The 56,263-nt window shown below is 67.4% G+C and carries 58 protein-coding genes; 49 read left to right on the top strand and 9 right to left on the bottom strand.

The features are described 5' to 3' along the window. Positions 1-435 precede the first annotated feature (435 nt). Both rpoB and KUM44_RS01570 read left to right on the top strand, forming a co-directional pair. On the top strand, positions 436-3,921 hold the full coding sequence (gene rpoB / locus KUM44_RS01575) for a DNA-directed RNA polymerase subunit beta (protein WP_217205689.1): 3,486 nt from the start codon (positions 436-438) through the stop codon (positions 3,919-3,921). 98 nt (positions 3,922-4,019) lie between these two features. After that, positions 4,020-7,919 (top strand): DNA-directed RNA polymerase subunit beta', encoded by a 3,900-nt coding sequence (locus tag KUM44_RS01570; protein WP_217205688.1) that lies wholly within the window; start codon positions 4,020-4,022, stop codon positions 7,917-7,919. A gap of 302 nt (positions 7,920-8,221) precedes the next feature. On the opposite strand, the gene KUM44_RS01565 is transcribed toward KUM44_RS01570, so the two are convergent. Then, a complete protein-coding gene (locus tag KUM44_RS01565; protein ID WP_217205687.1) occupies positions 8,222-9,703 on the bottom strand; it encodes a DUF6056 family protein in 1,482 nt (493 codons plus the stop codon). Positions 9,704-10,028: 325 nt separating this feature from the next. Here KUM44_RS01565 and rpsL point away from each other — a divergent pair, with 325 nt between their 5' ends. From rpsL to tuf, 4 genes are all read left to right on the top strand, one after another. Continuing rightward, positions 10,029-10,400: a 30S ribosomal protein S12 gene (gene rpsL, locus KUM44_RS01560; RefSeq protein ID WP_003948652.1), complete on the top strand. Its 372-nt coding sequence runs from the start codon at positions 10,029-10,031 to the stop codon at positions 10,398-10,400. A 2-nt stretch (positions 10,401-10,402) separates the two neighbouring features. Further along, positions 10,403-10,873, top strand: a complete 471-nt coding sequence (gene rpsG / locus KUM44_RS01555) for a 30S ribosomal protein S7 (RefSeq protein ID WP_003992340.1) — start codon at positions 10,403-10,405, stop codon at positions 10,871-10,873. 39 nt (positions 10,874-10,912) lie between these two features. After that, positions 10,913-13,039 (top strand): elongation factor G, encoded by a 2,127-nt coding sequence (gene fusA, locus KUM44_RS01550; RefSeq protein WP_217205686.1) that lies wholly within the window; start codon positions 10,913-10,915, stop codon positions 13,037-13,039. A 155-nt stretch (positions 13,040-13,194) separates the two neighbouring features. Continuing rightward, entirely contained in the window at positions 13,195-14,388 is a 1,194-nt protein-coding gene (gene tuf / locus KUM44_RS01545) for an elongation factor Tu (protein ID WP_030046358.1), read from the top strand. 125 nt (positions 14,389-14,513) lie between these two features. Here tuf and KUM44_RS01540 read toward each other — a convergent pair whose 3' ends face one another. Continuing rightward, entirely contained in the window at positions 14,514-15,026 is a 513-nt protein-coding gene (locus KUM44_RS01540) for a hypothetical protein (RefSeq protein WP_217205685.1), read from the bottom strand. A 369-nt stretch (positions 15,027-15,395) separates the two neighbouring features. Here KUM44_RS01540 and KUM44_RS01535 point away from each other — a divergent pair, with 369 nt between their 5' ends. Continuing rightward, positions 15,396-16,805, top strand: a complete 1,410-nt coding sequence (locus tag KUM44_RS01535) for a sugar transferase (protein WP_254388893.1) — start codon at positions 15,396-15,398, stop codon at positions 16,803-16,805. Between the two features lie 3 nt (positions 16,806-16,808). Here the strand turns inward: KUM44_RS01535 and KUM44_RS01530 are convergent, their stop codons facing one another. After that, positions 16,809-17,768 (bottom strand): GDP-L-fucose synthase, encoded by a 960-nt coding sequence (locus tag KUM44_RS01530; RefSeq protein ID WP_217205683.1) that lies wholly within the window; start codon positions 17,766-17,768, stop codon positions 16,809-16,811. A gap of 108 nt (positions 17,769-17,876) precedes the next feature. Here KUM44_RS01530 and KUM44_RS01525 point away from each other — a divergent pair, with 108 nt between their 5' ends. From KUM44_RS01525 to KUM44_RS01505, 5 genes are all read left to right on the top strand, one after another. Then, on the top strand, positions 17,877-18,398 hold the full coding sequence (locus KUM44_RS01525) for a putative colanic acid biosynthesis acetyltransferase (RefSeq protein WP_217205681.1): 522 nt from the start codon (positions 17,877-17,879) through the stop codon (positions 18,396-18,398). Then, positions 18,395-19,546, top strand: a complete 1,152-nt coding sequence (locus tag KUM44_RS01520; RefSeq protein WP_217205679.1) for a glycosyltransferase — start codon at positions 18,395-18,397, stop codon at positions 19,544-19,546. Before KUM44_RS01525 ends, KUM44_RS01520 begins: the two co-directional genes overlap by 4 nt. 101 nt (positions 19,547-19,647) lie before the next feature. Next, positions 19,648-20,874, top strand: a complete 1,227-nt coding sequence (locus KUM44_RS01515) for a nucleotide sugar dehydrogenase (protein WP_217205677.1) — start codon at positions 19,648-19,650, stop codon at positions 20,872-20,874. An 83-nt stretch (positions 20,875-20,957) separates the two neighbouring features. Then, positions 20,958-21,980, top strand: a complete 1,023-nt coding sequence (locus KUM44_RS01510; RefSeq protein WP_217205675.1) for an NAD(P)-dependent oxidoreductase — start codon at positions 20,958-20,960, stop codon at positions 21,978-21,980. Between the two features lie 49 nt (positions 21,981-22,029). Further along, entirely contained in the window at positions 22,030-22,782 is a 753-nt protein-coding gene (locus tag KUM44_RS01505; protein WP_217205673.1) for a CDP-alcohol phosphatidyltransferase family protein, read from the top strand. Here KUM44_RS01505 and KUM44_RS01500 read toward each other — a convergent pair. Further along, complete coding sequence (locus KUM44_RS01500) at positions 22,748-23,986, bottom strand: glycosyltransferase (RefSeq protein WP_374201997.1); 1,239 nt, start codon at positions 23,984-23,986, stop codon at positions 22,748-22,750. The two genes, KUM44_RS01505 and KUM44_RS01500, sit on opposite strands and share 35 nt — an antisense overlap. 97 nt (positions 23,987-24,083) lie before the next feature. Between KUM44_RS01500 and KUM44_RS01495 the strand changes: the two genes are divergently transcribed. From KUM44_RS01495 to truA, 36 genes are all read left to right on the top strand, one after another. Continuing rightward, complete coding sequence (locus KUM44_RS01495; RefSeq protein WP_254388892.1) at positions 24,084-25,589, top strand: hypothetical protein; 1,506 nt, start codon at positions 24,084-24,086, stop codon at positions 25,587-25,589. Then, positions 25,586-27,190, top strand: coding sequence for a hypothetical protein (locus KUM44_RS01490; protein ID WP_217205671.1), 1,605 nt, complete (start codon positions 25,586-25,588; stop codon positions 27,188-27,190). The genes KUM44_RS01495 and KUM44_RS01490 overlap by 4 nt, the downstream gene beginning before the upstream one ends. Further along, the gene (locus tag KUM44_RS01485; protein WP_217205668.1) at positions 27,187-28,734 is read left to right on the top strand and encodes an oligosaccharide flippase family protein; all 1,548 of its coding nucleotides are present in this window, start codon (positions 27,187-27,189) and stop codon (positions 28,732-28,734) included. The genes KUM44_RS01490 and KUM44_RS01485 overlap by 4 nt, the downstream gene beginning before the upstream one ends. A 73-nt stretch (positions 28,735-28,807) precedes the next feature. Next, the gene (locus KUM44_RS01480) at positions 28,808-30,349 is read left to right on the top strand and encodes a fibronectin type III domain-containing protein (protein ID WP_217205667.1); all 1,542 of its coding nucleotides are present in this window, start codon (positions 28,808-28,810) and stop codon (positions 30,347-30,349) included. Continuing rightward, complete coding sequence (locus KUM44_RS01475; protein ID WP_217205666.1) at positions 30,346-30,834, top strand: adenylyltransferase/cytidyltransferase family protein; 489 nt, start codon at positions 30,346-30,348, stop codon at positions 30,832-30,834. Before KUM44_RS01480 ends, KUM44_RS01475 begins: the two co-directional genes overlap by 4 nt. 511 nt (positions 30,835-31,345) lie before the next feature. Then, on the top strand, positions 31,346-31,654 hold the full coding sequence (rpsJ, locus tag KUM44_RS01470; RefSeq protein ID WP_003948644.1) for a 30S ribosomal protein S10: 309 nt from the start codon (positions 31,346-31,348) through the stop codon (positions 31,652-31,654). 17 nt (positions 31,655-31,671) lie between these two features. Then, positions 31,672-32,316 carry a 50S ribosomal protein L3 gene (rplC, locus tag KUM44_RS01465; RefSeq protein WP_062706771.1) on the top strand — a complete coding sequence of 215 codons (645 nt, stop codon included), beginning with the start codon at positions 31,672-31,674 and terminating at the stop codon, positions 32,314-32,316. A gap of 8 nt (positions 32,317-32,324) precedes the next feature. Further along, entirely contained in the window at positions 32,325-32,981 is a 657-nt protein-coding gene (gene rplD, locus KUM44_RS01460) for a 50S ribosomal protein L4 (RefSeq protein WP_217205665.1), read from the top strand. Then, on the top strand, positions 32,981-33,400 hold the full coding sequence (rplW, locus tag KUM44_RS01455) for a 50S ribosomal protein L23 (RefSeq protein ID WP_217205663.1): 420 nt from the start codon (positions 32,981-32,983) through the stop codon (positions 33,398-33,400). The genes rplD and rplW overlap by 1 nt, the downstream gene beginning before the upstream one ends. A 40-nt stretch (positions 33,401-33,440) precedes the next feature. Then, positions 33,441-34,277, top strand: a complete 837-nt coding sequence (gene rplB, locus KUM44_RS01450) for a 50S ribosomal protein L2 (protein WP_030046376.1) — start codon at positions 33,441-33,443, stop codon at positions 34,275-34,277. 12 nt (positions 34,278-34,289) lie between these two features. Beyond that, positions 34,290-34,571, top strand: a complete 282-nt coding sequence (rpsS, locus tag KUM44_RS01445) for a 30S ribosomal protein S19 (protein ID WP_019753092.1) — start codon at positions 34,290-34,292, stop codon at positions 34,569-34,571. Positions 34,572-34,615: 44 nt separating this feature from the next. Continuing rightward, positions 34,616-34,963, top strand: a complete 348-nt coding sequence (gene rplV, locus KUM44_RS01440; RefSeq protein WP_062706767.1) for a 50S ribosomal protein L22 — start codon at positions 34,616-34,618, stop codon at positions 34,961-34,963. After that, positions 34,963-35,784, top strand: a complete 822-nt coding sequence (gene rpsC, locus KUM44_RS01435) for a 30S ribosomal protein S3 (RefSeq protein WP_031477835.1) — start codon at positions 34,963-34,965, stop codon at positions 35,782-35,784. Before rplV ends, rpsC begins: the two co-directional genes overlap by 1 nt. 5 nt (positions 35,785-35,789) lie before the next feature. Continuing rightward, a complete protein-coding gene (rplP, locus tag KUM44_RS01430) occupies positions 35,790-36,209 on the top strand; it encodes a 50S ribosomal protein L16 (RefSeq protein ID WP_030745246.1) in 420 nt (139 codons plus the stop codon). Next, the gene (gene rpmC, locus KUM44_RS01425; protein ID WP_003974259.1) at positions 36,209-36,433 is read left to right on the top strand and encodes a 50S ribosomal protein L29; all 225 of its coding nucleotides are present in this window, start codon (positions 36,209-36,211) and stop codon (positions 36,431-36,433) included. The genes rplP and rpmC overlap by 1 nt, the downstream gene beginning before the upstream one ends. Continuing rightward, on the top strand, positions 36,433-36,720 hold the full coding sequence (gene rpsQ / locus KUM44_RS01420) for a 30S ribosomal protein S17 (protein WP_003992363.1): 288 nt from the start codon (positions 36,433-36,435) through the stop codon (positions 36,718-36,720). Before rpmC ends, rpsQ begins: the two co-directional genes overlap by 1 nt. Positions 36,721-36,891: 171 nt before the next feature. After that, positions 36,892-37,260, top strand: coding sequence for a 50S ribosomal protein L14 (gene rplN, locus KUM44_RS01415; protein ID WP_003998823.1), 369 nt, complete (start codon positions 36,892-36,894; stop codon positions 37,258-37,260). A gap of 2 nt (positions 37,261-37,262) precedes the next feature. Continuing rightward, positions 37,263-37,586, top strand: coding sequence for a 50S ribosomal protein L24 (gene rplX / locus KUM44_RS01410; RefSeq protein ID WP_030046380.1), 324 nt, complete (start codon positions 37,263-37,265; stop codon positions 37,584-37,586). After that, positions 37,586-38,143: a 50S ribosomal protein L5 gene (gene rplE, locus KUM44_RS01405; RefSeq protein ID WP_007494758.1), complete on the top strand. Its 558-nt coding sequence runs from the start codon at positions 37,586-37,588 to the stop codon at positions 38,141-38,143. The genes rplX and rplE overlap by 1 nt, the downstream gene beginning before the upstream one ends. Positions 38,144-38,148: 5 nt before the next feature. Continuing rightward, on the top strand, positions 38,149-38,334 hold the full coding sequence (locus KUM44_RS01400; protein ID WP_003948630.1) for a type Z 30S ribosomal protein S14: 186 nt from the start codon (positions 38,149-38,151) through the stop codon (positions 38,332-38,334). Positions 38,335-38,546: 212 nt separating this feature from the next. Further along, positions 38,547-38,945 carry a 30S ribosomal protein S8 gene (rpsH, locus tag KUM44_RS01395; RefSeq protein WP_129799270.1) on the top strand — a complete coding sequence of 133 codons (399 nt, stop codon included), beginning with the start codon at positions 38,547-38,549 and terminating at the stop codon, positions 38,943-38,945. Between the two features lie 24 nt (positions 38,946-38,969). Further along, positions 38,970-39,509 (top strand): 50S ribosomal protein L6, encoded by a 540-nt coding sequence (gene rplF, locus KUM44_RS01390; protein WP_217205662.1) that lies wholly within the window; start codon positions 38,970-38,972, stop codon positions 39,507-39,509. A gap of 3 nt (positions 39,510-39,512) precedes the next feature. After that, a complete protein-coding gene (rplR, locus tag KUM44_RS01385) occupies positions 39,513-39,896 on the top strand; it encodes a 50S ribosomal protein L18 (RefSeq protein ID WP_007494754.1) in 384 nt (127 codons plus the stop codon). 43 nt (positions 39,897-39,939) lie between these two features. After that, complete coding sequence (rpsE, locus tag KUM44_RS01380) at positions 39,940-40,548, top strand: 30S ribosomal protein S5 (protein ID WP_030671799.1); 609 nt, start codon at positions 39,940-39,942, stop codon at positions 40,546-40,548. Then, a complete protein-coding gene (gene rpmD / locus KUM44_RS01375; protein WP_005481207.1) occupies positions 40,548-40,730 on the top strand; it encodes a 50S ribosomal protein L30 in 183 nt (60 codons plus the stop codon). Before rpsE ends, rpmD begins: the two co-directional genes overlap by 1 nt. Before the next feature lie 2 nt (positions 40,731-40,732). Continuing rightward, complete coding sequence (gene rplO, locus KUM44_RS01370; RefSeq protein ID WP_014674382.1) at positions 40,733-41,188, top strand: 50S ribosomal protein L15; 456 nt, start codon at positions 40,733-40,735, stop codon at positions 41,186-41,188. A gap of 245 nt (positions 41,189-41,433) precedes the next feature. After that, positions 41,434-42,747, top strand: a complete 1,314-nt coding sequence (gene secY / locus KUM44_RS01365; RefSeq protein ID WP_217205661.1) for a preprotein translocase subunit SecY — start codon at positions 41,434-41,436, stop codon at positions 42,745-42,747. Beyond that, positions 42,747-43,409 (top strand): adenylate kinase, encoded by a 663-nt coding sequence (locus KUM44_RS01360; RefSeq protein ID WP_217205660.1) that lies wholly within the window; start codon positions 42,747-42,749, stop codon positions 43,407-43,409. The genes secY and KUM44_RS01360 overlap by 1 nt, the downstream gene beginning before the upstream one ends. 141 nt (positions 43,410-43,550) lie before the next feature. Next, positions 43,551-44,387, top strand: a complete 837-nt coding sequence (map, locus tag KUM44_RS01355; protein WP_217205659.1) for a type I methionyl aminopeptidase — start codon at positions 43,551-43,553, stop codon at positions 44,385-44,387. Positions 44,388-44,657: 270 nt separating this feature from the next. Further along, positions 44,658-44,879, top strand: coding sequence for a translation initiation factor IF-1 (gene infA, locus KUM44_RS01350; protein WP_003948620.1), 222 nt, complete (start codon positions 44,658-44,660; stop codon positions 44,877-44,879). Positions 44,880-44,939: 60 nt separating this feature from the next. Continuing rightward, on the top strand, positions 44,940-45,053 hold the full coding sequence (gene rpmJ / locus KUM44_RS01345) for a 50S ribosomal protein L36 (protein WP_003998809.1): 114 nt from the start codon (positions 44,940-44,942) through the stop codon (positions 45,051-45,053). A 189-nt stretch (positions 45,054-45,242) separates the two neighbouring features. Further along, positions 45,243-45,623 carry a 30S ribosomal protein S13 gene (gene rpsM / locus KUM44_RS01340; RefSeq protein ID WP_217205658.1) on the top strand — a complete coding sequence of 127 codons (381 nt, stop codon included), beginning with the start codon at positions 45,243-45,245 and terminating at the stop codon, positions 45,621-45,623. 70 nt (positions 45,624-45,693) lie between these two features. Then, positions 45,694-46,098, top strand: a complete 405-nt coding sequence (gene rpsK / locus KUM44_RS01335) for a 30S ribosomal protein S11 (protein WP_003956432.1) — start codon at positions 45,694-45,696, stop codon at positions 46,096-46,098. A gap of 256 nt (positions 46,099-46,354) precedes the next feature. Then, entirely contained in the window at positions 46,355-47,377 is a 1,023-nt protein-coding gene (locus tag KUM44_RS01330; RefSeq protein ID WP_003966937.1) for a DNA-directed RNA polymerase subunit alpha, read from the top strand. 191 nt (positions 47,378-47,568) lie between these two features. Then, positions 47,569-48,069, top strand: coding sequence for a 50S ribosomal protein L17 (rplQ, locus tag KUM44_RS01325; protein ID WP_217205657.1), 501 nt, complete (start codon positions 47,569-47,571; stop codon positions 48,067-48,069). A gap of 141 nt (positions 48,070-48,210) precedes the next feature. Next, a complete protein-coding gene (truA, locus tag KUM44_RS01320) occupies positions 48,211-49,068 on the top strand; it encodes a tRNA pseudouridine(38-40) synthase TruA (RefSeq protein WP_217205656.1) in 858 nt (285 codons plus the stop codon). Between the two features lie 122 nt (positions 49,069-49,190). On the opposite strand, the gene KUM44_RS01315 is transcribed toward truA, so the two are convergent. The 5 genes from KUM44_RS01315 to KUM44_RS01295 form a co-directional block, all read right to left on the bottom strand. Then, positions 49,191-50,291: an NDP-sugar synthase gene (locus KUM44_RS01315; RefSeq protein ID WP_217205655.1), complete on the bottom strand. Its 1,101-nt coding sequence runs from the start codon at positions 50,289-50,291 to the stop codon at positions 49,191-49,193. Between the two features lie 15 nt (positions 50,292-50,306). Further along, positions 50,307-51,548 carry a hypothetical protein gene (locus KUM44_RS01310; RefSeq protein ID WP_254388891.1) on the bottom strand — a complete coding sequence of 414 codons (1,242 nt, stop codon included), beginning with the start codon at positions 51,546-51,548 and terminating at the stop codon, positions 50,307-50,309. A gap of 20 nt (positions 51,549-51,568) precedes the next feature. Beyond that, on the bottom strand, positions 51,569-53,020 hold the full coding sequence (locus KUM44_RS01305) for a glycosyltransferase family 2 protein (protein ID WP_254388890.1): 1,452 nt from the start codon (positions 53,018-53,020) through the stop codon (positions 51,569-51,571). A gap of 241 nt (positions 53,021-53,261) precedes the next feature. Continuing rightward, positions 53,262-54,614, bottom strand: a complete 1,353-nt coding sequence (locus KUM44_RS01300) for a glycoside hydrolase family 26 protein (RefSeq protein WP_217205654.1) — start codon at positions 54,612-54,614, stop codon at positions 53,262-53,264. Between the two features lie 85 nt (positions 54,615-54,699). Next, the gene (locus tag KUM44_RS01295) at positions 54,700-55,584 is read right to left on the bottom strand and encodes a hypothetical protein (RefSeq protein ID WP_217205653.1); all 885 of its coding nucleotides are present in this window, start codon (positions 55,582-55,584) and stop codon (positions 54,700-54,702) included. A gap of 94 nt (positions 55,585-55,678) precedes the next feature. Between KUM44_RS01295 and KUM44_RS01290 the strand changes: the two genes are divergently transcribed. Then, a partial coding sequence (locus KUM44_RS01290; RefSeq protein ID WP_217205873.1) for a glycosyltransferase 87 family protein occupies positions 55,679-56,263 on the top strand: 585 nt, incomplete at its 3' end.

Below are 56,263 nucleotides of genomic sequence, written 5' to 3'. Positions count from 1 at the left end.
CGGCGGGGGGTATGGTGATCTTCGTCGTGTCTCCGGGAGCCCCTGGGTTCGGGCATGGGGGCCTTGACGAACCGCACGCAGCGCGCAATTCTCAGGACGCGTCGTCACAAGGATCCGAATCCGAGGCATGGATCGGCGACGAAGAGGGCAGTATCAACGTGCATTGAGGGCAAGCATGCCGAGGGCGTTGAGGACAACGAGGGTCGCGAAAAACCCGCACTGGACATCAGTGTGCCAAGTGGCTACACTGACCCTTTGCGCTGCCTGTTAGCTGTCCCCTGCCCGTCACCAGGGGCATGCCCTCGCTTGAGCACCGATGACCGGACCATCCCTGACCTGGCCATTCTTTGGTCGGAGAAGGTAACCCGTGTCTCTGTGCCCCAGTGAGGGGCCGGTACGCGCGTAGTGAGTCCGAGCCCTCGGAAGGACCCCCTCTTGGCCGCCTCGCGCACTGCCTCGACCGCGAATACGAACAACGGCGCAAGCACCGCCCCGCTGCGCATCTCTTTTGCAAAGATCAAGGAGCCCCTCGAGGTTCCGAACCTGCTCGCGCTGCAGACCGAGAGCTTCGACTGGCTGCTCGGCAACACCGCCTGGCAGAGTCGGGTCGAGGCGGCTCTGGAGTCGGGTCAGGACGTCCCCACCAAGTCCGGTCTGGAGGAGATCTTCGAGGAGATCTCCCCGATCGAGGACTTCTCCGGGTCGATGTCGCTGACGTTCCGCGACCACCGTTTCGAGCCGCCGAAGAACAGCATCGACGAGTGCAAGGAGCGCGACTTCACGTTCGCCGCCCCGCTCTTCGTGACGGCTGAGTTCACCAACAACGAGACCGGCGAGATCAAGTCGCAGACGGTCTTCATGGGCGACTTCCCGCTCATGACGAACAAGGGCACCTTCGTCATCAACGGCACCGAGCGTGTCGTGGTGTCGCAGCTGGTCCGTTCGCCCGGTGTCTACTTCGACAGCTCGATCGACAAGACGTCCGACAAGGACATCTTCTCCGCCAAGATCATCCCGTCCCGGGGTGCCTGGCTGGAGATGGAGATCGACAAGCGCGACATGGTCGGTGTGCGTATCGACCGCAAGCGCAAGCAGTCCGTGACCGTTCTGCTCAAGGCTCTCGGTTGGACGACCGAGCAGATCCTGGAGGAGTTCGGCGAGTACGAGTCGATGCGCGCCACCCTGGAGAAGGACCACACCCAGGGCCAGGACGACGCGCTGCTCGACATCTACCGCAAGCTGCGTCCGGGCGAGCCCCCCACCCGTGAGGCCGCGCAGACGCTTCTGGAGAACCTGTACTTCAACCCGAAGCGCTACGACCTCGCCAAGGTCGGCCGCTACAAGGTCAACAAGAAGCTGGGTGCGGACGCTCCGCTGGACGCGGGCATCCTGACCGTCGAGGACGTCATCTCGACGATCAAGTACCTGGTGAAGCTGCACGCCGGCGAGACCGAGACGGCCGCGGACAACGGCCAGACGATCGTCGTCGAGACCGACGACATCGACCACTTCGGCAACCGTCGTCTGCGCAGCGTCGGCGAGCTCATCCAGAACCAGGTCCGCACGGGTCTGGCTCGTATGGAGCGCGTCGTGCGTGAGCGCATGACGACCCAGGACGTCGAGGCGATCACGCCGCAGACCCTGATCAACATCCGGCCGGTCGTCGCCTCCATCAAGGAGTTCTTCGGCACCAGCCAGCTGTCGCAGTTCATGGACCAGAACAACCCGCTGTCGGGTCTCACCCACAAGCGCCGTCTGTCGGCTCTTGGCCCGGGTGGTCTGTCCCGTGAGCGGGCCGGCTTCGAGGTCCGTGACGTGCACCCGTCCCACTACGGCCGTATGTGCCCGATCGAGACCCCTGAAGGCCCGAACATCGGTCTGATCGGCTCGCTCGCCTCCTACGGCCGGGTCAACGCGTTCGGTTTCGTGGAGACGCCGTACCGCAAGGTCGTCGACGGTCAGGTCACCGACGAGGTCGACTACCTGACGGCCGACGAAGAGGACCGCTTCGTCATCGCGCAGGCCAACGCCACGCTCTCGGACGACATGCGGTTCGCCGAGAACCGTGTCCTCGTCCGCCGCCGTGGTGGTGAGGTCGACTACGTCGCCGGTGACGACGTGGACTACATGGACGTCTCGCCGCGCCAGATGGTGTCGGTCGCGACCGCCATGATCCCGTTCCTCGAGCACGACGACGCCAACCGTGCCCTCATGGGCGCGAACATGATGCGGCAGGCCGTGCCGCTGATCAAGTCCGAGTCCCCGCTCGTCGGCACCGGCATGGAGTACCGCTCCGCCGTCGACGCCGGCGACGTGGTCAAGGCCGAGAAGGCGGGTGTGGTCCAGGAGGTCTCCGCGGACTACATCACCACCGCCAACGACGACGGCACGTACATCACGTACCGCCTGGCCAAGTTCGCCCGCTCCAACCAGGGCACCTCGGTCAACCAGAAGGTCATCGTCAACGAGGGCGACCGGATCATCGAGGGCCAGGTCCTGGCTGACGGTCCGGCCACCCAGAACGGCGAGATGGCGCTGGGCAAGAACCTGCTCGTGGCGTTCATGCCGTGGGAGGGTCACAACTACGAGGACGCGATCATCCTGTCGCAGCGCCTCGTGCAGGACGACGTCCTCTCCTCGATCCACATCGAGGAGCACGAGGTCGACGCCCGTGACACCAAGCTCGGCCCCGAGGAGATCACCCGGGACATCCCGAACGTCTCCGAGGAGGTCCTCGCCGACCTCGACGAGCGCGGCATCATCCGTATCGGTGCCGAGGTCATCGCCGGCGACATCCTCGTCGGCAAGGTCACGCCCAAGGGTGAGACCGAGCTGACGCCGGAGGAGCGCCTGCTGCGCGCGATCTTCGGTGAGAAGGCCCGTGAGGTCCGTGACACCTCGCTGAAGGTGCCGCACGGCGAGACCGGCAAGGTCATCGGCGTCCGCGTCTTCGACCGCGAGGAGGGCGACGAGCTTCCCCCCGGTGTGAACCAGCTGGTGCGCGTGTACGTCGCGCAGAAGCGCAAGATCACCGACGGTGACAAGCTCGCCGGCCGCCACGGCAACAAGGGCGTCATCTCCAAGATCCTGCCCATCGAGGACATGCCGTTCCTCGAGGACGGGACCCCCGTCGACATCATCCTCAACCCGCTGGGTGTGCCGTCCCGAATGAACCCGGGACAGGTCCTGGAGATCCACCTCGGCTGGCTCGCCAGCCGCGGCTGGGACGTCTCCGGCCTGGCCGACGAGTGGGCGCAGCGCCTCCAGGTGATCGGCGCCGACTCGGTCCAGCCGGGCACCAACGTCGCGACCCCGGTCTTCGACGGTGCGCGTGAGGACGAGCTCGCGGGTCTGCTGCAGCACACCATCCCGAACCGTGACGGCGAGCGCATGGTGCTCCCGACCGGTAAGGCGCGGCTGTTCGACGGCCGTAGCGGTGAGCCGTTCCCGGACCCGATCTCGGTCGGCTACATGTACATCCTGAAGCTGCACCACCTGGTCGACGACAAGCTGCACGCCCGTTCGACCGGCCCGTACAGCATGATCACCCAGCAGCCGCTGGGTGGTAAGGCCCAGTTCGGTGGCCAGCGCTTCGGTGAGATGGAGGTGTGGGCGCTGGAGGCTTACGGCGCCGCGTACGCCCTCCAGGAGCTGCTGACCATCAAGTCCGACGACGTCACCGGCCGCGTGAAGGTCTACGAGGCCATCGTCAAGGGCGAGAACATCCCCGAGCCCGGCATCCCCGAGTCCTTCAAGGTGCTCATCAAGGAGATGCAGTCGCTCTGCCTGAACGTGGAGGTGCTGTCCAGCGACGGTATGTCCATCGAGATGCGTGACACCGACGAGGACGTCTTCCGCGCAGCGGAGGAGCTCGGCATCGACCTGTCCCGGCGCGAGCCGAGCAGCGTCGAAGAGGTCTGACGGGAGTCCGGCGGGGCCCTCACCCACAGGGCCCCGCCGACCCCCAGGCCCCCGTTTCAGACCCCAAGACTTACAACCCTGAGAGGGATTGACGCATAGTGCTCGACGTCAACTTCTTCGATGAGCTCCGGATCGGTCTGGCCACCGCTGACGACATCCGTCAGTGGAGCCACGGCGAGGTCAAGAAGCCCGAGACCATCAACTACCGCACCCTCAAGCCCGAAAAGGACGGACTCTTCTGCGAGAAGATCTTCGGTCCGACCCGGGACTGGGAGTGCTACTGCGGCAAGTACAAGCGTGTCCGCTTCAAGGGCATCATCTGTGAGCGCTGCGGCGTCGAGGTGACTCGCGCCAAGGTGCGTCGTGAGCGGATGGGCCACATCGAGCTGGCCGCGCCTGTCACGCACATCTGGTACTTCAAGGGTGTCCCGAGCCGTCTGGGCTACCTGCTCGACCTGGCTCCCAAGGACCTCGAGAAGGTCATCTACTTCGCGGCGTACATGATCACGTACGTCGACGATGAGCGCCGTACGCGTGACCTGCCCTCCCTGGAGGCGCACGTCTCCGTCGAGCGGCAGCAGATCGAGAACCGCCGGGACGCCGACCTGGAGGCCCGCGCCAAGAAGCTCGAGACCGACCTGGCCGAGCTGGAGGCCGAGGGTGCCAAGGCCGACGTGCGCCGCAAGGTGCGCGAGGGCGCCGAGCGTGAGATGAAGCAGCTGCGTGACCGTGCGCAGCGCGAGATCGACCGTCTCGACGAGGTGTGGACCCGGTTCAAGAACCTCAAGGTCCAGGACCTCGAGGGCGACGAGCTGCTCTACCGCGAGCTGCGTGACCGCTTCGGCACGTACTTCGACGGCTCGATGGGTGCCGCGGCGCTCCAGAAGCGCCTGGAGTCCTTCGATCTCGACGAGGAGGCCGAGAAGCTCCGCGAGATCATCCGTACCGGCAAGGGCCAGAAGAAGACCCGTGCGCTCAAGCGCCTGAAGGTCGTCTCCGCGTTCCTCCAGACCAGCAACAGCCCCAAGGGCATGGTGCTGGACTGCGTGCCGGTCATCCCGCCGGACCTTCGCCCGATGGTGCAGCTGGACGGTGGCCGCTTCGCGACCTCCGACCTGAACGACCTGTACCGCCGTGTGATCAACCGCAACAACCGTCTGAAGAGGCTCCTCGACCTCGGCGCGCCCGAGATCATCGTCAACAACGAGAAGCGCATGCTTCAGGAGGCTGTTGACGCCCTCTTCGACAACGGCCGTCGCGGCCGGCCGGTGACCGGTCCCGGTAACCGTCCGCTGAAGTCCCTCAGCGACATGCTGAAGGGTAAGCAGGGTCGATTCCGTCAGAACCTGCTCGGTAAGCGTGTGGACTACTCCGCGCGTTCCGTGATCGTCGTCGGTCCGCAGCTGAAGCTGCACCAGTGCGGTCTGCCCAAGGCGATGGCGCTGGAGCTCTTCAAGCCGTTCGTGATGAAGCGCCTGGTCGACCTGAACCACGCGCAGAACATCAAGAGCGCCAAGCGCATGGTGGAGCGCGGCCGTACGGTCGTGTACGACGTCCTCGAAGAGGTCATCGCCGAGCACCCGGTTCTGCTGAACCGTGCTCCCACCCTGCACCGCCTCGGCATCCAGGCCTTCGAGCCGCAGCTGGTCGAGGGCAAGGCCATCCAGATCCACCCGCTCGTCTGCACCGCGTTCAACGCGGACTTCGACGGTGACCAGATGGCCGTGCACCTGCCGCTGTCCGCGGAGGCGCAGGCCGAGGCCCGCATCCTGATGCTGTCCTCGAACAACATCCTGAAGCCGGCCGACGGTCGCCCCGTCACCATGCCGACCCAGGACATGGTTCTTGGTCTGTTCTTCCTCACCACCGACGGTGAGCTGCGCGACACCAAGGGCGAGGGCCGGTCCTTCGGCTCCACGGCCGAGGCGATCATGGCGTTCGACGCCGGTGAGCTCGCACTCCAGTCGGCGATCGACATCCGCTTCCCGGTGGGCACCATCCCGCCGCGCGGCTGGACCCCGCCGGCGCAGGAGGAGGGCGAGCCGGAGTGGCAGCAGGGGGACACCTTCCGCCTGCGCACCACCCTGGGCCGCGCGCTCTTCAACGAGCTGCTGCCCGAGGACTACCCGTTCGTCGACTACTCGGTGGGCAAGAAGCAGCTCTCCGAGATCGTCAACGACCTCGCCGAGCGCTACCCCAAGGTCATCGTGGCGGCGACGCTCGACAACCTGAAGGCGGCCGGTTTCTACTGGGCGACCCGTTCCGGTGTCACCGTGGCCATCTCCGACGTCGTCGTTCCCGAGGCGAAGAAGGAGATCGTCCGCGGCTACGAGGCGCAGGACGAGAAGGTCCAGAAGCAGTACGAGCGCGGTCTGATCACCAAGGAAGAGCGCACTCAGGAGCTCATCGCGATCTGGACCAAGGCGACCAACGAGGTCGCCGAGGCGATGAACGAGAACTTCCCCAAGACGAACCCCATCTTCATGATGGTTGACTCGGGTGCCCGAGGAAACATGATGCAGATGCGGCAGATCGCCGGTATGCGTGGTCTGGTGTCGAACGCCAAGAACGAGACGATCCCGCGTCCGATCAAGGCGTCCTTCCGTGAGGGCCTGTCCGTGCTGGAGTACTTCATCTCCACGCACGGTGCCCGTAAGGGTCTGGCGGACACCGCCCTGCGTACCGCCGACTCGGGTTACCTCACCCGTCGTCTGGTGGACGTCTCGCAGGACGTCATCATCCGCGAGGAGGACTGCGGCACCGAGCGCGGCCTCAAGCTGGCCATCGCCGAGCGCGGCGCCGACGGCGTCCTGCGCAAGGCGGACAACGCCGAGACGTCCGTGTACGCGCGCTGCCTCGCCGAGGACATCGTCGTCGACGGCAAGGTGCTCGCCCCGGCGGGCGTCGACCTCGGTGACGTCCTCATCGACGTCCTCGTCGGCGCGGGTGTCGAGGAGGTCAAGACCCGCTCGGTCCTGACCTGTGAGTCCGCCGTCGGCACCTGCGCGATGTGCTACGGCCGTTCGCTCGCCACCGGCAAGCTGGTCGACATCGGTGAGGCGGTCGGCATCATCGCCGCCCAGTCCATCGGTGAGCCCGGTACCCAGCTGACGATGCGTACCTTCCACACCGGTGGTGTGGCCGGTGACGACATCACCCAGGGTCTGCCGCGTGTCGTCGAGCTCTTCGAGGCCCGTACCCCGAAGGGTGTCGCCCCGATCTCCGAGGCCACCGGCCGCGTGCGGATCGAGGAGACCGAGAAGACCAAGAAGATCGTCGTCACCCCGGACGACGGCAGCGACGAGACGGCGTACCCGATCTCGAAGCGTGCCCGACTCCTGGTCAGCGAGGGCGAGCACGTCGAGGTGGGCCAGAAGCTCACCGTGGGTGCCACCAACCCGCACGACGTGCTGCGCATCCTGGGTCAGCGTGCCGTCCAGGTCCACCTGGTCGGCGAGGTCCAGAAGGTCTACAACTCGCAGGGTGTGTCGATCCACGACAAGCACATCGAGATCATCATCCGGCAGATGCTGCGCCGTGTGACGATCATCGAGTCCGGCGACGCCGAGCTGCTGCCCGGCGAGCTGGTCGAGCGCTCGAAGTTCGAGACCGAGAACCGTCGTGTGGTCCAGGAGAGCGGTCACCCGGCCTCCGGTCGTCCGCAGCTCATGGGTATCACCAAGGCCTCGCTGGCCACGGAGTCCTGGCTGTCGGCGGCGTCCTTCCAGGAGACGACCAGGGTCCTCACGGACGCGGCGATCAACGCCAAGTCCGACTCCCTGATCGGCCTCAAGGAGAACGTCATCATCGGTAAGCTCATCCCGGCCGGTACGGGTCTGTCCCGCTACCGCAACATCCGGGTCGAGCCGACCGAGGAGGCCAAGGCCGCGATGTACTCGGCCGTCGGCTACGACGACATCGACTACTCGCCGTTCGGCACGGGCTCCGGCCAGGCCGTTCCGCTGGAGGACTACGACTACGGGCCGTACAACGGCTAAGAGTCGCTGAGAAGCCCCCCGCCGCTCCGAGAGGAGAGGCGGGGGGCTTCTTCGTGCCGTGGCGGCGGACGCTGCGTCGTCTGCTGCGGTGCGGGCGGGGCTGCGGGTGTACCGGGGCCCTGCGGCGGCGGGGTCGCGGGTGTGCGGCCCCTGTGCGGCCGTGTGCGGTGCCGTGGATGGACCGCCCCAGCTCGGGCTCGTACCGCGGTCCGGCCGGGCGCTCGTACTGGGCCCGGCCTGGCGCTCGTACGCGAAGGGGCCGCCGCCCGGCCGGGCGGCGGCCCCTGTACAGCCGCGGTCCGCTACGGGCGGTGGATGCGCTCCACGCCGTAGTACGTCGCCGCGCACTGCGCGGCCCAGTCCTTGGTGTAGTTCCTCGTGAAGTACGGCTCCGCGAGCCAGCCGATGGACAGCGGCCGGTACGCCACGTCGGTGGCGCCGTTGGCGATCTCCTTGCGGATGCGGCTGTCCTGGCGGTCCCAGGCGATGCCGCGGGCGACCGTGGTGGAGGTCAGCTTCTGGACCGCCGGCACCAGCGCGGCCACGGTGGCCAGCCCCAGGGCGCCGGCGAGGGCGACGGCGACGGCGGGGGCGGCCCCGCGGGCGGCCGAGCCGGAGCTCAGGCGGATGCCTATCCAGCGGCCCAGCCACACCCCGTACAGGCACAGTGCGAGCAGCAGCGGGGTCATGAAGTTCGTCCAGGTCCGCCCGTACGTCCAGCCGGTCGGGCCGTAGCCGCTGCGCAGGCCGAGGGCGACCAGGAAGGAGCCGGCCAGCACCAGCGGTACGGGCAGCAGCATGGCGGTCAGGGTCACCGCGCGGGACGGGCTCCTCAGCGGCTCGCGCCCGGCGGGGGAGCAGAGCGCGACGGCCAGGCCCAGCAGCAGGCCGGCGGCCGCGGCGCCGAGGTACGCCCCCTGGCCGGCGATCGCGTCGAGCATGTGGCCCCAGCCCTGGGCGGTGGCCTTCAGCTCGGTTGCGGAGAGCATCGACTCCTTGGGCGGCTGCTGGGCACGCCGCCAGCGGGCACCGGGGGAGGTGTAGAGGATTCCGAGGCCGGCGACGAGGCCGACGCACCAGGTGGCGCACCACGTGAAGGGATACCAGCTCCTGGCCAGCTTCAGCCGGGGCAGTGCCAGGAGTCCGGCGACGCCCGTGATCAGGCCGCTGACCAGGGTGAAGGGCTCGCTGAGCATGCCGATGGCGAGGGCCAGGACCAGCGCGAGGACCAGGCCCGCCCGGCGGACGGCCGGGCGCTCGCTGCGGGCGGTCCAGATGCCGAAGACGACGGCCCACACGCCGAGGATGCTCGGGATCGTGTGCGAGATGGTCGCCGGAGCCCAGAGCAGGACTTGGTACGTGCGGGTGCCGGCGAAGAAAAGCAGGGTCTCCAGTACGGCGGCGACGGCGATGAGCACGGCCAGCGGGACCTTCCAGCCGAGCAGGCCGAGCACCTCGCGGGCCAGGAGCACCAGGCCGGCGCCGAGGGCCAGGACCAGGACCGCGGGCAGGACCTTGGGGCCGAGCAGGCCGTCGGCGTAGATGATCCCGCTGAGGAAGGCGTTGGTGACCCGGCCGTTCTGGGTCATGTAGAAGTCCGAGGTGATGCCGAACAGGCCCATGTCGCGGGCCTTCCAGGCGGCACACCAGTCGTCCGAGGTGGGTCGCACGTACAGCCCCAGGAACGCGCCGACGGACAGGAGGGCCCCTGCGGCGACGGCGAGGACGGCGCCGCTGAGGACCAGCGGTGTGCGGACGGCGCCGCGGGGCGAATCGGAACTCATGGGTGATCTTTCCGAGTGGGGGCGCGGGCTATAATGATCAGTTTCGGTAGTCTAGGCAGCCGCCCGCGGGCCGGCTGGTACGCCCTGGGCGTGGGCATTTGTTTTGACCGCGGCGTATGAGGTAGGTACGCTCAGACCTTGTGCCTGGGGTGTGCCCTGGCTCTCGTGCGTGCCTTCAACCGCATAGCGAGCTGTGAGCGGCCACCGCAATCTGTGCTCTTTTCGCCTCGCGGCGGGAGTCCGCCGGATTCGACACACCCGACCGCGTGGGTCGGCGACGTTCCAGGTTAGCTTCACCATTCGGCACACAGAAACCGGAGAAGTAGTGCCTACGATCCAGCAGCTGGTCCGCAAGGGCCGGCAGGACAAGGTCGAGAAGAACAAGACGCCCGCACTCGAGGGTTCCCCTCAGCGTCGTGGCGTCTGCACGCGTGTGTTCACGACCACCCCGAAGAAGCCGAACTCGGCCCTGCGTAAGGTCGCGCGTGTGCGTCTGACCAGCGGGATCGAGGTCACCGCTTACATTCCGGGTGAGGGACACAACCTGCAGGAGCACTCCATCGTGCTCGTGCGCGGCGGCCGTGTGAAGGACCTGCCGGGTGTTCGCTACAAGATCATCCGTGGCTCCCTCGACACCCAGGGTGTCAAGAACCGCAAGCAGGCCCGTTCCCGCTACGGCGCCAAGAAGGAGAAGTAGAAATGCCTCGTAAGGGCCCCGCCCCGAAGCGCCCGGTCATCATCGACCCGGTCTACGGTTCCCCTCTGGTCACGTCGCTCATCAACAAGGTGCTGCTGAACGGCAAGCGCTCCACCGCCGAGCGCATCGTCTACGGCGCCATGGAGGGTCTGCGTGAGAAGACGGGCAACGACCCGATCATCACGCTGAAGCGCGCGCTGGAGAACATCAAGCCGACCCTCGAGGTCAAGTCCCGCCGTGTCGGTGGTGCGACGTACCAGGTTCCGATCGAGGTCAAGCCCGGTCGTGCCAACACGCTCGCGCTGCGCTGGCTGGTCGGTTACTCCCGCGCCCGTCGCGAGAAGACCATGACCGAGCGTCTGCTCAACGAGCTCCTCGACGCTTCCAACGGCCTCGGTGCCGCTGTGAAGAAGCGCGAGGACACGCACAAGATGGCCGAGTCCAACAAGGCCTTCGCGCACTACCGCTGGTAGTCGCTACCCACATCGAGACCGAGAGAAGACTGAAGCCTTATGGCTACCACTTCACTTGACCTGGCCAAGGTCCGCAATATCGGGATCATGGCCCACATCGACGCGGGCAAGACGACCACCACCGAGCGGATCCTGTTCTACACCGGTGTGTCGTACAAGATCGGTGAGGTCCACGACGGCGCTGCCACCATGGACTGGATGGAGCAGGAGCAGGAGCGTGGCATCACGATCACGTCTGCTGCGACCACCTGTCACTGGCCGCTCGAGGACAACGACTACACCATCAACATCATCGACACCCCCGGGCACGTCGACTTCACCGTTGAGGTGGAGCGCTCCCTGCGTGTGCTCGATGGTGCCGTGACGGTGTTCGACGGTGTCGCCGGTGTCGAGCCGCAGTCCGAGACGGTGTGGCGTCAGGCCGACCGTTACGGCGTGCCGCGTATCTGCTTCGTCAACAAGCTGGACCGTACCGGCGCCGAGTTCCACCGCTGCGTGGACATGATCTCGGACCGCCTGGGCGCCCAGCCGCTGGTCATGCAGCTTCCGATCGGCGCCGAGGCCGACTTCAAGGGCGTCGTGGACCTGGTCCGCATGAAGGCGCTCGTGTGGTCCGCCGAGGCCGCCAAGGGCGAGATGTACGACGTCGTCGACATCCCGGCCACGCACACCGAGGCTGCCGAGGAGTACCGCGGCAAGCTGATCGAGGGCGTCGCCGAGAACGACGAAGAGATCATGGAGCTGTACCTGGAGGGCCAGGAGCCCACCGAGGAGCAGCTGTACGCCGCGATCCGTCGCATCACCATCGCGTCCGGCAAGTCCAGCGACACCACGGTCACCCCGGTGTTCTGTGGCACCGCGTTCAAGAACAAGGGCGTCCAGCCCCTGCTCGACGCGGTTGTGCGCTACCTCCCCACCCCGCTTGACGTCGAGGCCATCGAGGGCCACGCCGTCAACGACCCGGAGGAGGTCGTCAAGCGCAAGCCGTCCGAGGACGAGCCGCTGTCCGCGCTTGCGTTCAAGATCATGAGCGACCCGCACCTCGGTAAGCTCACCTTCGTCCGGGTTTACTCGGGCCGCCTGGAGTCCGGCACCTCGGTGCTGAACTCCGTCAAGGGCAAGAAGGAGCGCATCGGCAAGATCTACCGCATGCACGCGAACAAGCGTGAGGAGATCGACGCGGTGGGCGCCGGCGACATCATCGCCGTGATGGGTCTGAAGCAGACCACGACCGGTGAGACGCTGTGCGACGACAAGCAGCCGGTGATCCTGGAGTCCATGGACTTCCCGGCGCCGGTCATCCAGGTCGCGATCGAGCCCAAGTCCAAGGGTGACCAGGAGAAGCTGGGTGTCGCCATCCAGCGTCTCGCGGAGGAGGACCCCTCCTTCCAGGTTCACTCGGACGAGGAGACCGGCCAGACCATCATCGGTGGTATGGGCGAGCTGCACCTCGAGGTGCTGGTCGACCGTATGCGCCGTGAGTTCAAGGTCGAGGCCAACGTCGGCAAGCCGCAGGTCGCCTACCGCGAGACGATCCGCAAGGCCGTCGAGCGCGTCGACTACACGCACAAGAAGCAGACTGGTGGTACCGGCCAGTTCGCCAAGGTGCAGATCGCGATCGAGCCGATCGAGGGCGGCGACGCCTCGTACGAGTTCGTGAACAAGGTCACCGGTGGTCGTATCCCGAAGGAGTACATCCCTTCGGTCGACGCCGGTGCGCAGGAGGCCATGCAGTTCGGCATCCTCGCGGGCTACGAGATGACCGGCGTGCGCGTCACGCTGATCGACGGTGGCTACCACGAGGTCGACTCCTCCGAGCTCGCGTTCAAGATCGCCGGTTCGCAGGCCTTCAAGGAGGCCGCGCGCAAGGCCAGCCCCGTTCTTCTTGAGCCGATGATGGCCGTCGAGGTCACCACGCCCGAGGACTACATGGGTGAGGTCATCGGCGACATCAACTCCCGCCGTGGCCAGATCCAGGCCATGGAGGAGCGGGCGGGTGCCCGCGTCGTGAAGGGCCTCGTGCCTCTCTCGGAGATGTTCGGTTACGTCGGCGACCTGCGCAGCAAGACGTCCGGCCGTGCCAGCTACTCCATGCAGTTCGACTCCTACGCCGAGGTTCCGCGGAACGTCGCCGAGGAGATCATCGCGAAGGCCAAGGGCGAGTAACGCACCGCGTTCACACGCTTTAGGCTTGACTCCGGAGCCTCGTGGGGCATTCCACCGCAATAGCGGTCGGAATGTCCCGGGGCCCGGGCTTTCCAGCAAAGATCACCTGGCGCCGATGAAGCAAGGCGTTCAGAACCACTCCACAGGAGGACCCCGTGGCGAAGGCGAAGTTCGAGCGGACTAAGCCCCACGTCAACATCGGCACCATCGGTCACATCGACCACGGTAAGACGACCCTCACGGCCGCCATTACCAAGGTGCTGCACGACGCGTACCCGGACCTGAACGAGGCCTCGGCCTTCGACCAGATCGACAAGGCTCCCGAGGAGCGCCAGCGCGGTATCACCATCTCCATCGCGCACGTCGAGTACCAGACCGAGACGCGTCACTACGCCCACGTCGACTGCCCCGGTCACGCGGACTACATCAAGAACATGATCACCGGTGCTGCCCAGATGGACGGCGCCATCCTCGTGGTCGCCGCCACCGACGGCCCGATGCCGCAGACCAAGGAGCACGTGCTCCTGGCCCGCCAGGTCGGCGTTCCGTACATCGTCGTCGCCCTGAACAAGGCCGACATGGTGGACGACGAGGAGATCCTGGAGCTCGTCGAGCTCGAGGTTCGCGAGCTGCTCTCCGAGTACGAGTTCCCGGGCGACGACCTGCCGGTCGTCAAGGTCTCGGCGCTCAAGGCCCTTGAGGGCGACAAGGAGTGGGGCAACACCGTCCTCGAGCTCATGAAGGCCGTGGACGAGAACATCCCGCAGCCCGAGCGTGACGTCGACAAGCCGTTCCTGATGCCGATCGAGGACGTCTTCACGATCACCGGTCGCGGTACGGTCGTCACCGGCCGTATCGAGCGTGGTGTCCTCAAGGTCAACGAGACCGTTGACATCGTGGGCATCAAGCAGGAGAAGACCACCACCACGGTCACCGGCATCGAGATGTTCCGCAAGCTGCTCGACGAGGGCCAGGCCGGTGAGAACGTCGGTCTGCTGCTCCGTGGCATCAAGCGCGAGGACGTCGAGCGCGGCCAGGTCATCATCAAGCCGGGCTCGGTCACCCCGCACACCGAGTTCGAGGCGCAGGCCTACATCCTGTCCAAGGACGAGGGTGGCCGCCACACGCCGTTCTTCAACAACTACCGTCCGCAGTTCTACTTCCGTACGACGGACGTGACCGGCGTCGTGACCCTCCCCGAGGGCACCGAGATGGTCATGCCGGGTGACAACACCGAGATGAAGGTGGAGCTCATCCAGCCCGTCGCCATGGAAGAGGGCCTGAAGTTCGCCATCCGTGAGGGTGGCCGGACCGTGGGCGCCGGCCAGGTCACCAAGATCAACAAGTGAGCTTGTTGATCTGACCTGGTAGCTCCAGCGAGCTCCTGAAGGGGCCCGTACGACTTCGGTCGTACGGGCCCCTTTGCTGTGCGGACGGCCCGGGAGGCCCGGGTCCCTGCGTCGGGACCCTGGGCTCAGCTGCCGTCGCCCTCGATCACGCAGAAGTCGACGTGGCTGATCTCGGGGGTGCCGCCGGGGTTGGGAGGCGCGACGAGCCCGGTGTCGGACGCGATGCCGTCGGGGAAGGTCATCGGAGTGGAGTTGGCGTCATAGGTGTAGCGGTTGGCGTTGTTCGCACCCTTGACGGTGACCTGGCGGATCGCGAGGTTGCCCGTGGTGTTGAAGCTGACCTGGGTGAGGTCGTCACTGAAGTTGACGACAACCGTGCCGCTTGTGCCGTCAACGGTGACCGGGACGGTGGCGTCCTCGGGATCGCCGCCGTCGTCTTCAGGAAGCCTGAACCCTTCCGCGTCGTCGGGGCACGCCAGGGGCGGGTTGTTCGGCACGAAAACGGGGTTCACCGCGGCGGCCGCCGCAGGGCCGGCCCCGAAGCCGACCGCCAGTGCCGTCGCCAGGCCGAGGCCGACGCAGCGCGCTCCCCATCTCGCTCGGGTCGATCGTGTGGTTGTTCGGGTCGTTACTCGCACGACGAGTGCTCCTTCTCGCTCTGGATGTGCCGGAGTTCGCCCGGGCTGAGTCGCATCCACCGCCGGGCATCTGATCATTTGCACAATCCGATGAACGCCACTCCTGGGACAGGATCGGCCTAGGCCGTCCGGGGTGGAGAGCACCGGAAAGGCTGAGCGTCGACGGGTCGCCACGCTCGGCAGTACGCCATGGAAATAGGACATACATTTAAAAAAGGTTGATATAACCCTCATGGGGTGCGCGCTGATCCTTCGATGCGGCGGCGCCCCATGTCTTCGCCGAGGGCCGGGGTCACAGGGAGAACCATGCGGCAGTCCACCAGCACGGTGTCAGGGCGGGCAGTTCCCCTCACGCCGCACCGGCCGGCCATGCGTAGAGGCCCGGCGGACGGGTCGTACGTACCGGTCGCGGTCGGCGCCGACGCGGCGGGAATGGCGCTGCCGACCGCATTGACCCTCTCGGTGATCGGCGCGGCCCGCCCCGTGCACCAGGCCGTGGCCATCACGCTCATCTGGCTCCTCGTGGGCCTCGCCGCCAGGCGCTACGCACCCTCGGCCTGGGACGAAGGCGCCCCGGCCGGACCGGTGGTACGGGACTGGCTGGTGCTGCTCGGCGTCCTGGCCGTACTGCGGACGGTGTCCGGACTCGGGGGCTCACCCGCGACGGAGCTTGCCGCGCTGTGCCCGTCGTTGGCGGTCACCGTGCTCTGCCGCAAGGCGATCCACCGCCGCGTCCTGGCCGTACGGCGACGGGCCGAGGGGCTGCGACGCGTCCTCGTGCTCGGTGAGGCCGGGGCCGTGGACGCCGTGGTCGGGCAGCTCGCCGAGCGTACGGACCACGGGTATGTGGTGGTCGGGGCCTGTGCGCTGGGTGAGGGCGAGGTGTTGTCCGGGGTGCCCGTGCCCGCCCGGTTGCCCATCGACGCGCCGAGAGCTCCGGACGAGGATGCCGCGCCGGTGGCGGAGGCGGCCGAACTGCTCGGCGCCGACCTGGTCTTCGTCACCGCGGGCCGGCACATGTGCGGGGACCGGCTGCGGCGGTTGTCCTGGGCCCTGCACGACCGGGGCCGTCGCCTGATGGTGCTGCCCGGCATCGTCGAAGTGGCCCGGCGGCGGGTCCGTATCGGCTCGGCCGCCGGGCTCACCCTGCTGGACGTCTCACCGCCGACGCGCCGTGGCCTGCCGATGCTGCTGAAGGCCGCCACGGACCGGTCGGGCTCGCTCGTCCTGCTCGTGGTGCTGGCCCCGCTGTTCGCCCTGCTGGCGCTCGCCGTGCGGCTGAGCTCGCCGGGGCCGGTCATCTACCGCCAGACCCGTGTGGGCCGCAACGGGACGCCGTTCCCCATGTGGAAGTTCCGGACCATGGTCGTGGACGCGGACCGGATGAAGGGCGATCTGGCCGCGGCGAACGAACACGACGGCCATATGTTCAAGCTGCGCCGGGACCCGCGGGTCACCTCCGCCGGGCGCTTTCTGCGCCGCTACTCGCTGGACGAGCTGCCCCAGTTGGTCAATGTCCTGCTCGGCCATATGTCGCTGGTGGGGCCCCGCCCCCCGCTGCCCGAGGAGGTCGCCCGCTACGACCAGGTGGAGATGCGCCGACTGAGCGTCAAACCCGGCCTCACGGGGCTGTGGCAGGTGAGCGGACGGTCGGACCTGTCCTGGCACGAGACCGTCTCGCTCGATCTGCGCTACGTCGACAACTGGTCGTGGGCCTGGGACATGGCGGTCATGGCCCGCACGGTTCGGGCGGTGCTGGACGGACGTGGCGCCTACTGAGGCTCAGACGCCGGCCACCGACCGGGACGGCTCTGTGCTCGACCAGGACGCGTAGGTTGCGGCGATGCCGTCTCGCAGCGCGATCCTCGGCTCCCAACCCAGCGCGGTCATACGGGAGATGTCCAGCACCTTGCGAGGTGTGCCGTCCGGCTTCGTTGTGTCGAAGGTGACCCGGCCCTGGTAGCCGACGACCTCCCCGACGAGGTCCGCCAGCTCGCGGATCGTCAGGTCCTCTCCGCATCCGACGTTGACCGGGGCGTCGCCGTCGTACAGGCGCAGCAGCGTCACACAGGCGTCGGCGAGGTCGTCGACGTGCAGGAATTCCCGGCGGGGGGAGCCGCTTCCCCACAGGACCACTTCGTCCAGCCCGTCTCGCTCGGCTTCGTGGAAGCGGCGAATGAGAGCCGGCAGGACGTGCGAGGACTCCGGGTCGAAGTTGTCGCCCGGCCCGTAGAGATTGCATGGCATCGCGCAGATGTAGGAGGCTCCGTGCTGCCGTCGGTAGGCCTGGACCTGGACGATGCCCGCGATCTTGGCGAGTGCGTACGGCTGGTTGGTCGGCTCCAGAGGGCCTGTGAGCAAGGCGTCTTCCCGAATGGGCTGCGGCGTGATCCTCGGGTAGATGCAGGACGATCCCAGGAACAGCAGGCGCTGTACCCCGGCGGCGTGCGCCGCGGAGATCACGCTCAACTGAATGCGCAGGTTGTCCTCGATGAACTCCACCGGACAGGCGCTGTTGGCCATGATGCCGCCCACCTTGGCCGCGGCGAGGACGACGGCGTCGGGCCGGGCGTCGCGCAGGAAGGCGGCGGTGGCCGTCGCATCGCGAAGGTCCAGTTCGGACCGGCTGCGCGCGAGGATCTCGTGCCCGTCGGCAGCAAGGCGGCGGACCACCGCGGAACCGACGAGCCCGCGGTGGCCGGCGACGTACACGCGGGCGGGGGAGGGGAGAAGATCTTCCATGTGGCGTAGTTTGCACTAATTAATGGCGTATGTGCCGTGTTACGTAGGTCTTCTCCGGAAAATGGCGAGCCAGTACCTCACGCGAGCGAGCTCAGGAGGACCATCGCCATGGACCGTTCCCTCCGGCGTTTCACGGGAGCCGGTTACGACAAGGGGCGCCCCCTGCTCGTTCAGGCAGCCTGGTTCGCCGTCCTCAATCTCCTCTTCGTCCGCTGGTGGTTTCCCGCTCGATGGCGACCGGCGCTGCTGAGAGCCTTCGGTGCGCGAATCGGACAGCGCGTGCTGATCCGTCACCGGGTGCGAGTGCACTGGCCGTGGCGGCTGGAGGTCGGCGACGACGTGTGGATCGGCGAGGGCGCGTGGCTGCTGAACCTGGAGCGGATCACGATCGGCAGCGATGTGTGCGTCTCGCAGGAGGCGTTCTTGTGCACCGGGAGTCATCAACGCCGCAGTGCGACCTTCGAGTTCGACAACGCGCCCATTCGTCTGGAGTCCGGAGCCTGGGTCGCGGCGCGGGCCGCTGTGCTGCGCGGTGTCACCGTCGGCCGAGGGGCAGTCGTGGGGGCCTCGGCGGTCGCCCGCCGTGATGTCGGACCGGGTGCGGTCGTCACGACGGGAGCCTCGGCATGAGACTCCTCCACGTGGTGACGCTGCTCAGCGATGACGGTGCGTACGGTGGCCCCACGAGCGTGGCCACCGGGCAGTTGTCGGAGTGCGCCGCACGAGGCCACGAGGTCGAACTCGTGTCCCTGTGGCGGGGCAGCACCCCGGCACCGGCACACATCGGCTCGGTGCCACTGCGTACGCGCCCCGCGCGCTCCCTGCTTCCGGGGCGTTTCACCGGGCTCATGCACCCGCTGCTCGTCAGGGACATGTGGCGCTCCATGGGCCGGGCCGATGTCGTGCACATCCATGCGGGGCGTGATCTTGTTTCCCTGACGGCGCTCGGGCTGGCCGTGTTGGCGCGCAAGAAGTTCGTCACCCAGACGCACGGCATGGTGGAGCCGCGCCGACGGGCCGCCGCCAGGCTCTTCGACCTGGTGTACGTGCCGCTGCTGCGCCGGTCGCGCGGCTGCCTGGTTCTCACCGAGCGGGAGAGGCGGGCCGTGGCCGAGGTCATCGGGCCGGAAGGTCCGCCGCTGCTGAGTCTCCCCAACGGTGTCCGGCCGTCGTGTGCCGAGACCGCGCGGTACCGGCAGCGCGAGCGCGAGGTGCTCTTCCTTGCCCGACTGCACCCCCGCAAGCGTCCGGACGCCTTCGTCGAGATGGCTGCCCTGGTTCACCGGAGGGTTCCGGACGCGCGGTTCACCCTGTACGGGGCGGACGAGGGCGCACTGCCGACGGTGCGCCGGCTCATCGCCGCGCACCGCCTTGAGGAGGTTGTCTCCTATCGTGGCGCGCTCCACCCCGCGGAGGCGGCGCGTGCCTATGAGAAGGCGGCCGTGTACGTGCTGCCGAGTGTTGACGAGCCGTTTCCGATGACCGTGATCGAAGCCCTGTGCGCCGGCACTCCCGTCGTGTGCACCGACACCTGCGGCATGGCGGACGAACTGGCACGCCGTCAGGCAGCCATCGTCACTGACGGCAGTCCGCAGGCCATGGCTGATGCCGTGTGCGGCCTGCTGGAAGGCGACGAGGGCAGGCGCGACGCGCTCGTCAAAGCGGGCCACCGAGCCGTCGAGGAAGCCTTCTCCCTGCACGCGGTGACGGACCGACTGGAGGAGATCTACCGAAAGCTGCACTGCGGCACTTCGGCTGTCCGGAGTAATTCGGCCTGACAACCTGTTGTCCGAATCATTTTCTCCGAAGATCATTGTAGAGTTCCCGCATCGTTGTCCGCCCGCCACCGGTGACCGAGCGATCGAAACGAGTGCTACGCATGATTGAGCAATCACGCGGCGACACGGAGAATTCACGACCCAAAAGCGACGTGGTCATCATTGGCGGCTGTGGCCGTGTAGGGCTTCCTCTCGGAATTGCGCTCGCCGCCCGCGGAATGCTTTCGGTAACGCTCTACGACATCGACCGCGCCGCCGTCGAAACGGTCAACAGGGGAGAGCTTCCCTTCCTGGAGGCAGGCGCCGCCGAGCCGCTGCGCGAGAGCGTACGCGACGGTCTGCTGCGTGCCACGACCGACGCCGCGAGCGTTGCGACCACGGAGAACCTGATCGTGGTCGTGGGAACGCCGGTGGACGAGCATCTCAATCCGGATCTGGGCGCGGTCCCCCGGGCGTTGGAGCGCTGCGCCGAGTACCTGCGCGGCGGACAGCTGGTCATGCTCAGAAGCACGGTGCACCCTGGCGTCACGGCACTGACGGAGCGGCTTCTGGAGAGGCTCGGCACAACGGTGGACGTGGCCTTCTGCCCGGAGCGCATCGCCGAGGGCGCCGCCATGACCGAGCTGTTCGAACTGCCGCAACTGGTGGCGGCCCGCTCTCAGAGGGCCGGAGACAGGGCCGAGAAGTTCTTCCGCACGCTCACGGACAAAATCGTCCGTATGGAACCGGAAGAGGCAGAGCTCGCGAAGCTCTTCGCCAACACCTGGCGTTACATCAAGTTCGCTACGGTCAACCAGTTCTGGATGATGGCGAATGATTTCGGACTCGATTTCGAGCGTATCCGTCACGCGATGACGTACGAGTATCCTCGGGCCTCCGACATGCCGGGAGCGGGATTCGCCGCCGGTCCGTGCCTGCTGAAGGACACACTGCAGTTGGCGGCGTTCACCGGGAACAATTTCGTGCTGGGTCACGCGGCCATACTCGTCAACGAGGGGCTACCGCTCTATCTCGTGTCGCGTCTGGAACGCAGGTTCCCGCTCTCCGACACACGGGTGGGTGTTCTCGGCATGGGCTTCAAGGCCGGCAGCGACGACGTCCGCGAAAGCCTGTCGTTCAAGCTGCGCAGGATTCTGATGGCAAAGGCTCGGGAAACGCTGTGCACTGATCCGTACGTCAGCGATCCGCGGTTCGTGGACCTGGACGAGGTCATGCGCCGGGCCGACGTCCTGGTCATCGCGACGCCGCACCGCGACTACCGGAACCTGGTCACCGACAAGCCGGTCGTGGACCTCTGGGGCATCACCGGCAGAGGCGTCCGGGCCTGACCGGCCGCACGGCGAAGGCTGTTCCACCCGCCCCGAGGACCGGGCGCCATCCGCACCAGCCACCAGCACCAGAAAGGTCTCCTGTGAAGGTTCTCGTCACCGGCGCGTCCGGTCTGATCGGCAGCTACCTCGTCAAGGAGCTCCTCGAGCAGGGGCACTTCGTGGTGGGTCTCGACAACTTCTCCAAGTACGGTGCGGTCCGCCGCGGTGCGGTGGAGGACCCGCGATACCGCCTCGTCGAGGGAGACGCCCGCGACACGGACCTGATGGCGGAGCTGCTGGCCGACTGCGATCACTTCGTCGCCGGTGCTGCCATGATCGGTGGCATCTCCTACTTCCACACCTACGCCTACGACCTCCTCGCCACCAACGAGCGGATCACCGCCGCCGCCTGCGACGCGGCGATCCGGGTGCACGGCGACGGGCCGCTTCAGAAGGTGACGTATCTGAGCTCGTCCATGGTGTACGAGAACACCTCCTCCTGGCCGTCCCGGGAGGGCGACGAGCGTCGCATCGCCCCGCCGTCGTCCTCGTACGGCTTCCAGAAGCTGGCGGTGGAGTACTTCGCCAGGGCGGCCCACGAACAGTACGGACTGCCCTTCACCATCGTTCGGCCCTTCAACTGTGTGGACGTCGGAGAGGAGCGGACCGTCGGCCAGAGCGAGGAGCGTTCAGGGGACCTCAAGATCAGCATGTCGCATGTCGTCCCCGACCTGGTGCAGAAGGTGCTCAAGGGACAGGACCCCTTGCACATCCTCGGCAGCGGCGCCCAGACGCGGCACTTCACCTACGCCGGCGACTTGGCCCGGGGTATCCGGACGGCGATCTTCCATCCCGCGGCGCTCAACGAGGACTTCAACCTGGCGAGCCCCGTGCCGACCACCATTCTGGAGCTGGCGGAGCGGATCTGGCACAAGATCAACGGTCCCGACGAGCCGTTCCGGTACACGGCCGACCAGCCCTTCGAGCACGATGTCCAGCGCCGGAGCCCCGATGTGTCCAAGGCCCGAGATGTACTCGGCTTCACCGCGTCGACCACACTGGACGACATCCTCGACAAGGTCATCCCCTGGGTCCGTCAGGCAATCGCTGACGGCCGCCTATGACCGGTCGTCCCACGAGGACTCCCGCCTGTTCAGGCACGAGGTGTAGAGAGTGGACTTCTCCAGCGCACTGCGGCAACTATCGGGGGTGCAGAAGTCGGCCCGCGGAGTTCCCGGCTATTCGCGGTTCGTCAACCGCCCGGTCGGCCGAGTACTCGCGGCCACAGCGCACCGCTTAGGACTGTCCCCCAACCACGTGACCGCTGCAAGTGCGCTGGCCACCTTCGCAGCGGTCGCCACGATCTGCGTGTACCCGCCTACCCACGCTGTGGGACCGTGGGTCACCCTTGCCCTGCTCTTCGGCTTCGCCCTCGACTCCGCGGACGGTCAGCTGGCCCGGCTGCAACGGTCGGCCAGTCCGTCCGGAGAGTGGATGGACCACGTGGTGGACTGTGCGAAGCTCCTGGGGATCCACGCCGCGGTGCTGATTTCCTTCTACCGCTTCTTCGACCTGCCGCACCCCGCGCTTCTGCTCGCCCCCGTCGCGTTTCAGTTCGCCGCTGTTCTGCTGTTCTTCGGGGCAACGCTGACGGACCAGCTGAAAAGGGTGGGTGTTGACACGCCCGCCTGTCCCGGAGTCCGGCCCTCCACTGTCCGGGGCCTGGCCCTGCTCCCCGTGGACTACGGTCTGGTGTGCCTGATCTTCCTGTTCCTGGGCAACCACAAGCTCTTCTTCGCCCTCTACGTGGCGCTGCTCGCGGCCCACATGGTGTTGGTGCCGGCGTTCCTCGCCAAGTGGTTTCGCGAACTGGCTCTCCTGAGGACGGCGGTCAACCAGCCAGAGCCTCGGACAGCATCGCGGTGATCCGGCCCAGCCCGGCCTCAGGGCTCAGCCGTTCCCGGACGTAGGCGGGACCGCGGGCGCCCAGCGCGGCCAATCGGCCGGGATCCCCCATCAGCTCGGCGACGCAGCCGTGCAGTGCCGCCGGATCGTCCGCGCGGACGACCACTCCGGCACCGGACCGACGTACTTCCTGAGCCGTGCCGCCCTGTGCGGCCACCGAGGCAACCGTGGGACGTCCACTCGCGAAGTAGGACGTCAGCTTGGAAGGGAGGCTCATGTCGTCCACGGACGCGCGTTGGGTGAGCGCGAGGACGTCCGCCGCGGCCAGCACGTCAGGGAAGTCGGCGTCGGGCACGGGCTTGAGGAAGTCCACGTTCGGCAGACCGGTGGCGAGCCGCTCCAGGTGTGTCCGCCGGCTGCCGTCGCCCATGAGGACGATCCGCAGACGCGGGGTCTCGCGGGCTCCGATGCGCGCCGCCTCGACCAGGACGTCCAGCCCCTGCTTCAGGCCCATGTTTCCCGCGTGCAGCAGGACGAACTCCTCGTCGTGCCAGCCGAGTCGCGCCCGCACCGCTCGGCGGTCGCCGGTAGAGGGTGCCACATGGCTCCAGTTGGGCACGACCCTGACGCGTGACTCCGGCACGCCCATGGCGGTGACACGGTCCACGAACGACTCGTGCACCACGCCGACCAGGGCTGCCCCGCGCAGGATCTTCGACTCCACTGAGGTCACGAGGGATGCCACGCGGCCGCCGCCGCTGATCCCGCTCTGTGCGGCCGCCGCGCCCATGAGGTCCTGCACCACGACCACATGGGGCACCCCGTGGCGACGGGCGACCCCGCCGCCGATCACGCCGCCGGCGAGGGTCGGCATCTGACTGAGGACCAGGTCCGGCCGTGCGGTGGGTGGCCGGATCGAACCGTGTGCCAGGAAGCTGGCCTCGTACGCCGCCCTGAGCAGCGCGGTCTGACGTGTAGGAACGAAGCCGCGGCGCCGATGGACCCGGACGCCCTGCCGGTACTCCACCATGCGCCAGCGCCCTCGGTAGTCGCCGTGTACCCGCCAGCCCGGATAGTGCGGCATTCCTGTCAGGACGTCGACCTCGGCGCCGCGGACGGCCAGGTGTTCCGCCGTCAGGGTCGCGTAGGGGGCGATTCCGGCGTGCTCGGGGGCGTAGTTGGTCGACACCAGCAGGACGCGGCAACCCGTGAACATATCAGTCATTTAATTAAAATACGACATGCGCAAGGGGATTTCCGGAAAGAAACGCCAAGCAATATCGCCTGATATGTTCCGGGCCTGAGCTATAAATCGATTGCAGTTGATTCATTTCATTGATGGCGTCGATGAGGGGATGCAGGTGCGGGACAGCCAAGTCCGTTGTATGGCTGCGGTATGCGTCTGGGCCCTGGTGCTCGTCGTCCTTCTGCCGGGACTGGTCCTGGAGTCCACCGATACGCGTTTCGGGGCGGCCCTCGCCGTGCAGTGTGCCGTCGTGGTGCACGCGGGAGGGGGACTCGCCCGGGTGCTCACCGATACTTCGGTACGCCTCGTCGCCTTCGGATTCTGGCTCTTCTCCTATGTGTGGCTCGGGCTTGCGCCGCTCGCCATGCTCGCCACCGATTCCTACCCGCTCGAATACCGCGGTGATGAGACGACCGCTCTCGCGGCCGCCGCACTGACCGAACTCGGCCTCGTCGCCTACAGCGCGGGGGCGGCATTGGCCGCCGGACGCAACGATGGCAGGTCGATCGTGTTCGTACCCCTGCTGTCGCGCAGCCTCTCGCCACTGCCGGTACTCATGCTGTGCGGGCTGTCACTCGCCCTGGCGGTCGCGTTGATCCCCGGCCAGGAAGGCGGTCTACGCGCCTTCTTCACCAGCAGACAGGCGCTCTGGCAGTCGCGTGCCGAAGCCGACGCCACGCATACGCTGCGGGTCTGGGCCCTCGCCGTCCCCGCCTTCTGGGCCCTCGTGGCCCTGGTCCGGCTGCCCCGCTCGAACGGCACGGGACGGCTGGTGCGCACGATCCGCTGGACGGCGCTCCCGAGCCTCCTCGTGCTCAACGTGATCGTCAACAACCCGATCAGCAGGCCGCGTTTCTGGGCCGGCACCGTACTTCTGGTTCTGCTTTTCTCATGGCGCCGGTTCAGCACCCCGCGGGTCTTCCGCACCGCCGCCGCCGCGATCACGGTCGTGGTGCTGTTCGCCTTCCCGTACAGCGACTACTTCCGCTACGACGAACGGGAAGTGCTGCAAGTTGTGCCGCTGGCACAGCAGTTCAGCACCAGCATGGATTACGACGCTTTCCAGCAAATGCAGACTGGCATCGACTATGTGCAGGAAAACGGCTACTCGCCGTCGGCAGCGCTCGGCTTGGTCCTGTTCATGGTTCCCCGCTCCATGTGGCCCGACAAACCGCAGGCGACCGGTATCGAACTCGCCCAGTACGCGGGCTACGACTTCCACAATCTTTCCGCGCCGGTGTGGATCGAGAGTTACCTGTGGGGCGGTGTTCCGTGCGTCGTCGCCGTTTTCTGCCTGCTCGGTGCTGCTGGACGGCGGATGGACGACATTCGGGAGCGGCTGCGGCACCGACAGGGCACGCTGGCGGTTCTGCTGGTTCCCGCCTTCGCCTTTTACCAGATGATTTTCCTGCGCGGCAGCCTCATGGCGATCATCGGCCCTCTTCTGTTGCTCCTGGCCGTCCCGCTGTTCATCACCAAACGCGCTGCCGCACCGGCCCCGTCCCCTGTGCGGCCGCCCGCGACCACGGGCGGCCACGCACCCACCCCCGGCCTCATCCCCGGACACAGGAGGCATCCGTGACCAGCTCCGCCGGCCCAGACGATCGGTACGACGACCCCGACCGGCTTCGCGACCAGGTGCGCCGGCTGCTCAGGTACCGCGCGACCATCGCGTCGGGCGTGCTCCTCGGGCTGCTCAGCGGACTGGTCCTCGTTCTGCTGGGCGCGGGCGCCTACACCTCCACGAGCGAGGTGCTCGTCCGCCCCAGAGCGGACCCCTTCAGTACGCCGGGGGTTGCCGTCGACAGTCAGGTGAGCATGGGTACGGAGCGGCAGATCGCGCTCAGCGCGACGGTCGCGGCACGGGCGGCGACCACACTGGGGGACCCCGCTCGCGCCGATGCGCTGCTGACGGACCTGCGCGTGGTGAACCCCCCGGACACCCAGCTGCTCCGGTTCGAGTACACAGCGGGCACCGCGAAGCGCGCGGCTCGCGTCAGCAACGCGTTCGCGCAGGCCTACCTCGCCGATCGCGAGGAGCGGTCCAAGTCCATGATCGTGCGGATGGCCGCCGGGCTTGAGCAACAGCTCACCGAGCTCACCGGACGGGTCAACGCCAGGAAGAAGCCCGCTGAGTCCGTCGCCGGCACCGCGGGCCTTCGGCAGCAGATCGGCATTATGCAGAAGAGGGTGTCGGACATCAGGGCCTACGACACCACTGGCGGTGACGTCGTCCGGAGAGCCGAGCCGGCGGCGCGCCCCTCCGGGCCGGGCCCGGGCTGGCTTTTCCCGCTCGGCCTGATCGGCGGTCTCGTCCTGGGCGTCGTACTCGCCTGGCTGCGCTGCGCACTCGAGCCGCGGGCGCGCTCGGTCGCCGAGTTCCAAGGGGCGCTCGGTGCTCCGGTGCTGGGCATCCTCCCGGCCCCTGGAACCGACGACGAGCTGCTGGAGGTCGGCCGAACCGACGGCGGCCGCGCGGAGGCGTACCGAGCCCTGGCCTTCCGGCTGCGGGGCGGCAGCCCTGCGGCCATCGGCACGCTCATGCTCGTGGCGCCGCGGCGGGAACGAGGCGCCGAGGCCGTCACCGTGAATCTCGCGGCCGCCCTCGCGGAGTCCGGCGACCATGTGCTGCTTGTGGACGCGACCGGACACGCACCCGGCCTGTCCGCACGGCTGCCGCTGTCGGCCGACAAGTCCGTGCCGCCCGGCGCACCTGAGGGCACAGCGGTCGTCGATGCCGGTACAGCCGGGCGATTCACCCTCTGCCCCGACGTCCGTGGCACCGGCGGCGACAGGCCGGCCGGCCTGATGACGGCGTACGCCCCGGTGGACGCCGATCGCGGAAGTGCGACGCTCGTCCTGGCCCCGCCTCTGCTGGAACACCCCGAGGGTGTCGCGCTCGCCCAACGCGTGGACGGCGTTCTCGTGGTGGGTGGCCTGGAGGAGACCAGGCGCGAGGACCTCAAGCGGGTAGCCGAGCTGATCGGCTGCTCGGGAGGGAACATCGTGGGTGCGGCGCTCCACGATGTCCCACGGCGCGGACTGATCCCCCGTCTCACGGACAGCGACTGGGTACGTCGTGCCAGGGAGCGGAAGTCCGCCGCGGTGTCGTCCACACCAACCGGCACCGTGGGCAAACCGACGGCTCCCGTGCGGGACGACACTCTCTCCTCCCCCCGATGAGCGCCTCCGGTACGGCTGTCCCCGCCACCACCGGCGACTCGACCGCCCGGTGCGGGGTCGCCGCCACCGCGCGCGGTGGCTGGTGGGGCTTCCTTGGCTCCACGGTGAACGCGGTCTTCGGCTATGCCCTGGTCGCCCTGGTCACCCGCGCGCTCGGGGCGTACGGGGCGGGAGCGGTGTTCACCGGTGTCGCGGCCTTCACCATCCTCTGCAACACCTGCAAGCTCGGCGCCGACACCGGGTTGGTGCGCTTCGTCTCGGGTGACCTGGTCACCACGGGTGGCCGCAGGGTGGGCGCCCTCCTGCGCAGCGCGATCCTGCCGGGGGCCGTGGCGAGCGGTGCGGTGGCGGCGCTGCTGTTCCTCTCCCCCTGGACGGCCACCTCGCTGCTGCCGAATCTCGCCCCGGACGACGCGGTGACCCTGGTCCGGCTGTTCGCCGTGTTCCTCCCCCTGGCCACGGTCACCCTGATCCTGCTGGGCGCCACCCAGGGCTACGGCACCGTGATCCCGTTCGTCGGCGTCGAGCAGATCGGCAAACCGGTCCTGCGCGTGCTGATCGCCGTGCCGGTGGTGCTGCTGGCTCCGGGCGTGCTGAGTCTGGCCGCCGCCTGGCTCCTGCCGACGGCGGCCGGCTTCGTCATCGCCTGCCTCGCCGTGCGCAAACGCCGCCGGACGAGCCCGAGCCCTGCCTGCGGGCAGGCCACGGTCGCCGTACGGAGAGGGTTCTGGGCCTTCGCCGGGCCACGGGCGATCTCCTCCGTCTTCGACATCAGCGCGGTCTGGGTGGGCGTCGTCCTGCTGTCCAGCCTGGCGACGAGCGAAGAGGCGGGCATCTACACCGCCGTCGGCCGCGTCGTCATCGCCGCGACACTGCTCCAGCTCGCCATCCGGCTGGCCGTCGCCCCGGAGATCAGCCGTCTGCTCGCGGTGGACGACATCCCGCAGGCCCGCCATCTGTACCGGGTCTCGACGCGCTGGATCGTGCTGTTCTCCTGGCCCCTGCTCGTCCTGCTCACGAGCTTTCCGGGCACTGTTCTGTCGTTGTTCGGGCCGGAGTTCGAGCAGGGGGCGGATGCCCTGGTGGTGCTCTGTATCGCCTCGGCGGTCAACGTAGGGGTGGGAAACGCCCAGACCGTGCTGCTCATGGCGGGCAAGAGTTCCTGGCATCTGGGGGTCACGGGCGTCGCGTTCGCGGTTCAGCTGACGGTCGGTCTCCTTGCCGTCCCCCGCCTTGGCGTCCTCGGCGCCGCCGTGTCCTGGGGAGCGGCGACGGTCGTCGAGAACCTCGTCGCGGCCGCGTTGGTGCGCCGGCATCCGGGCTTCACGGTCATCGACAGCGGATATCTGATGGCCACTTTCACAGGCCTGTGCCTCACGGTGCCGCTGGTCCTTCCCACCAGGTTGCTGGCAGGTGACACGGTCGTCGGACTTGCCGTCGCAATCACCGTGGGATTGTGCGTATTCGGTATAAGTTTGTGGCGATTTAGCACACCCCTGGGAGTACGTGAACTCGTCGGTGTGCTGCGCGAACGCGCCACTTGAGGCCGTCTCGGAACCGAGACCGCCCCACCCTCCCCGTTCCTCCACCCGTTCTGGCTGCAACCAGGGATGTTCCATGCGCTTGAGAAAAAGCACGAAGAGAGGGGTCACCACGGCTTCGGCTGTGGCCCTCCTCGCGGCTGCCTCGCTCATCGCCGCTTCGGCCGCGGCGGCCGACAGTGACGAAAAGACCCTGACCGCCGACACGTTGGCGACCTGGCAGACCGACGGGATCGTCTGGTCACTGGAGTACGCGAACGGTGTCGTGTACGTCGGCGGGAGCTTCGACAAGGTCCGTCCCCCGGGCGCGAAACCCGGTCAAAGGGAGGTCGCGCGCAAGAACTTCGCCGCTTTCGACGCCAGAACCGGCAGGCTCCTGCCGTGTGCCCTGCCGTTCACCGGCGGTGGGAGCGTCGTACGAGCACTGAAGATGTCGCCGGCCGACGAAGTGCTGTACGTCGGTGGCTCGTTCAGCAGAGTGGGCAAGAACCGGGCAACCGGGGCGGCTGCGGTCAACACGGGCAACTGTTCGCTGCGCAAAGATTTCCGTCCGGCCATCTCGTCGTACGTACGGGCCATCGAGGTCACGGACAGTGCGGTGTATCTGGGGGGCGACTTCACGCGTGTCAACGGCAAGGAGAGGGAGCGCGTCGCGGCGCTCACCCCCAGCGGTTCGCTGCTGCCGTTCAGGGCGGAGATCGACGGTCCGGTACGGGCTCTGCTCGCCGCTCCCGAATTCGGCAAGCTCATCGTCGGCGGCAACTTCAACATGGTCAACGACGACCTGGCGAGGTCCCTCGTCGCCCTGCGGCCCGCCACCGGCAAGACCGTGCTCACCTACTCGGACTGGCTGCCGTCGCGTTCTTCCGTGCAGGCGCTGACACGCGACGCGACCAACTTCTACGTCGCGGCCGAGGGCAGGGGCACCGGCATCTTCGACGGCCGCATCGCCGGCCGCCTCGGAGGCGGCGAGATGGTGTGGAAGGACACCTGCCTGGGCGCCACCCAGGCCGTCGCCGTGTACAACGGCGTCCTCTACAGCGGCTCCCACGCCCATAACTGTAGTGACACACCTGGCGGTTTCGACGAGGGCAACTTCCGCCAGCACTTCCTGGCCCAGTCGGTCCGTGACCGGCACATCCTGCACTGGTTCCCCGACACGGACGGTGGGACGGGCGAGGGCAACGGTCCCCGGGCCCTGAAGATGGCCGGACGGATCCTCTGGGCGGGAGGCGAGTTCACCGAGGTCAACGGCAGACGGCAGCAGAGCCTGACCCGCTTCACCACCGGGCCCGACCGGGGAACCCCGGAAGAGCCGCCCCGGCTCAAGGCCTCGGCCTCGCGCACCGGCCGGGTCACGCTCTCCTGGCGTTCCGCCTGGGACCGGGACGACGCGGTGCTGACGTACCGGATCTACCGGGACGGCAAGCTCGTGGCCTCGCCGACGGGCCGGTCCACGGAGTGGAACCGCCCCACCATGAAGTACACGGACACCGTCACGCCCGGCTCGCGCCACCGCTACCGGATCGCCGTCACCGACGGCACGAACACGGCACCCGCGTCGAAGGCGCTCGTAGTCACCGCGGCCGGCCCCGAGCGGACGAAGGCGAAGCGTTGACGGGAGAACGTCTCGGCTACGCGCCAGGGGTCTTCGACCTCTTCCATGTGGGCCATCTGAACATCCTGCGCCGGGCGCGCGACCACTGCGACCGCCTCGTCGCCGGCGTCTGCTCCGACGAACTCGTGGAGCGCCTCAAAGGCCGCCCGCCCGTCGTCCCGCTGGCCGAGCGACTCCAGATCGTCCGCAGCGTGCGCCACGTGGACGACACGTACGTCGCGACCGTGGACGACAAGATCGAGATCTGGAAGGAGGTCGGCTTCGACGTCATCTTCAAGGGCGACGACTGGCTCGGCACGGACGTCTGGACGAGGCTCGAAGCCGAGTTCGCGAGGGTGGGGGTGAGGGTCGTGTACTTCCCCTACACCGTGCACACGTCAAGCACACTGCTGCGGGACGCGCTGCGGCTTCTGGGCGAGCAGGGCCCCTCCAAGCCGGCTCCGGGCCGGCTTGCGGGACCACGTCCGAGCGCGACGGGGAGCTGACCCGGAAGCGTCGCCGGTACGAGTACGGGGGAGGGGTATGTCGGTCGACGGGTCTGCTGAGGTGGATCCGTCGGCTCGGGCGCCTCGCGGCCGACCGGGTTTGACCTTCGTCACCCTCGGGGTATTCTCTCCGGCTCGATTGGCCAGCCCCCTGCCCCATATGGCAGACTGTCCGAGTTGCTCGGTCGAGTGTTGATGCTGCGCGCCTCCCGCCGGGAGGACCGGAAGCGAGTCCCACAGTACTCGTCGCCCTAACTGCCGTAAGGCAGCGCTGGGGCGGACGTACGGGAATCTTTCGGGAAGTGTCAGTGCGGCGCCGGCCAGGCACCCGGTGGACCTCCTAGTCCCCGGCTTGCGGTTCCGGAAGGGCCGTGTTCCCAGTGCAGGGATGTTCGAACAAGGGGCATCTGTGTCAGCGGGAGCGCGACACGCCCGACCGCGTGGGTCGGAGAGCGGGAGACAGGAACACCGGGTTCCAGAGCGTTACGAGACAAAGGACTACTGAGTAGCCATGGCGGGACAGAAGATCCGCATCCGGCTCAAGGCCTACGACCACGAGGTCATCGACTCCTCGGCGAAGAAGATCGTCGAGACGGTGACCCGCACTGGTGCGTCGGTCGCGGGCCCGGTGCCGCTGCCCACTGAGAAGAACGTGTACTGCGTCATCAAGTCGCCGCACAAGTACAAGGACTCGCGCGAGCACTTCGAGATGCGCACGCACAAGCGCCTGATCGACATCCTCGACCCGACGCCCAAGACCGTTGACTCTCTGATGCGACTCGACCTTCCGGCCGGTGTCGACATCGAGATCAAGCTCTGAGGGTCGGTGATCTGAGAATGGCTAAGCAGATCAAGGGCATCCTGGGCGAGAAGCTCGGCATGACGCAGGTGTGGGACGAGAACAACCGTGTTGTTCCGGTCACCGTCGTCAAGGCCGGCCCCAACGTCGTCACCCAGGTCCGTACCAACGACGTCGACGGCTACGAGTCGGTCCAGATCGCCTTCGGCGAGATCGACCCGCGCAAGGTGAACAAGCCCCTCAAGGGTCACTTCGCCAAGGCCGACGTCACCCCCCGTCGTCACCTCGTCGAGATCCGCACCGCTGACGCCTCCGAGTACACGCTCGGCCAGGAAGTCACGGCCGAGGTCTTCGAGGCCGGCGTGAAGGTCGACGTCACCGGCAAGAGCAAGGGCAAGGGCTTCGCCGGTGTCATGAAGCGTCACAACTTCAAGGGCCTCGGCGCCGGTCACGGCACCCAGCGCAAGCACCGCTCTCCCGGTTCCATCGGTGGCTGCGCCACCCCGGGCCGTGTGTTCAAGGGCCTCCGCATGGCGGGTCGCATGGGCAACGAGCGGGTCACCACCCAGAACCTGACCGTCCACGCCGTTGACGCGGAGAAGGGTCTGCTGCTCATCAAGGGCGCGGTTCCCGGTCCGAACGGCGGCCTCGTCCTGGTCCGCACCGCGGCCAAGGGGGCCTGAGGTAACCGATGAGCACTGTTGACATCCTTTCGCCGGCGGGCGACAAGGCCGGTTCCGTCGAGCTCCCCGCGGAGATCTTCGACGTAGAGAAGATCAGCGTTCCGCTGCTCCACCAGGTCGTCGTCGCACAGCTGGCCGCTGCCCGCCAGGGCACGCACAAGACCAAGACCCGCGGTGAAGTCCGTGGTGGTGGCAGGAAGCCTTACCGCCAGAAGGGCACCGGTCGCGCCCGTCAGGGTTCGACCCGCGCGCCGCAGTTCGCCGGTGGTGGCGTCGTGCACGGTCCCGTGCCGCGTGACTACTCGCAGCGGACCCCGAAGAAGATGAAGGCCGCGGCCCTGCGCCACGCCCTCACCGACCGGGCCCGCAACAACCGCATTCACGTCGTCTCCGGCGTGATCGAGGGCGACGCCCCGTCCACGAAGGCCGCCAAGTCGCTGTTCGGCAAGATCTCGGAGCGCAAGAACCTGCTCCTGGTCGTCGAGCGCGCCGACGAGGCCGCGTGGCTGTCCGCCCGCAACCTGCCCCAGGTCCACATCCTGGAGCCGGGCCAGCTGAACACGTACGACGTTCTCGTCTCGGACGACGTGGTCTTCACCCAGGCCGCGTTCGAGTCCTTCGTGTCGGGCCCGAAGGCCAATGACACCGAAGGGAGCGAGGTCTGATGGCCATCCGTCACCCCGCCATTGCCTCGAAGGCCGCGAAGAAGGCCAAGGCCGCTCGCGTCGCCAAGGCGCGTCGCCACGCCGCCGAGGGCAAGAACACCGTCGTCACCCCGGTCAGCAAGGCGTTCACGGACCCCCGTGACGTCCTGATCAAGCCGGTCGTGTCCGAGAAGAGCTACGCGCTTCTCGACGAGAACAAGTACACGTTCATCGTCGCGCCGAGCTCCAACAAGACCCAGATCAAGCAGGCCGTCGAGGCGGTCTTCGAGGTCAAGGTCACCGGGGTCAACACGATCAACCGCCAGGGCAAGCGCAAGCGGACCCGCACGGGCTTCGGCCAGCGTGCCGGCACCAAGCGCGCGATCGTGACCCTCGCTGAGGGCGACCGTATCGACATCTTCGGCGGTCCGACCGCCTAAGGGCGGTCCGGATCGTCCGATATCGGACGAGGACTGAGAAATGGGAATCCGCAAGTACAAGCCGACTACGCCGGGCCGTCGTGGCTCCAGCGTCGCCGACTTCGTCGAGGTCACGCGGTCCACGCCGGAGAAGTCGTTGGTCCGCCCCCTGCACAGCAAGGGTGGCCGTAACAACTCCGGTCGTGTGACCGTCCGCCACCAGGGTGGTGGCCACAAGCGCGCCTACCGCGTGATCGACTTCCGTCGTCACGACAAGGACGGCGTGCCGGCGAAGGTCGCGCACATCGAGTACGACCCCAACCGCACCGCGCGCATCGCGCTGCTGCACTACGCCGACGGCGAGAAGCGCTACATCCTCGCCCCGCGCAACCTGCAGCAGGGTGACCGCGTCGAGAACGGTCCCGGGGCCGACATCAAGCCGGGCAACAACCTGGCGCTGCGCAACATCCCGGTCGGTACCACGATCCACGCGATCGAGCTCCGTCCCGGTGGCGGCGCCAAGTTCGCCCGCTCCGCCGGTGCCTCCGTGCAGCTGCTCGCGAAGGAGGGCCAGATGGCCCACCTGCGCATGCCCTCCGGTGAGATCCGCCTGGTCGACGTGCGCTGCCGCGCCACCGTCGGCGAGGTCGGCAACGCCGAGCAGAGCAACATCAACTGGGGTAAGGCCGGCCGTAAGCGCTGGCTGGGCGTTCGCCCGACCGTTCGCGGTGTGGCGATGAACCCGGTTGACCACCCGCACGGTGGTGGTGAGGGCAAGACCTCCGGTGGTCGCCACCCGGTCTCCCCGTGGGGTCAGAAGGAGGGTCGTACTCGTTCGCCCAAGAAGGCGTCGAACAAGTACATCGTCCGCCGCCGCAAGACGAACAAGAAGCGCTAGGAGCGGGTTTAGATGCCGCGCAGTCTCAAGAAGGGGCCCTTCGTCGACGACCACCTGATCAAGAAGGTGGAAGCCCAGAACGAAGCCGGCACCAAGAACGTCATCAAGACCTGGTCCCGTCGCTCCATGATCGTGCCGGCCATGCTCGGCCACACGCTCGCGGTGCACAACGGCAAGACCCACATCCCGGTGTTCGTCACCGAGTCGATGGTCGGCCACAAGCTCGGCGAGTTCTCGCCGACGCGCACCTTCCGGGGCCACGTCAAGGACGACCGGAAGTCGAAGCGCCGCTAGTAGCGGATCGCATTCAGACACGTAAGTAACTGAGAGGGACAACCATGGAAGCCAGGGCCCAGGCGCGGTACATCCGCGTTACGCCCATGAAGGCCCGCCGCGTGGTGGACCTTATCCGTGGCATGGATGCCACGGAGGCTCAGGCTGTTCTGCGATTCGCTCCGCAGGCAGCCTCCGTGCCCGTCGGCAAGGTGCTCGACAGCGCCATCGCCAACGCCGCGCACAACTACGACCACCCGGACGCCACCTCGCTGTTCATCAGCGAGGCGTACGTCGACGAGGGCCCGACCCTGAAGCGGTTCCGTCCGCGTGCCCAGGGCCGTGCCTACCGGATCCGCAAGCGGACCAGCCACATCACCGTGGTCGTCGCCAGCAAGGAAGGAACCCGGTAATGGGCCAGAAGGTTAACCCGCATGGGTTCCGGCTCGGTGTCACCACGGACTTCAAGTCCCGGTGGTACGCCGACAAGCTGTACAAGGACTACGTCAAGGAAGACGTCGCCATCCGTCGGATGATGACGTCCGGCATGGAGCGCGCCGGTATCTCGAAGGTGGAGATCGAGCGCACCCGTGACCGTGTGCGGGTGGACATCCACACCGCGCGTCCGGGCATCGTCATCGGCCGCCGTGGCGCCGAGGCCGACCGCATCCGCGGTGACCTCGAGAAGCTCACGGGCAAGCAGGTCCAGCTGAACATCCTCGAGGTCAAGAACCCCGAGACCGACGCTCAGCTGGTTGCCCAGGCCGTTGCCGAGCAGCTCTCCTCCCGCGTCTCCTTCCGTCGGGCCATGCGCAAGAGCATGCAGTCCGCCATGAAGGCCGGCGCCAAGGGCATCAAGATCCAGTGCGGTGGCCGCCTCGGTGGCGCCGAGATGTCCCGCTCGGAGTTCTACCGCGAGGGCCGTGTGCCCCTGCACACGCTCCGTGCGAACGTGGACTACGGCTTCTTCGAGGCCAAGACGACCTTCGGCCGCATCGGTGTGAAGGTCTGGATCTACAAGGGCGACGTCAAGAACATCGCCGAGGTCCGCGCCGAGAACGCTGCGGCCCGTGCGGGTAACCGCCCGGCCCGTGGTGGTGCCGACCGCCCGGCCCGTGGTGGCCGTGGTGGCGAGCGGCGCGGTCGTAAGCCGCAGCAGGCTGCCGGTTCCGAGGCCCCCAAGGCCGAGGCTCCCGCGTCCGCTCCGGCTGAGAGCACCGGAACGGAGGCCTGACCGACATGCTGATCCCCCGTAGGGTCAAGCACCGCAAGCAGCACCACCCGAAGCGCTCTGGCATGTCCAAGGGTGGAACGCAGGTTGCGTTCGGCGAGTACGGCATCCAGGCGCTCACCCCGGCCTACGTGACGAACCGTCAGATCGAGGCCGCTCGTATCGCCATGACGCGTCACATCAAGCGTGGTGGCAAGGTCTGGATCAACATCTACCCGGACCGTCCCCTCACCAAGAAGCCCGCCGAGACCCGCATGGGTTCCGGTAAGGGTTCCCCGGAGTGGTGGATCGCCAACGTCAAGCCCGGACGCGTGATGTTCGAGCTGTCGTACCCCAACGAGAAGATCGCCCGTGAGGCTCTGACTCGCGCCGCCCACAAGCTGCCGATGAAGTGCCGGATCGTCAAGCGCGAGGCAGGTGAAGCGTGATGTCGGCCGGTACCAAGGCGTCCGAGCTGCGCGAGCTGGGCAACGAGGAGCTTCTGGCGAAGCTTCGCGAGGCCAAGGAAGAGCTGTTCAACCTCCGCTTCCAGGCGGCGACGGGTCAGCTCGAGAACCACGGTCGGCTCAAGGCCGTCCGTAAGGACATCGCGCGGATCTACACCCTGATGCGTGAGCGCGAGCTGGGCATCGAGACGGTGGAGAGCGCCTGATGAGTGAGAGCAACGTGACTGAGCAGACTGCAGAGGCCCGCGGCTTCCGCAAGACCCGTGAGGGTCTCGTCGTCAGCGACAAGATGGACAAGACCGTCGTTGTCGCTGTCGAGGACCGCGTCAAGCACGCGCTGTACGGCAAGGTCATCCGCCGTACGAACAAGCTCAAGGCCCACGACGAGCAGAACGCTGCGGGCGTCGGCGACCGTGTCCTCCTCATGGAGACCCGGCCGCTGTCCGCGACGAAGCGCTGGCGCGTCGTCGAGATCCTCGAGAAGGCGAAGTAATCAAGCGGGGGTTCGCCCCCGCTGACCCCCGCCGGGGCTTCGGCCCCGGCGGACAGGGTTCTTCCCTTTCAGAGGCGCAAGTAATTCCTGCGGGGCACATCCGCAGGACGGTTCCGCCAGGCTCTCCGGTTCAACTCCCGGAGGGAACCGGCAGACAAACAGGAGATAGACGTGATCCAGCAGGAGTCGCGACTGCGCGTCGCCGACAACACTGGTGCGAAGGAAATCCTTTGCATCCGTGTGCTCGGTGGCTCCGGTCGCCGCTACGCGGGCATCGGTGACGTCATCGTCGCCACCGTCAAGGACGCGATCCCCGGTGGCAACGTGAAGAAGGGTGACGTCGTCAAGGCGGTCATCGTTCGCACCGTCAAGGAGCGCCGCCGTCCGGACGGCTCGTACATCCGCTTCGACGAGAACGCCGCCGTCATTCTGAAGAACGACGGCGACCCTCGCGGCACCCGCATCTTCGGCCCGGTCGGCCGTGAGCTGCGCGAGAAGAAGTTCATGAAGATCATCTCGCTCGCGCCGGAGGTGCTGTAAGCATGAAGATCAAGAAGGGCGACCTGGTCCAGGTCATCACCGGCAAGGACAAGGGCAAGCAGGGCAAGGTCATTGCCGCTTACCCGCGCGACGAGCGCGTCCTGGTCGAGGGTGTCAACCGGGTCAAGAAGCACACCAAGGCCGGTCCGACCGCCAAGGGTTCGCAGGCCGGCGGCATCGTCACGACCGAGGCGCCGATCCACGTCTCCAACGTCCAGCTGGTCGTTGAGAAGGACGGCAACAAGGTCGTCACGCGTGTCGGCTACCGCTTCGACGACGAAGGCAACAAGATCCGCGTTGCCAAGCGGACGGGTGAGGACATCTGATGGCTACCACCACCACTCCGCGTCTGAAGACGAAGTACCGCGAGGAGATCGCGGGCAAGCTGCGTGACGAGTTCAAGTACGAGAACGTCATGCAGATCCCCGGCCTCGTCAAGATCGTGGTCAACATGGGTGTGGGCGACGCCGCCCGCGACTCCAAGCTGATCGAGGGCGCCATCCGCGACCTCACCACGATCACCGGTCAGAAGCCGGCCGTCACCAAGGCCCGCAAGTCCATCGCGCAGTTCAAGCTGCGTGAGGGCCAGCCGATCGGTGCCCATGTCACGCTCCGTGGCGACCGCATGTGGGAGTTCCTGGACCGCACCCTGTCGCTCGCGCTCCCGCGCATCCGCGACTTCCGTGGTCTGTCCCCCAAGCAGTTCGACGGCCGTGGCAACTACACCTTCGGTCTCACCGAGCAGGTCATGTTCCACGAGATCGACCAGGACAAGATCGACCGCGTCCGGGGTATGGACATCACCGTGGTCACCACGGCGACCAACGACGCTGAGGGCCGCGCGCTCCTTCGTCACCTCGGCTTCCCCTTCAAGGAGGCGTGAGCGAGATGGCGAAGAAGGCTCTGATCGCTAAGGCTGCTCGCAAGCCCAAGTTCGGTGTGCGTGGCTACACCCGCTGCCAGCGCTGCGGCCGCCCGCACTCCGTGTACCGCAAGTTCGGCCTGTGCCGCGTGTGCCTTCGTGAGATGGCTCACCGTGGCGAGCTGCCGGGCGTGACCAAGAGCTCCTGGTAATCCCCTAATTTAGGGATTCCAGAGGCTCTCGGTAAGCATCTGGGTGGACAGGGGCCCACCTCCGCATGGCTTAGGCTTGTGGGGTTGGGCGCCTGTCGCGCCCGTACGACTTACTACGCCGTAGGTCCACCGCGCCGCACCCGTCCCGTCTCGGATCGGGGAGAGGGATGGCGCACCAGGAAACCCCGGCGAGAGAGGCCGAAGGCCAATTCATGACCATGACTGATCCGATCGCAGACATGCTTACGCGTCTGCGGAACGCGAACTCGGCGTACCACGACACCGTGGCGATGCCGCACTCGAAGATCAAGTCGCACATCGCGGAGATCCTCCAGCAGGAGGGCTTCATCACGGGCTGGCGTGTCGAGGACGCCGAGGTTGGCAAGAACCTCGTCCTCGAGCTGAAGTTCGGCCCGAACCGTGAGCGCTCCATCGCGGGCATCAAGCGGATCTCCAAGCCCGGTCTCCGGGTGTACGCGAAGTCCACCAACCTGCCCAAGGTTCTCGGTGGCCTCGGCGTGGCGATCATCTCCACGTCGCACGGTCTCCTGACCGACAAGCAGGCCGGCAAGAAGGGCGTAGGCGGAGAAGTCCTCGCCTACGTCTGGTAGCAGAAGGGAACGGAGGAAACAGCTATGTCGCGCATCGGCAAGCTCCCCATCGCGGTTCCCGCCGGCGTGGACGTCACCATCGACGGCCGCACGGTCTCGGTCAAGGGCCCCAAGGGCACGCTGACCCACACCGTTGCAGCGCCGATCGACATCGCCAAGGGCGACGACGGCACCCTCGCGGTGACCCGCCCCAACGACGAGCGTCAGAACAAGGCCCTGCACGGCCTGTCCCGCACGCTGGTGGCGAACATGATCACCGGCGTGACCCAGGGTTACGTGAAGAAGCTCGAGATCAGCGGTGTCGGTTACCGCGTGACCGCCAAGGGCTCGAACCTCGAGTTCGCGCTCGGTTACAGCCACCCGATCCTGGTCGAGGCCCCCGAGGGCATCACCTTCAAGGTCGAGGCTCCGACGCGTTTCTCGGTCGAGGGCATCGACAAGCAGAAGGTCGGCGAGGTCGCGGCCAACATCCGCAAGCTGCGCAAGCCCGACCCGTACAAGGCCAAGGGCGTCAAGTACGAGGGCGAAGTCATCCGCCGCAAGGTCGGAAAGGCGGGTAAGTAAGCCATGGCATACGGGCAGAAGATTCTCAAGGGCGACGCCTACAAGCGCGCCGCGATCAAGCGCCGCCACATCCGGATCCGTAAGCACATCAACGGAACGGCGGAGCGTCCGCGTCTGGTCGTTACCCGCTCGAACCGCCACATCGTGGCCCAGGTGATCGACGACATCAAGGGTCACACCCTTGCGTCGGCGTCCACCCTGGACACCTCGATCCGCGGTGGCGAGGGCGACAAGTCCGCGCAGGCCAAGCAGGTCGGCGCCCTGGTCGCCGAGCGCGCCAAGGCCGCGGGCGTCGAGGCCGTCGTATTCGACCGTGGTGGTAACCAGTACGCCGGGCGCATCGCCGCCCTGGCGGACGCCGCCCGCGAGGCCGGACTCAAGTTCTGAGTCCTGGTTCCGTAGCTAGCGGAGACAGAGAGAGGTAATTCCAATGGCTGGACCCCAGCGCCGCGGTGGCGGTGCCGGTGGCGGCGAGCGGCGGGACCGGAAGGGCCGTGACGGCGGCGCAGCTGCCGCCGAGAAGACCGCGTACGTTGAGCGCGTTGTCGCGATCAACCGCGTCGCCAAGGTTGTGAAGGGTGGTCGTCGCTTCAGCTTCACCGCGCTGGTCGTGGTGGGCGACGGTGACGGCACCGTGGGTGTCGGTTACGGCAAGGCCAAGGAGGTGCCGGCCGCCATCGCCAAGGGTGTTGAGGAGGCCAAGAAGCACTTCTTCAAGGTCCCCCGTATCCAGGGCACCATCCCGCACCCGATCACGGGTGAGAAGGCTGCCGGCGTCGTTCTCCTCAAGCCGGCTTCGCCGGGTACCGGTGTTATCGCCGGTGGTCCCGTGCGTGCCGTCCTGGAGTGCGCCGGTATCCACGACGTGCTGTCGAAGTCGCTCGGCTCGTCGAACGCGATCAACATCGTGCACGCGACCGTGGAGGCCCTGAAGGGCCTGCAGCGTCCCGAGGAGATCGCGGCCCGCCGCGGTCTGCCGCTCGAGGACGTCGCTCCCGCGGCTCTGCTGCGTGCGCGTGCCGGGGCTGGTGCTGCGTAATGGCTCAGCTCAAGATCACGCAGACGAAGTCGTACATCGGCAGCAAGCAGAACCACCGTGACACCCTGCGCTCCCTTGGTCTCAAGGGCATCAACACGCAGGTCGTCAAGGAGGACCGCCCCGAGTTCCGCGGCATGGTGCACACCGTCCGCCACCTCGTGACGGTCGAGGAGGTCGACTGATCATGGCGGAGCAGAACCCGCTCAAGATCCACAACCTCCGTCCCGCCCCGGGCGCCAAGACCGCCAAGACCCGTGTCGGTCGTGGTGAGGCGTCGAAGGGTAAGACGGCCGGTCGTGGTACCAAGGGTACGAAGGCCCGTTACCAGGTTCCGGAGCGCTTCGAGGGTGGCCAGATGCCCCTCCACATGCGTCTTCCGAAGCTGAAGGGCTTCAAGAACCCGTTCAAGACCGAGTACCAGGTCGTGAACCTCGACAAGCTGGCCGCGCTCTACCCCGAGGGTGGCGAGGTCACCGTCGAGGGTCTGGTGGCCAAGGGTGCCGTTCGCAAGAACAGCCTCGTCAAGGTCCTCGGCCAGGGCGAGATCTCCGTGGCGCTACAGGTGACGGTCGACGCCGTCTCCGGCTCCGCCAAGGAGAAGATCACCGCCGCCGGCGGCACCGTCACCGAGCTCGTCTGAATCCAAAAGGCGTCTCGATGACTTGAGCGATCCCGACCGGGGATACCCCACAAATGGGGTATCCCCGGTTGGTCGTTCCAAGGGGGGCGGTCTCGCCGGTAAGGTGGCCTGCACTGCCCACTTTTACGGAGTGCTTCTTGTGGGGCACTCCGAGCGGCAGTTGACCGTTAGCTAAGTCGTTCCCATTAGTCGATCCTCAAGACCGTCACCCTTGACGCAGTAGCGCGGGGGTCGCAGGAGGCACCGTGCTCACCGCGTTCGCCCGGGCGTTCAAGACGCCCGACCTGCGCAAGAAGCTGCTCTTCACGCTCGGCATCATCGTGATCTACCGGATCGGTACGCATATCCCGATCCCCGGCGTCGACTACAGGGCCGTCCAGGTCTGCGTCGACCAGGCGAACGCCAATTCGGGCATCTTCGGCCTGGTCAACATGTTCAGCGGCGGCGCTCTGCTTCAGATCACGATCTTCGCGCTCGGCATCATGCCGTACATCACGGCCAGCATCATCCTTCAGCTGCTGACCGTCGTGATCCCGCGACTGGAAGCCCTGAAGAAGGAGGGGCAGGCCGGTACTGCGAAGATCACCCAGTACACGCGGTACCTGACCGTGGCGCTCGCGATCCTTCAGGGCACCGGCCTGGTGGCCACCGCCCGCAGCGGTGCGCTCTTCCAGCGCTGCCAGGTCGCCAACCAGATCGTGCCGGACCAGTCGATCTTCACCACCGTCGTGATGGTCATCACCATGACCGCCGGTACGGCCACCGTCATGTGGCTCGGTGAGCTCATCACCGACCGCGGCATCGGCAACGGCATGTCGATCCTGATGTTCATCTCGATCGCCGCGACCTTCCCGTCCGCGCTGTGGGCCATCAAGGAGCAGGGCTCCCTGGCCGGCGGCTGGATCGAGTTCGGCACCGTGGTCGCCGTCGGCCTTGTGATGATCGGCCTGGTGGTCTTCGTCGAGCAGGCTCAGCGCCGTATCCCGGTCCAGTACGCGAAGCGGATGATCGGCCGCCGGTCCTACGGCGGCACGTCGACCTACATTCCGCTGAAGGTCAACCAGGCGGGCATCATCCCTGTGATCTTTGCCTCGTCGCTGCTCTACATCCCGGCGCTGATCGCGCAGTTCTCCGGTGGATCTTCCGACTGGAAGGCGTGGATCGAAAGGAATCTCGCCCAGCCGAGCGCCCCGACCCACATCGTCCTCTACTTCTTCCTGATCATTTTCTTCGCGTTCTTCTACGTGGCCATCTCGTTCAACCCCGACGAAGTCGCGGACAACATGAAGAAGTATGGTGGCTTCATCCCGGGCATCCGGGCTGGCCGACCGACCGCTGAGTACCTTTCGTACGTGCTCAACCGGATCACCTGGCCGGGCTCGCTGTACTTGGGCCTGATCGCTCTCGTGCCAACGATGGCGTTGGCTGGTTTCGGGGCAGACCAGAACTTCCCGTTCGGCGGGACCAGCATCCTGATCATCGTGGGTGTCGGTCTCGAGACGGTGAAGCAGATCGAGAGCCAGCTCCAGCAGCGCAATTACGAAGGGTTCCTCCGCTAATGCGTATCGTCCTCGTCGGGCCGCCGGGTGCCGGTAAGGGAACGCAGGCAGCGTTCCTCGCCAAGAACCTGTCGATCCCGCACATCTCCACGGGCGACCTGTTCCGGGCCAACATCAGCCAGCAGACGGAGCTCGGGAAACTCGCGAAGTCCTACATGGACGCGGGCAACCTGGTGCCGGACGAGGTCACCATCGGGATGGCCAAGGACCGCATGGAGAAGCCGGACGCCGAGAACGGCTTCCTGCTGGACGGCTTCCCGCGCAACGTGTCCCAGGCCGAGGCGCTCGACGAGATGCTCCAGTCCGAGAGCATGAAGCTGGACGCGGTACTGGACCTCGAGGTCCCCGAGGAAGAGGTCGTCAAGCGGATCGCCGGGCGGCGCATCTGCCGCAAGGACTCCAGCCACGTCTTCCACGTCACGTACAGCCGGCCGAAGGCCGAGGGCGTCTGCGACGCCTGCGGCGGCGAGCTGTACCAGCGCGACGACGACTCGGAGGACACCGTCCGCAAGCGGCTGGAGGTCTACCACACGCAGACCGAGCCGATCATCGACTACTACAAGGCGCAGGGGCTGGTCGTCACCATCTCCGCGCTGGGCAAGGTCGAAGAGGTCACGGCTCGCGCCATGGAGGCGCTTCAGCGTGACGAGGACGGCAAGTAGCAGCGCTCTTGGCTCGTACGTAGCTCAGGCCGCGGCTCCCTGTGAGGGGGCCGCGGCTGCTGTGTGGGGTGGGTCGCGCAGGCTCCGCCCTTATGGTTGAAGCAGTCCCCCCTATCCGGCCCACGAAAGGCGCCCGTCCCCATGGTGCAGATCAAGTCCCCCGAGCAGATCGCCAAGATGCGTGAGGCGGGGCTGGTCGTCGCCGCCATTCACGCGGCCACGCGCGAGGTTGCGGTGCCCGGGGCCAGCACCAAGGACCTGGACGAGGCCGCGCGCAAGGTGCTCGCGGAGCACGGCGCGAAGTCGAACTTCCTCGGCTACGGCGGTTTCCCCGCGACGATCTGCACCTCCGTGAACGACGTCGTCGTCCACGGCATCCCGTCCGAGGACGTCGTCCTGAAGGACGGCGACATCATCTCCATCGACTGCGGCGCCGTCATCGACGGCTGGCACGGCGACGCCGCCTACACCGCCTTCGTGGGCTCCGGTCACGCTCCGGAGCTGATCGAGCTCTCCCGGGTGACCGAGGAGTCGATGTGGGCCGGCATCGCGGCCATGAAGCAGGGGAACCGGCTGGTCGACGTCTCCCGTGCCATCGAGACGTACATCCGGCGGCAGCCGAAGCCCGGCGGTGGCAAGTACGGGATCATCGAGGACTACGGCGGCCACGGCATCGGTACCGAGATGCACATGGACCCGCATCTGCTGAACTACGTCGACCGGCGACGGGGCAAGGGGCCGAAGCTGGTCCCCGGGTTCTGCCTCGCGATCGAGCCGATGGTCTCGCTGGGCACGCCGAAGACCGAGGTTCTCTCGGACGACTGGACGGTCATCACGACTGATGGCACGTGGTCGTCTCACTGGGAGCACTCGGTGGCGCTGACCGAGCAGGGGCCGCTGGTGCTCACGTCGCCCGACGGCGGCAAGGCGAAGCTGGCTGAGCACGGGATTGTCGCCGCGCCGGATCCGTTGGCCTGAGTACGCCTTCCGGAGAGGGCGGCCCTGCCGGACGGCGGCTGCGGGAGCGTGGGTCTTGTCGCGCCCCGCGGCGGAGCCGCATATCGGCACAGGCGCGCGCCCCTTCGAGGCGCTTAACGATCTGTCCTCTGGGGCAGGATCTCTCGATTCGTCTTTCAGGGTGCGCTGACGTAGACTGACTCGTCGGCTCTCGTGCACCCGCATGTCCGCATGCGCCCGTAAGGGGAACGCAGGGGAGTCGATCAAGGTAGTCGATTCGAAGGGCGAAGCGTGGCCAAGAAGCAAGGTGCCATCGAGATCGAGGGCACTGTCGTCGAGTCTCTGCCGAACGCCATGTTCAAGGTCGAGCTCCAGAACGGCCACCAGGTCCTGGCACACATCAGCGGCAAGATGCGCATGCACTACATCCGCATCCTCCCTGACGACCGGGTCGTGGTGGAGCTGTCTCCGTACGACCTGACGCGTGGCCGGATCGTCTACCGGTACAAGTAGATCTTGCCCGAGCCCCGGGACCTCCCTGGGCGATGGCACTGACCCGGAGAACCTCACCCAATGAAGGTCAAGCCGAGCGTCAAGAAGATCTGCGACAAGTGCAGGGTGATCCGCCGTCACGGTCGGGTCATGGTCATCTGCGAGAACCCGCGCCACAAGCAGCGCCAGGGCTGACGCAGGACCGATCCCTCTGCATCCATCGCAGGGATTCGCGCGACGCAAGCTGAATATGTTCATACGCAGAACCCAGGCGAGTCTTGCCTGACACCCCCGGTTCGGAGGCCGGGGACTCAGTTCGTACCTCGTACGGCGGCTGGGAGTCGGTTCTGCGGAAGACCTCCGAAGATCACCAGGAGCCATTGAATGGCACGCGTTTCCGGTGTTGACATCCCGCGCGACAAGCGCGTGGAGGTCGCCCTCACCTACGTGTTCGGCATCGGCCGGACCCTTTCGCAGCAGACGCTGGCCGCCACCGGCGTCGACCCGAACACCCGCGTTCGCGACCTCTCCGAGGAGCAGCTCGTCGCGATCCGTGAGTTCGTGGACAACAACATCAGGACCGAGGGTGACCTCCGTCGTGAGATCCAGGCCGACATCCGCCGCAAGGTCGAGATCGGTTGCTACCAGGGTCTGCGTCACCGTCGCGGGCTGCCCGTCCGCGGTCAGCGCACCAGCACGAACGCCCGTACCCGCAAGGGCCCGCGTCGCGCCATCGCCGGCAAGAAGAAGCCGGGCAAGAAGTAGTCCTCAGCGGACAACGCTTCATCAGCGGTCTTCGCTGTAGGACCGACCACCTCCCCGTAGGAGTTTGTAGATGCCCCCCAAGGGTCGTCAGGGCGCTGCCAAGAAGGTGCGCCGCAAGGAAAAGAAGAACGTCGCTCACGGCCACGCGCACATCAAGAGCACGTTCAACAACACGATCGTCTCCATCACGGACCCGTCCGGCAACGTGATCTCCTGGGCCTCCGCCGGCCACGTCGGCTTCAAGGGCTCCCGGAAGTCCACGCCGTTCGCCGCGCAGATGGCTGCCGAGTCGGCTGCCCGCCGCGCCCAGGAGCACGGCATGCGCAAGGTCGACGTGTTCGTGAAGGGTCCGGGTTCCGGTCGTGAGACCGCGATCCGTTCGCTCCAGGCCACGGGCCTCGAGGTCGGCTCCATCCAGGACGTCACCCCGACCCCGCACAACGGCTGCCGTCCGCCGAAGCGTCGTCGCGTCTGACGCGCCGGTTCACGGTGGCTCGGCTTCCGGCTGGGGGTGTGGGGGTTATCCCCCACATGTCGCAGTACGGCTGCCGTCCGCCGAAGCGTCGTCGCGTCTGACGCACGGCTGCTTCCAGCAGACTGAGGATTCGGGCGGTACGGCTCTGTAAGGGTCGTATCGCCCGTACCCTTGTATTACCCCGCGCTGTGTATGCGGCGCGGTTCCGTCGGGCGTCAAATAGCGGGCGTCCACGAAAGAAGGATCTGATCCACACATGCTGATCGCTCAGCGTCCCTCGTTGACCGAAGAGGTCGTCGACGAGTTCCGCTCCCGGTTCGTGATCGAGCCGCTGGAGCCGGGCTTCGGTTACACCCTCGGCAACTCCCTGCGCCGGACCCTCCTGTCCTCGATCCCGGGTGCGGCGGTCACGTCCATCCGTATCGACGGCGTGCTGCACGAGTTCACCACCGTGCCGGGCGTCAAGGAGGACGTCACCGACCTGATCCTCAACATCAAGCAGCTGGTCGTGTCGTCCGAGCACGACGAGCCCGTTGTGATGTACCTGCGCAAGCAGGGCCCGGGTCTGGTCACCGCCGCCGACATCGCGCCCCCGGCCGGTGTCGAGGTGCACAACCCCGACCTCGTCCTCGCCACGCTCAACGGCAAGGGCAAGCTGGAGATGGAGCTCACGGTCGAGCGTGGCCGTGGTTACGTCTCCGCCGTGCAGAACAAGCAGGTGGGCCAGGAGATCGGTCGTATCCCGGTCGACTCCATCTACTCGCCGGTTCTGAAGGTCACGTACAAGGTCGAGGCCACGCGTGTCGAGCAGCGCACCGACTTCGACAAGCTGATCGTCGACGTCGAGACCAAGCAGGCCATGCGTCCGCGTGACGCCATGGCCTCCGCCGGTAAGACCCTGGTCGAGCTGTTCGGTCTCGCCCGCGAGCTGAACATCGACGCCGAGGGCATCGACATGGGCCCGTCCCCGACGGACGCCGCCCTTGCCGCCGACCTGGCGCTGCCGATCGAGGAGCTGGAGCTCACGGTCCGCTCCTACAACTGCCTCAAGCGCGAGGGCATCCACTCCGTGGGTGAGCTCGTGGCTCGTTCCGAGGCCGACCTCCTGGACATCCGTAACTTCGGTGCGAAGTCCATCGACGAGGTCAAGGCGAAGCTGGCCGGCATGGGCCTGGCCCTGAAGGACAGCCCGCCCGGATTCGACCCCACGGCTGCGGCTGACGCCTTCGGCGCCGATGACGACGCCGACGCCGGGTTCGTCGAGACCGAGCAGTACTGAGAGTTCGGGACCGACTGCCGGTTCTTGGCTGCGGGATCGTTGTGGTTGATCGCGCAGTTCCCCGCGCCCCTATCGGGGCGCGGACCTTCCGGGCGTCTGCAAAGGCGCCCGGATCTCCGACGGGCAACCGCTCGCTCGGATACTGACCCCGGTACCTGATACGGCCGGGGCAGACACACAGGAGAAGAACAATGCCGAAGCCCACCAAGGGTGCCCGTCTGGGCGGCAGTGCCGCGCACGAGAAGCTGCTCCTCGCGAACCTTGCGAAGGCGCTGTTCGAGCACGGCCGTATCACCACCACCGAGGCGAAGGCCCGTCGTCTGCGGCCGTACGCCGAGCGTCTGGTGACCAAGGCGAAGAAGGGTGACCTTCACAACCGCCGTCAGGTGCTCCAGGTCATCACGGACAAGAGCATCGTCCACACGCTCTTCACCGAGATCGGCCCGCGGTACGAGAACCGTCCCGGTGGCTACACCCGGATCACCAAGATCGGTAACCGTCGTGGCGACAACGCGCCCATGGCTGTCATCGAGCTGGTCGAGGCGCTGACGGTCGCGCAGGAGGCCACGGGTGAGGCCGAGGCCGCCACCAAGCGTGCCGCCAAGGACGCCGAGGTTGCCGAGGTTGCTGAGGCCAAGGTCGACACGACCAAGGCCGACGAGGCTCCCGCCGAGGAGTCGAAGGACGCCTAAGCGTCTGCCGGGGGCTGTTCGGTTGCGGCCGCGGCGCCGTCGTGGCTTGTCGCGCAGTTCCCCGCGCCCCTTCGGGGCGATTGCGGGCCCGTTCCCTTTCCAGGGGCGGGCCCGCTTTTGTGTACCTGAGAGGATCTCTGTGTGAGTGATGAAGTGGCACCCGGGCACGTCCGTCTTCGGCTCGACCTGTCCTACGACGGCAGGGACTTCCACGGCTGGGCCAAGCAGGCCGGTGGGAAGCGGACCGTGCAGGGGGAGATCGAGGATGCGTTGCGGACCGTCACGCGGTCGGGGAGCGCGACGCACGAGCTGACCGTGGCCGGGCGTACCGATGCCGGGGTGCATGCGCGGGGGCAGGTCGCGCATGTCGATCTGCCGGAGGCGGTGTGGCGTGAGCATCACGAGAAGCTGCTCAAGCGGCTGGCCGGGCGGCTGCCCAAGGATGTGCGGGTGTGGGCGCTGAGGGAGGCGCCGAGTGGGTTCAACGCGCGGTTCTCGGCAGTGTGGCGGCGTTACGCCTACCGCGTCACCGACAATCCGGGGGGCGTCGATCCGCTGCTGCGCAGTCATGTCCTGTGGCACGACTGGCCGCTGGACGTCGATGCCATGAACGAGGCCGCCGGACCGTTGCTGGGTGAGCATGACTTCGCCGCCTACTGCAAGAAGCGGGAGGGGGCCACGACCATCCGGACGTTGCAGGAGCTGAGTCTGGTGCGGGGGGACGACGGGATCGTCACGGCCACGGTGCGCGCCGACGCCTTCTGCCACAACATGGTGCGGTCGCTCATCGGGGCGTTGTTGTTCGTGGGGGATGGGCATCGGCCGACGGACTGGCCGGGCAAGGTGCTCGCCGCCGGGGTCAGGGACTCGGCCGTGCATGTCGTACGGCCCCATGGGCTGACGCTCGAAGAAGTGGGCTACCCGGCCGACGAGTTGCTGGCCGCGCGGAGCAAGGAGGCGCGGAACAAGCGGTCGTTGCCCGGGGCCGGCTGCTGTTGAGCCGGGCCCGGGCAGCGAGGGGCGGCGAGCTCAGCCGGCCAGGGCCTGCTCGAAGGCCGGCTCCAGGAACGGCACAGAAGGCGTCACGGTTCTCCAGTAACTGTCCGGGCTGACCGGCGACTTCAGTGGACCGTCGGGCAGGCGACAGCGGTACCGCTGACGCGCACACCCTGGGCCGGGATGCGGATGCCGCACGACAGGCGCAGCTGGGCGGGCAGTTCGTTCTGGGCGCCGACGTCGGAGTGGCAGCCCACCACGACCTCGCGGAGAAACGAGTCGCTGCCGATCGATGAGTCGTGGTCCACCACGGACTCGCGCACCTGGGCGCCCTCGGCCACGGTGACGTTCGCGCCGATGATGGAGCGGTCGACGACCACGTGTGCGCCGATGACGGCGTGCGGGCCGATCGTCGAGCCGCCCGTGACACGGGCGGTCGGGTCGATGACCGCCGTGGGGTGGATCAACGCCCCGGCCGGCCGCTGAACGAGGGGCGAGGCCGCCTTGCCGGTGACCAGGTCGGCGGAGCCGTGCACGAAGGCCAGCGGGGTGCCGAGGTCACGCCAGTACTCGGCCGTGGTGTGGCCGAACACGCGCTGCCCCGCGGCGACGAGCTGCGGGAAGGTCTCCTGCTCGACGGAGACCTCGCGGTCGGCCGGGATGGCGTCGAGGACGGACCGGCGGAAGACGTAGCAGCCGGCGTTGATCTGGTCGGTGACGATCTCCTCGGCCGTCTTGGGCTTCTCCAGGAAGGACAGCACCCTTCCGGCCTCGTCGGTGGGGACCAGGCCGAAGGCGCGCGGGTCGGCGACCCGGGTGAGGTGCAGGGTCACATCCGCGTCCCGTGCCTCGTGCTGCTCCAGGAGGGCCCGCACGTCGACGCCGGACAGGATGTCGCCGTTGAGGACGAGGACCGGCGCGTCGGGTGCGTCGCCGCGCAGCAGTCGCCCGGCGTTGCGGATCGCGCCGCCCGTGCCGAGCGGCACTTCCTCGACGGCGTAGGAGATCTCCAGGTCCTGGGAGAAGTCCTGGAACTCCTCCTCGAAGAGGCTCGCCAGGTATGAGGTGGCGAATACGACGTGTTCGACGCCGGCGTCCATCAGCTTCGCTATCTGGTGCCGGATGAAGGAGGAACCCGCGACGTTGAGAAGCGGCTTCGGGGTGTGGTTCGTGAGAGGGCGCAGACGGGTGCCCTTGCCGCCCACGAGGATGATGGCTTCCTGCATGATTGCCTCGCTCGGTCAGCTCGTGGTGTCGGTGCCAGGGCCTGCGTAGTCAGAGCTGAAGCAGGTCTTGATGGCCTTCTCGGTGAGGGGGCGTCCGGCGAAGTCCAGCCGGGAGGCGGTCTTGTCGTCGGGTGCGGTGTTCGGGTCGTCGTCGAAGTGGATCGACCACCAGTAGACGCCCTGCATCTTCCGTTCCTGGACGACCTGGCAGACGGCGTCGTACCAGTTGGCCTGCACCTTCTGGTTGACCGTGCGCCGGGCGTAGAAGTCGCCGGGCGCGTGGTAGGCGCCGTTCATGGCGCCGATGCCGGACTCCGCGATGAGGATGTTCGGCAGCGGGCCGGTGGCCTTCCGGTCCAGCCAGTCGTTCCAGCCCTCGACGAGGTCGCCGACGGGCGCGGTGTCCGCCACCTTGACCGGGAAGTAGGCGTCGACGCCGAGGTGGTTGACCGGCATGTTGATGCGGCCGGAGACGTAGTTGTCCCAGTTGGCGTCGTAGGAGACCTCGCCGGAGAAGATCTTCTCGGCGGAGTCGACCAGGGTGTTCCAGCCCGGGTCGCCCTCCAGGGAGTTGAGCTCGGTGCCGATGACGAACGTGTTCGTCCTCGTCTCGTCGGCGGCTTCGAGGTACGGCGTGAGGAGCTTCTTGTACGACGCGAACCAGGCGGAGCGGGAGGCGGGCTCGATGTTGCCGCGCCAGCCGTTGCCCTGACTCAGGTTCCCCTCGTCCATGATCGGGCGGAGCGTGGTGCGGAAGCCGGCGTCCTTGAACACCTTCACCACTCGCTGGACGCGCTCGGGGGACGGGGTCTTGGCGCCGGCCGCGAGCTCGTTGGAGGTGGCGCTCTCGATGTAGAACGGGAAGGACAGGGCGACCGAGTTCGCGCCCAGCCCGATGAGGTACTCGGCGTGCTTGCGGGCCTGCTTCTCGATGAACGAGTCGGAGCGTTTGTTCTTCTCCTCCTCCCAGTAGAGCTGTACGCCCCACTGCGCCATGCCCTTCTTCCAGGGCTTGGCGACCTGGAGGGCGTCGGCGGAGGGGGACGCGGACGAGGAGGGCGTGGACGGCGTACCGCCCGTGCCGTCCGTGCCGTCGGCCGGGGTGGCGGGGTCCGCGGAGTCGTCCATGACGATCTTGGGCAGGGCCGAGCCCGACTCCCAGCGCACCGGATGGTCGCCGAGGAGGAAGGGGGCGCCCAGCACGACGGTGAGGACGGTCACCGGGAAAATGGCGAGCAAAGGCAGTCGTGAACGCATGTCAGTGGTCTTCCGGGCGGTCAGGCGGGCTTGGCGATCACGACGAACTTGTTCTCCTTGCGCCGGACGAACTTCAGGAAGCCCTTGAAGCCGCCGAGTCCTTCCAGCACGGAGAAGACGGGGATCAGTGCGACCACCGCGATCGGCTCCCACCACTTGCGTCGCCCGCTGACCGACGCGAGCGCGTTCAGTCGCAGGCCCTCCCAGTAGGTCCAGATGACGTAGGCGAAGTTGAGCGCCCACAGGAGCACGATGGACTGGGTCACCGGCGAGGTGTTCATGTCGTTGAGGAGCCAGCCCACGAGCAGTACGGCGCCGATGTGCTGGAGCGGGCCGAGGATCCAGGTGGTCACGCAGATCGACAGGAACCAGCGATAGCGCAGCGGCACGGCCCGGTTGAAGCAGAGCGCCACCAGGCCCCAGGCCCAACGGTCGCGCTGCTTGACGAAGTCGGCGGCGCTGGCGGGGGAGGCGCCGTAGCAGCGGCCGTTGAACCAGTCGCTGCGGCCCGGGTACTTGCGGCAGAAGGTCAGGGCGAGCCGGGCGTCCTCGACGATCTCCTTGGGGCCGAAGTCCCAGCCGATCTCGGCCTCGACGGACGCGCGCAGCACCAGCAGCTCGCCGTGCACGCCGGCGGCCGGGGTGCCCATGCCGGTCAGCGCGCGGAAGCGGGCGATGTCGTCGGCGGGGCGCACGGCGTCCGCGAGCCAGGTGAACATGTTGACCGCGTTCTCACGCGGGTACGTGAGGATGCCCTGCGCCATGTGCTTGGCCTCGTCGGGGTGGGCACGGCGCTGGCGGTTGATGAACTGGGCGAGCGAGGAGGCGGTGTCGGGGCCGACGCCGGTGTCGTCGTCCATGTGCAGCACCCACACGTACTCGAGGGCCTCGCCCTCCTCGATGCGCAGCTCGTGGGCGTAGTGGTTGGCGCGGGCCTTGAAGCGGGTGCCGTTGGCCGGAACATAGTCCTTGGGGACCGTGATGACCCGGATCAGCGGGTGGGAGTCGGCGAGCCGGTCGATGGCCTCCGTCGCCTCGCAGCCCTCCTCGGTGAGGATGTCGACCCGCATGTACGGGAACCACTCCGGCAGGTGCTCGACATACGACAGGACCGAGCGCTCCAGCGCCGGATAGGTGTCGTGCCGTCCGATGGTCGGGCACAGGACGATCAGGAAGTCCTGTTCGGCGGGAGCGGGCGGTGTCATCCGGTCGCTCCTGCGGACCCGGCGGCGGATCAGCAGGGCTCCCTGGATGCCGACCAGGACACCGGCCACCGGCAGCGACCAGACGACGGTCAGGATCCAGCTCATCAGGGACGAGCTGGGCCGGTAGCTCCAGAGCCCGAACGCGACCAGCAGGACGAAGGGCAGCAGGAACGGGAGGATTCCCGGTTTCCAGGATGCCGTGCGCTTCGCCAGTTTCTGATGGTGCCGCGAGTGCGGCACGCCCCCCTCGACCAGTGTCGATGCCATGACGACTGCGGAACTCCCGTGAGATCGGTGGTGCGTTGAGGCAGCAACAGATCTCGGCCGTGGCGCGACACAGCGCACCACGGCACGTCTACTTCGGGCTTCTGCCCCCCAACGCCTTCATTGGCGCTTCGGCCCTGTCGCCGCTCAGAAGCCCCCCCGGGCGCCCAAACAACAGGCCGAACAGATGGCTGATCCTTGCACATATGTGTCTGTTCTTGGAACTGATGTGAGAAAGATGTGTTCAATCGTTAACGAAGTTACCGGCCGTTATCACCTTCGGTGATCTGTATGTCCGCTTCACATCGCTGTCGCTGTTCTTGTGGCGGGGCTCGGTGAGGTTGTCGTACGACAGCGCCTGGCCCCATACCGTCCACAGCACCCACGGCGTCCGGGTCAGGGTGTCCGGGCGGGCGGAGTTGAGCGGCACGTGGAAGGACTCGGCGATGACGCGCGGCTTGCGGTACGGCTCGAGGCCCCGGTACCAGACCTCCGTCCAGGCGCCCGTGCCGAATGGTTTCTCTGGGGTGTCGCTGTAGTCGTCGACGCCCACGACATCGACGTGGCGGCCGCCCGGGTAGTAGTCCCGTGGCTCTCGGGCGTAGGTCCCCTCCCAGGAGTTCGGCGCCCACACGAAGACCAGGTTGTGCAGCCCGCGCCGGTGCACGAGGTAGTCGTACGTCAGCCGCCACAGCCGCCGGAACGCGGTGGGGTCCTGGCCCGCCCACCAGAAGCCCCGGCCGGGTGCCGTGTTCATCTCGTGGTACGGGCGCAGCAGCACCGGCACACCGCGGTCGGCGAGATAGCCGAGGTGGTCCGCGAGGAAGGAGAGGTCCCGCAGCAGGTCTCCGTGCTCGGTGCTGCCCGGGGTGACCACCCGGGCGAACCAGTCCGGGTCCCGGGCGCCGGGTGAGTTGCGGTGCAGCGTCTGCGCGAAGCCCTTGACGGGGCTGCCCGGGTAGGGCTGGTGGAAGGAGAAGCCGACGATGCCCGCCGGGCCGCCGTCGCCCCGCGGCAGGGAGGCCTCGGTGCCGTCGGCGCAGTCCTTGTGCCTGCCGGTGGGACGGTAGGAGCCGTCGGCCGGCCGGGGCAGGCCCGCCCACACGCCGACCGCCAGGTCCACCGCGTCCTCGGTGTACCCCCAGTGCGGCCGGCAGCTCGGCCAGGCCCGGGAGTAGGAGCGGGCCTCGCCCACCGCCCAGCCCGGAAGGTCGTACCCCGGCCCGAGGTCCAGTTCCACGAAGCCGGGCAGCCGGCCGGTGATGTCCCTGGCCTTGCGGTAGTAGTAGCCCGGCTGTTTCGTGCCCCGGTAGTCGCCGTACTCGGGGTTGTACCGCTCGTTGTGCAGCTCGACGTGCTGCCCGATCACCGTGCGGCTCGGGCGGCCGCGGCGGGCGTCGTTCTCCAGGTCCGCCAGCACGGCGTACACCCGGCGTGCGGCTACGGTCGCCCTCGGGTCCCGCGTCCGCAGATCAGTGGGCACGAGCGCGGGCCCGCCCGGTCGCCCGTCCGGCTCCTCCGGCCAGGCCCAGATGCCCAGCGGCGCCAGGAGCGCGGCACCCGCCGCCGCACCGAGCAGCCCGATCCGGCCTCGCATCCGCACAGTCCCCGCCCCTCCCCGACGCGTTCGTGCGGCGATTGTCCCCCGCCCGGAGGGCGGGAGACGCCGGGGAGGCCGGGCGTTACTCGCCGGCCGCTGCCGACGCCTGGATCTCGCCTCGCCTGCGGATCTGACGGAAGGTGAAGTCCTCCAGGGTCTCGCCGACCTGGAGGGCTTCCGTGTCCTTGTCCGTCATGTCCTTTCCGTTGGTGAAGCCGGTGAGGGTGAAGTAGGCGTAACGGCCGTAGGAGTTCGCGGTCACCAGGCAGAAGGCGGACGTGCAGAAGTCCTTGATGCCCTTGCCGGGGAGCGTCCTGATGAGGTCCGTGTCGGTGTTGACCTTGCCCTTGACCTTGGTGGCCTGCGCCGCGTTGTCGAAGACCGCCACGCCGACCGTCACCGCGACGCCGTCCTTCACGTACGAGACGCGCATGAAGCTGGTGCAGTCGTTGTCGGTGAGGATCTTCGGCAGGCCGCCCTTGGTGGCCGCGGAGCAGTTCTTCGTGTCGTCCGTCGCGCCCTTCTTGTACACCGTGTCGCTGCCCACGGTCAGCTGGGTGCCAGGGAAGAGGGACTCCGCGCTGAGCGGGGCGGTGTCCTTGCTCTTGCTGGAGATGAAGTCCTTCGGGTCCAGCGGCGGCGGAGCGCTCGTCGACGCGAACGACGGGGCGGTGGGCTGGGTCGGCAGGCCCGAGGTGCCCGGTACGCCGGAGGCCGGCTTGTTCGAGGCCGAGTTGCTGTCGTTCGCCGACACCACGGCCACGGCGACCGCGGCACCGATCGCGACGGTGGCCAGTGCGCCGCCGCCGATGAGGAACAGCCGGCGCCGTTTGTTGCGCGTCTCGGACGCCTCGGCGAGCGCGGCCCAGTCCGGCGTCTCGTCGGTGCCGCTGTTCCACGGCTGCTGGGAATGCGGTGTCCAGGGATCCCACTGGGACTGGGGTCCCCCCTGCTGCCCGTAGCTCATGGGGCGCATCTTAGACGGACCGAGGGTGTGCCGGTCCGCCCCAAGAGACGCACCCGCACCTAGCGTTCACACGGTGAGCGAGCGCAAAAGCGACATGTCCGGGTGGTTGGTACGACGGGCGACGTGGCATCTGTGGGGCGCGCTCGGGGTGGTGCTGGGCGCCCTTGTGGTGCGTACGGCCCGGGTGACCTCGGACGGAGGGATGGACCACGCCATCGTCGTGCGGGCGGCGCGGGTGTGGTGGGCCGGGGGGTCGCCGTATGACGACTCCCACTTCCTCTATCTGCCGAGCGCGGTGCTGGCGGCGGCGCCCCAGGTGCTGCTGCCGCGGGGTGTGCTGAGCGTGCTGGTGCCGCTGGCGGTGACCGGCTGTCTGGCCGGCGGCTGGATCTGTGCTCTACGTCTCTACGGCATCCCTGCGCACAGCCGCTTCGCCGCGCTCGGCCTGCTCGGGCTCGCGGTCGGGTTCGCGCCGTTCGCCCACCTCGTCCTGTTGGGGAACTGGACGGCGACGGCGGCGCTCGCTCTTCCGCTGGGGTTGCTGCTGGCCGGGCGAGGGCGGTGGGTGGCGGCGGGGGCGGTGATCGGGGCGTCGGTCGCGCTGAAGCCGTTGCTGGCGCCGGTGGGGTTGGTGTTCGTGTTCGCGGGGCGCTGGCGGGGGCTGGGGGTGCTGGCCGGG

Source organism: Streptomyces sp. AC550_RSS872 (assembly GCF_019049285.1).
Lineage (GTDB): Bacteria > Actinomycetota > Actinomycetes > Streptomycetales > Streptomycetaceae > Streptomyces.
Note: the sequence above shows the minus strand (reverse complement) of the source record. Positions and strands in the feature narration are given on the sequence as shown.

What these genes read in the sequence shown, in the direction of transcription:
- KUM44_RS01565 (WP_217205687.1), bottom strand. Translation starts at nt 9,703, where the DNA reads ATGAGTTCCGATTCGCCCCGCGGCGCCGTCCGCACACCGCTGGTCCTC.
- rpsG (WP_003992340.1), top strand. Translation starts at nt 10,403, where the DNA reads ATGCCTCGTAAGGGCCCCGCCCCGAAGCGCCCGGTCATCATCGACCCG.
- fusA (WP_217205686.1), top strand. Translation starts at nt 10,913, where the DNA reads ATGGCTACCACTTCACTTGACCTGGCCAAGGTCCGCAATATCGGGATC.
- KUM44_RS01535 (WP_254388893.1), top strand. Translation starts at nt 15,396, where the DNA reads ATGCGTAGAGGCCCGGCGGACGGGTCGTACGTACCGGTCGCGGTCGGC.
- KUM44_RS01530 (WP_217205683.1), bottom strand. Translation starts at nt 17,768, where the DNA reads ATGGAAGATCTTCTCCCCTCCCCCGCCCGCGTGTACGTCGCCGGCCAC.
- KUM44_RS01525 (WP_217205681.1), top strand. Translation starts at nt 17,877, where the DNA reads ATGGACCGTTCCCTCCGGCGTTTCACGGGAGCCGGTTACGACAAGGGG.
- KUM44_RS01520 (WP_217205679.1), top strand. Translation starts at nt 18,395, where the DNA reads ATGAGACTCCTCCACGTGGTGACGCTGCTCAGCGATGACGGTGCGTAC.
- KUM44_RS01515 (WP_217205677.1), top strand. Translation starts at nt 19,648, where the DNA reads ATGATTGAGCAATCACGCGGCGACACGGAGAATTCACGACCCAAAAGC.
- KUM44_RS01500 (WP_374201997.1), bottom strand. Translation starts at nt 23,986, where the DNA reads ATGACTGATATGTTCACGGGTTGCCGCGTCCTGCTGGTGTCGACCAAC.
- KUM44_RS01485 (WP_217205668.1), top strand. Translation starts at nt 27,187, where the DNA reads ATGAGCGCCTCCGGTACGGCTGTCCCCGCCACCACCGGCGACTCGACC.
- KUM44_RS01480 (WP_217205667.1), top strand. Translation starts at nt 28,808, where the DNA reads ATGCGCTTGAGAAAAAGCACGAAGAGAGGGGTCACCACGGCTTCGGCT.
- rpsJ (WP_003948644.1), top strand. Translation starts at nt 31,346, where the DNA reads ATGGCGGGACAGAAGATCCGCATCCGGCTCAAGGCCTACGACCACGAG.
- rplC (WP_062706771.1), top strand. Translation starts at nt 31,672, where the DNA reads ATGGCTAAGCAGATCAAGGGCATCCTGGGCGAGAAGCTCGGCATGACG.
- rplD (WP_217205665.1), top strand. Translation starts at nt 32,325, where the DNA reads ATGAGCACTGTTGACATCCTTTCGCCGGCGGGCGACAAGGCCGGTTCC.
- rplW (WP_217205663.1), top strand. Translation starts at nt 32,981, where the DNA reads ATGGCCATCCGTCACCCCGCCATTGCCTCGAAGGCCGCGAAGAAGGCC.
- rplB (WP_030046376.1), top strand. Translation starts at nt 33,441, where the DNA reads ATGGGAATCCGCAAGTACAAGCCGACTACGCCGGGCCGTCGTGGCTCC.
- rpsS (WP_019753092.1), top strand. Translation starts at nt 34,290, where the DNA reads ATGCCGCGCAGTCTCAAGAAGGGGCCCTTCGTCGACGACCACCTGATC.
- rplV (WP_062706767.1), top strand. Translation starts at nt 34,616, where the DNA reads ATGGAAGCCAGGGCCCAGGCGCGGTACATCCGCGTTACGCCCATGAAG.
- rpsC (WP_031477835.1), top strand. Translation starts at nt 34,963, where the DNA reads ATGGGCCAGAAGGTTAACCCGCATGGGTTCCGGCTCGGTGTCACCACG.
- rplP (WP_030745246.1), top strand. Translation starts at nt 35,790, where the DNA reads ATGCTGATCCCCCGTAGGGTCAAGCACCGCAAGCAGCACCACCCGAAG.
- rpmC (WP_003974259.1), top strand. Translation starts at nt 36,209, where the DNA reads ATGTCGGCCGGTACCAAGGCGTCCGAGCTGCGCGAGCTGGGCAACGAG.
- rpsQ (WP_003992363.1), top strand. Translation starts at nt 36,433, where the DNA reads ATGAGTGAGAGCAACGTGACTGAGCAGACTGCAGAGGCCCGCGGCTTC.
- rplX (WP_030046380.1), top strand. Translation starts at nt 37,263, where the DNA reads ATGAAGATCAAGAAGGGCGACCTGGTCCAGGTCATCACCGGCAAGGAC.
- rplE (WP_007494758.1), top strand. Translation starts at nt 37,586, where the DNA reads ATGGCTACCACCACCACTCCGCGTCTGAAGACGAAGTACCGCGAGGAG.
- KUM44_RS01400 (WP_003948630.1), top strand. Translation starts at nt 38,149, where the DNA reads ATGGCGAAGAAGGCTCTGATCGCTAAGGCTGCTCGCAAGCCCAAGTTC.
- rpsH (WP_129799270.1), top strand. Translation starts at nt 38,547, where the DNA reads ATGACCATGACTGATCCGATCGCAGACATGCTTACGCGTCTGCGGAAC.
- rplF (WP_217205662.1), top strand. Translation starts at nt 38,970, where the DNA reads ATGTCGCGCATCGGCAAGCTCCCCATCGCGGTTCCCGCCGGCGTGGAC.
- rplR (WP_007494754.1), top strand. Translation starts at nt 39,513, where the DNA reads ATGGCATACGGGCAGAAGATTCTCAAGGGCGACGCCTACAAGCGCGCC.
- rpsE (WP_030671799.1), top strand. Translation starts at nt 39,940, where the DNA reads ATGGCTGGACCCCAGCGCCGCGGTGGCGGTGCCGGTGGCGGCGAGCGG.
- rpmD (WP_005481207.1), top strand. Translation starts at nt 40,548, where the DNA reads ATGGCTCAGCTCAAGATCACGCAGACGAAGTCGTACATCGGCAGCAAG.
- rplO (WP_014674382.1), top strand. Translation starts at nt 40,733, where the DNA reads ATGGCGGAGCAGAACCCGCTCAAGATCCACAACCTCCGTCCCGCCCCG.
- KUM44_RS01360 (WP_217205660.1), top strand. Translation starts at nt 42,747, where the DNA reads ATGCGTATCGTCCTCGTCGGGCCGCCGGGTGCCGGTAAGGGAACGCAG.
- map (WP_217205659.1), top strand. Translation starts at nt 43,551, where the DNA reads ATGGTGCAGATCAAGTCCCCCGAGCAGATCGCCAAGATGCGTGAGGCG.
- rpmJ (WP_003998809.1), top strand. Translation starts at nt 44,940, where the DNA reads ATGAAGGTCAAGCCGAGCGTCAAGAAGATCTGCGACAAGTGCAGGGTG.
- rpsM (WP_217205658.1), top strand. Translation starts at nt 45,243, where the DNA reads ATGGCACGCGTTTCCGGTGTTGACATCCCGCGCGACAAGCGCGTGGAG.
- rpsK (WP_003956432.1), top strand. Translation starts at nt 45,694, where the DNA reads ATGCCCCCCAAGGGTCGTCAGGGCGCTGCCAAGAAGGTGCGCCGCAAG.
- KUM44_RS01330 (WP_003966937.1), top strand. Translation starts at nt 46,355, where the DNA reads ATGCTGATCGCTCAGCGTCCCTCGTTGACCGAAGAGGTCGTCGACGAG.
- rplQ (WP_217205657.1), top strand. Translation starts at nt 47,569, where the DNA reads ATGCCGAAGCCCACCAAGGGTGCCCGTCTGGGCGGCAGTGCCGCGCAC.
- KUM44_RS01315 (WP_217205655.1), bottom strand. Translation starts at nt 50,291, where the DNA reads ATGCAGGAAGCCATCATCCTCGTGGGCGGCAAGGGCACCCGTCTGCGC.
- KUM44_RS01310 (WP_254388891.1), bottom strand. Translation starts at nt 51,548, where the DNA reads ATGCGTTCACGACTGCCTTTGCTCGCCATTTTCCCGGTGACCGTCCTC.
- KUM44_RS01305 (WP_254388890.1), bottom strand. Translation starts at nt 53,020, where the DNA reads ATGGCATCGACACTGGTCGAGGGGGGCGTGCCGCACTCGCGGCACCAT.
- KUM44_RS01300 (WP_217205654.1), bottom strand. Translation starts at nt 54,614, where the DNA reads ATGCGAGGCCGGATCGGGCTGCTCGGTGCGGCGGCGGGTGCCGCGCTC.
- KUM44_RS01295 (WP_217205653.1), bottom strand. Translation starts at nt 55,584, where the DNA reads ATGAGCTACGGGCAGCAGGGGGGACCCCAGTCCCAGTGGGATCCCTGG.